We start from the raw sequence: 57,671 nt of genomic DNA on the forward strand, positions 1-57,671 counted from the left end.
ACACCATGTAGATTTACCACATCCTTGCTCACCGATCAAGAGAGGTAAGGAACAATTGCCATGCTGCATATCCATTCCTTTCCAATGTGCCACCATACTCAGAAACCATATATAGAAACGATCCCGCCATTCTCTGCTATCTGAAGGCACTTGGTCGGCCAGTTCCCGGATGCGTTCTTTACCGTCCCAAGCAGGCAGACCTTTCATGTATTCATCTACAGGGTTATAAACGGCTATCCGGTTAGAGTGGATAAAACGCTTTACATCCCGGTCCCACACGGCTATTCCTTCCTCTTGAGCTTTCAGTATGATACTGTTGAGGTCGCGTTCATAGAGCGGACAGAATGTAACGGGAGCACTGTTCTTTTTACGGTATTCAACTTCACAAGTCAGTTCGTTTTGTCTGAATTCATAGAATCGGTTCATAAACTCTTGTAATTGGAATACGAGTGCCGGTTTGTCTTTCTTTAAAACCGGTAACTTTTTTTCCGTGCTTTCGTTTGGTAAAAGCTTTGTTTCTTTCGCAAATAATTGAATCTGCTTTGATAACTCGTTTCTTACTTGCTTTTTTAGTTTGCAAAGTGAATTGTGTCTGATTCCCATTTCCATTCTTTTTTCAGACAAATATATGATGTCTAACAGCTTGGAAACAAGTAGAAACGGACTTGTTTATCCATTGTTTTTCAAGCTTTCCATCTAGTAAAAAAGATCCGATGTTTTAGTTCCGTTTACGAATCTTTTTATATCTTTAGTCCCGAATTATTAATAGGCTGACATTTGTCGTTCTATAGGCCGATAGCTGTCAATCTATAGGCCGACTAATGTCGATTTATAGGCCGACATAGGTCGGCTTATTAATAATTGCTTGCTTTGAGAATAATAGGATAGTATTAATGAATTAAAAAGTGTATAGTATGTCAGCAGAATATAGAATGGAACGGAATCCCGGTAAGGCGGATAATAGCGGTAAACAAGCTTTGCATCCGCGTTTGATCCCTCATAGGACGGTAGGAACAAAAGAAATAGCAAAATTCTCGCAAGAAACTTCTTCGATTTCATCGGCGGATATGCTGGGAGCTTTGGAAGTATTGTCTCAGTATACGGCTATGCAGTTGCGTGAAGGTTACACAGTGTATATCGAAGGGATAGGCTATCTGAGCGCCACTCTGCAATCGCGTCCGGTGATGGAAGCGGATGAGCTGAGAAGCGAGTCGGTACGGTTTAAGAATGTGGCTTTCCGTTGTGATAAAGAATTAAAGAAGAAGTTGAGGACGATGCCGGTATTCAAGGCGCAAACGACCAAAAAGGAGGTGTATGACATGGAGGAGCGTAAATCACGCCTGATATGGTATCTGGACCGTTATGAGTATATTACGTCCACCTATTATGCGGCGCTTAATAATTGTAGTAAATATAGCGCCCAGAAAGATCTGAATCAATTAACTGAAAATGGATTGCTGGTAAAGAACGGTCACCGCTGTACTACAACATATCGCAAGAATGACACCTCTCCGGATTTAATAAGCGAGATGCGGATACCCGAGTAACCCTGTTATGCCTGAAAGGATGAAGGGTTTGAAAGGTTAAAGGCCGGTTTATAAATTTGTTTTGATAAACTGAAGCAGTTTGCTTGTCAGAGTTTGCCATGAAAGAGCTGCTTTTTCTTTTTCTATATTGCCGGCTATGATCTGTAACTTTTCGGGCGATAGCAATTCCTTTATGCCTTTGGCAATAGCGTTGGCGGATATTTCGGGAACTACAATGCCTGTTCCCGGATCGGCGATGCTATGTTGGAAATCTCCAACGGGCGTGCTGAGCATCGGTAGGTTATAGTGGTAGGCAACAGATACTACTCCGCTTTGGGTGGCTGAACGATAAGGCAGGATCAGCGCATCGGCTGCCGAGAAAAATGCCGGTATTTCATCATCTGCTATATAACGATTGTATGAATGGATACGTTTGCCGGCAGGTGAGGCATCAATTAAGGCCTGGTATTTATCGTAACTTCCGTAGCATTCTCCGGCGATTAATAGCTGGTAACTGCCATCCAGTTGGCTCATTGCCTCTATTAACAAATCGAGCCCTTTATAATCGCGAATAAGCCCGAAAAACAACAGGGTTTTCTTGTCCAGTTCAAGGGCTAAGGAGGTGATTGCTTCTTTCTTCTTTCTTTTTTCTCCGAAATGGTTGTACAAAGGATGAGGGTTTTGTATATATTTTGCTCCGGGGCGTAATGATTCCAGGTCATTCTTTACCGTATCGCTCATCACTATAAATCCGTGGCTTTGTTTGAATAGCAGTTTAGCCATTGGCTTGTCGAAGAAGCGGGGTTCATGAGGTATGGCGTTGTGGATAAGGGTGATTACTTTACAGTGCTTCTTCATCCGGTTTGCTATATGTGCATATCCGGGCACAAAGAAAGACATCCAGTAACTTATTATCAGCACGTCCGGTGCAAATGCTTTAATTTCTTTTACGGTTTTGAAATAGCTGAACGGGTTAATACTGTCTAATGTACGGATGCTGTCTACTTTGATCGCTTTGTCTCCGTCTTCCACATATTGCGTTTTACCGGGGAAAAGGAAATCAGGATAAAGGCGTGAAAAATTGAAAGCCTTTACTTCGTGACCTTCATTTTCCAGTTGAGTGTACAGAATGGTGCTGAATTGGGCAATGCCACCGCGGTAGGGATAAATGGGGGAGAGGATAGCGAACTTCATAATGATAATAATATGCCAATGGGATAATGTGCCAATATGCCAATGAATAATATGCCAATGAGATAATGTTTCAATATGCTAATACAATGTGCCAATTAAAGAATTGGATAATCCGGAGTATCTTTATTGGCGCACATTGGCATATTATCTCATTGACACATTATCTTTATTGGCACATTATTTAATATCTGTAATGATCTGCCTTGTATGGTCCTTCAACAGGAACGCCGATGTATTCGGCTTGCTTTTCCGAGAGCTTGGATAGCTTAACTCCGATACGTTCAAGGTGTAAGCGGGCAACTTCTTCGTCCAAACGTTTCGGAAGACGGTAAACACCTACTTCGTAAGCCATTTGCCACAAATCCATTTGTGCCAGTACCTGATTCGTGAATGAATTGCTCATTACGAATGACGGGTGGCCGGTCGCACATCCCAGGTTAACCAAACGGCCTTCGGCCAACAGGAAGATAGAGTTTCCGTTAGGGAACGTATATTTGTCTACCTGAGGTTTGATGTTGGTATGTTTGATGTTCGGATAGTTTACCAGGTTGTCTACCTGTATTTCGTTATCGAAGTGGCCGATGTTGCAGACAATAGCCTGATCTTTCATTTGCGTCATGTGCTCAATGGTGATGATGTCGCAGTTTCCGGTAGTAGTAACGAATACATTTCCTTCCTTTACAGCTTCTTCCATTGTTGTAACTTCAAAGCCTTCCATAGCAGCTTGAAGCGCACAAATCGGGTCTATTTCAGTAATCAGTACACGTGCGCCGTATGAGCGCATAGAGTGTGCACATCCTTTACCTACGTCACCATATCCGGCAACAACTACTACTTTACCTGCGATCATTACATCGGTAGCACGTTTAATTCCGTCTGCCAATGATTCGCGACAACCGTATAAGTTATCGAACTTAGATTTTGTAACGGAGTCGTTTACATTGATGGCAGGTACTAGCAGTTCGCCTCTTTCCATCATTTGATACAAGCGGTGTACGCCGGTTGTTGTTTCTTCCGATACGCCTTTCATCTCGGCAATAGCGCGGTGCCAATGTGTGTTGTCTTCTGCCAGAATACGGTTTAATGTGTCCAGTATAACCTGTTCTTCATGGTTTCCACCTTTACGGTTGATCGTTTCAGCGTCGTTTTCAGCACGGTAGCCCATGTGTACCAATAAAGAGGCATCGCCACCGTCGTCTACAATCAGGTTCGGACCTTTGCCGTCAGGGAAACGCAATGCCATATCGGTACACCACCAGTATTCTTCCAGTGTTTCACCCTTCCAGGCAAATACCGGAACGCCAGTGGCTGCAATAGCGGCAGCGGCATGGTCCTGAGTAGAGAAGATGTTGCAGCTTGCCCAGCGCACATCTGCTCCCAACGCAACTAATGTTTCGATTAACACCGCAGTCTGAATCGTCATGTGCAGTGAGCCGGTGATACGTGCGCCTTTCAGAGGTTTCTGATCGGCATACTTCTTGCGAAGCGCCATTAATCCCGGCATTTCGTGTTCGGAGATTTCGATTTCCTTACGGCCGAACTCTGCCAAACTCATATCCGCCACTTTATAAGGCAGATTAGTTGGAAATAATTGTGACATAATGAATAAAATTACTATATGTTTTAAAAGCTACAAAGGTAGTTACTTTATTTCGTTTTCAGATGATGTTTTTGTTAATAGCTCTTTTAAAACGCTTCCGATAAACAAAATAGAAGGGGTTAGAAATAAGTTTCTACCGCAAATCTAAATTGGTTTATAAATATTTGTTTGAAAGCTGATATATTGTTTTGTTCGTAAAACAGTAACATTGCTTTTTTGTAGTCGATGGAATCGACGGAACGGAAAGAAATAGGGCAATACTTGTTCGCTATTAAAATAGCGTTACTGACTATACGTGCTACTCGCTTATTTCCGTCGTTGAAAGCTTGGATATAAGATAATAACATTAATACAAACAAGGCTTTCTCAAATATATTCGTCCGGTTGTTTACTAGCTCGCAAGTTTGTTCTAATGCTTCACGTATTTGAAATTCATTGTCAATAGGACGGTAATTCGTACCAGTAATACCTACGCGGCGGGTTCTTATATTCCGGTCCACTCTCAGTTCTTTAATAAGAATGCTGTGAATGTTTTCTATTTTAGAAACGGATAAATACTCTAAATAATCAGGGTTTTGTGTAATGAAATCCAGAGCATCTTTATGGTTCAGGAGCATAATGGCTTCTTCTTTTGTTTTGCCTGAGGCTGTTTCTTTCTCTTTCAGCAGCCTTTCCGTTTCGAGCAAAGAATATGTGTTTCCTTCAATTTGAGAAGACTTCCAGCTGAGGTCAATGCCAAGTCGCTCCATTTCTTTTTGGTATTCAAATGGGGTTAATTGAGCAATATTTCGAGTGAATTTTTCCTGTAGTTTATTTAACGAATCCAATTCTTCTTTTGAGAACAGAGAAACTTTACTGAGGATGTCAGGTATTAATGAAAAATTATATCCCGGAAGGATATCCCGGTCGTCAACTTCTTTACTGTAATACTGATTCAGGTCAATAGGATAAAACAAGCTATATTGCGGAGATAAACTGTATCTGCTGGTTTTTGCGTTTCCCTGTTGAATAATATATTGCTTTTCTAATAATATAGTTAGGCGTCGTTTGACAGTTGCATAACTTATACTATTATTTATCCCGTCATAAATCTCTTTGGATGAAGAGAGTGGATGAGCTTTGATAAAGTCAATAATATCTTTCTCTTTTTCCATATACTTTTATTAAGCTCACGAATATACTAAATATAGCTCATATTTTTATAATATGAGCTAAAAAACAAAAGGATATGAGCTTAATTCGTAGGTTTATACCAGGTTTTGATTGTGCTATTATTTTATTTTTGGAATTAATAGCTCTTTTAAAACGCTTCCGATAAACAAAATAGAAGGGATATAGATAGGCATTGCATATCTCCATGTAGTGTTGGGGCTAGCTAAGACGGATATCCCGATATAAATGATAATAAATATAAGCAGAAGAGCTGATGCTTGCCAGTCTTTATTGGTAAAACTGCTTTTGCGGGTTCTTATTAAGAAGTAAATAGCTGCGGCTGTAAGTGCTATCCAATAAATATAATGTAAGACATGCCGTAAAGGATTTATATCAGTAAATAAATTACAGGTATGCTTATATGAATCTATTTGAATCCCATAGTAATCCTGATACATTTGTTCGTTTTTGAACTCACCGCCATGTTCTCCTATTTCCCTGAATTCAAAGAAACTAACTAATGATGGAATTATAAAATCGGTGATAAAATCAAAAGGATAGGCAAATATAATTTTTTTTGCATATTTGGAATATAATTCGCCTGTTTCTACCCATGCTATAGGATAGGAGCGATTAGTCATTTGCATATAATAATAAACAAATTGTTTGAAAGGAGAAGTCTTATCCCACATAAGCCCTGTTGATAAAGCGGCTGTAGTCGTGAAGATAGAGTCGGGGCAGGTTGCCAGATATCTATGGTATAGTTGTTCTAATTCAGTATTAAATTTGCTAACGGGTAGTTGTTTTGCTTCAGGAATGAGAACGGAGGCATTGTTCATAAGTTGCCAACCACTAAAGCCTGAAGTTGTATTTACTCCGGTTACCTTTTTGTATTCACTTCTTGTTGAACTCTGTAAAAAGAGTAATAGAACAATGGGAATACAAGCTATGATAAATCGTAGCAGTACCGTTCTTCTTTGATAAGCTAAGAATAGAACAACCATTGATACGGGAATATAAAACATACCGGCATATCTGACATTGTATAACATTGCAAGGCTGCATAAATGAATAATAACTATCCATATGTTTGAACTGTAAATCATCCATAAAGCTGTAGCCATAAACAAGATTGTCAGTGTATTAAATAGTCCGTCGCTCATTAGGAAATTTGTACTGAACAAAATGGTTGGAGACAAGAATATGAATAAACAGAGTCCATAAAATATCCATTTGTTTTGTAATCCGGTAAGATATTTGAATGAATATAAAAAGAATAGTGATGCTAATGCATTTAATGTATAGGATCCGATAAATATAAAAGTAATACTACTGCTTATGCTATGTAGAAGTTGTAAATAATGGGAATATCCCATCGGACGGTATATATTTAATACTCCGCTTTGTGCAGATAGTATGTAAGCTCCGGTATCGGGAAATACGAAAGGAAAAGGATATAAATTATAAAATAGAATACCAATAATACATATAAAAGCAGATAAGATACAGATTTCCTTCTTTTGCTCTTTAAGAGAGATATAACGGATAAAATCTTTAAAACTTTTCATGCGGAATAAGTTAATTAGTAAAACGATATTTAATGAGTACCCAAATAGCTTCAACTCCGTCTGTCCATCTGATTTTTTTTCCTTCATCAACAGAACGAGGATAGTAATGGATCGGAATTTCTTTTATTTTAATGCCACGTTTTGCTACTTTGGCTGTTACTTCCGGACAAAATTCAAAGCCTGTGCATTTTAAAGGTATTGATTTTAGAAATTCACTGTTAAAAGCTTTGTAACAAGTAGGTTCGTCTGTTAAATGTTGCGCAAATAATAAATTTGTAACAGTGGTAACAAGCAAACCTCCTAAATAAAAACTCTGGTAAGAGTGTTTATTTTCTTTCATTAAAAAACGGGAACCGTACACTACTTTTGCCTGATTATACAGCAACTCCGGTAAAAGTAAATTATAATCTTCCGGTTCATATTCCAGATCAGCATCTTGGATGATAACAAAATCACCAGAAATTTTGGTTATACCTGTACGTATAGCCATACCTTTTCCTTGATTTTTTGTATGCTGAATTAACTGTATGTTTTCTGTTGGATGAGTTGATATATAATTACCGACTAACTCTTTAGTAGAATCTTTAGAGCCATCGTCGACAATGATGATTTCTTTATGTATGTTTTCTATAAGTTGAATTTTAAGAAGCTTGTCTAATAATTGCAGAATAGTTCTCTCTTCATTGTATGAAGGGATGATTATGGAAAGTATTTTGTGCTGTTTATCTGCCATAGATTAAATTGTTAGTACTCTAAGTACTTAGTTTGCTTGCAAAAGTAGTAATAAATTCTAATAAAAGCTTTTATAGGCATTACATAAACATTGGAGAAGGTGCTGTTCTATATGCTAATTTATATGATTTGATTTTTGAATTATAGGAATTTCAATGTGTATGGTATAATAAAAGCCGTAGTTCTTAGAGAACTATGCTTTACAAAAAAAAGGTCAGTCTGACATTGCTTGTCAGACTGACCTTTTTATCAAAGTATGGAATATCGTTTTATATCGGCTCTATTCCCTGCTTTTTCAGTAATTCCAAACCTAAATCTTTTAGTTTGAATTTTTGTATTTTGCCACTTCCGGTCATCGGGAAGGTTTCTACAAAGAATATGTATTTCGGTATTTTGTGACGGGCAATCTTGCCACGACAGAAATCTTTTACTACATCTTCCGTTATGGTTACACCTTCATGTAGGATGATGAAAGCTCCCACTTCTTCACCGTATTTCTTTGATGGAACAGCCGCGACTTGTACGTCTTTTACACCTTCCAGATGATATAAAAACTCTTCTATTTCACGAGGATAAATGTTCTCACCACCACGAATAATCATATCTTTGATACGGCCGGTGATACGGTAATTGCCGTTTTCATCTTTTACTCCCAGGTCACCACTATGCAGGAATCCGTCTCTGTCTATCACTTCTGCAGTGGCAGCCGGATTGTTATAATACCCTTTCATGTTGTTGTAACCGCGGTTACACATTTCTCCTTGTACACCTACCGGACATTCTTCACCGGTTTCAGGATCAATCACACGAACTTCCGTAAATTCATATTCGTGTCCTACTGTATTGTAACGCACATCTGCCGGATCGTCGATGCGTGAATGGGTCATACCCGGTGAGGTTTCGGTCAATCCATATACACTTGTTACACGCATAAACATCTTTTCTTCCACTTGCCTCATCAGTTCGACGGGGCAAAGAGAACCTGCCATAATACCTGTACGCAGAGAGGTGAGATCAAACATGTTGAACATCGGGTGGTTTAATTCCGCAATAAACATGGTTGGTACGCCGTAAAGTGCCGTGCACCGTTCTTTATGGATAGAGGCGAGTACGACTAACGGGTCAAACTTTTCAACCATGACTTGTGTACAACCATGTGTCAGCACGTTCATAGAGGCCAAGACTACTCCGAAGCAATGGAATAAAGGAACACAACAGCAAAGCTTGTCGTCGGCGGTAAATTTCATGTGTTCGCCTGTCAGAAGTCCATTGTTCGCAATATTGTAGTGGGTCAACATAACGCCTTTCGGGAATCCTGTTGTTCCGGAAGTGTATTGCATATTAACCACGTCATGACAGTTAACAAGAGACTTGGCGGCTTCGAGTTTGTCGTCACTTATATTTTCTCCCAAAAGCAACAGTTCTGGAGTATTATACATACCACGGTATTTTTCCTGACCGATGTAAACTACATTTTTCAGTCTGGGGAAACGTGCGCTTTTCAGATAACCGCGCTGTGATTCTTTCAATTCAGGAAGCATCGTGTATATCATGTCAACATAACTTCCGTCGAACACACCATCGGTGATACACATTGTATGGATATCGGCGTTTTCTACCAGAAACTCCAGCTCGTTTTGCTTATAGTTGGTGTTAACGGTAACAGCAACAGCTCCGATTTTTGCGGCCGCGTACAGGAATGTAAGCCAGTCCGGTACGTTTGTTGCCCAGATACCGACATGTGTTCCATGCTTTACTCCGATAGAGAGCATGCCTTTTGCCATGTTATCCACACGTTTATTGAATTCTCCCCATGTAAAACGCAGGTCGCGGTCGGAATAAACAATATATTCTTTATCCGGGGTTGCTTTTGCCCAATGTTCGAGCCATTGGCCAAGTGTTTTATTCTGTAATTCCATAAATATCCGGATTAATAAGGAGTATATACCACTCCGATGATTCTTGCTTTGCTGTCTGTTCCGGCGTGTACATGATGGGCAACAATGGAATCATAATAAATGCTGTCTCCTTCTTCAAGTACATATGTGTTTTTTCCGTAATTGATTTCAACAACGCCCTCTAACACATAAATAAATTCTTCGCCTTCATGGGTTGAAAGGACAAAATCCACTCCTTCTTCCGATGGAACAATATCTATCAGGAACGGTTCCATGTGACGCCCTGACTTATCTTGAGACAGAGAATGATATTCCATGTGCTTACGTTCCATCGACGAGTTGTTGGTAAACCCTATGCTATTTGTATCGTTGCTATCCTTTTTACGACAAATAACCGGACCCAGCTCCGATTGGTCGTCAAGAAAAGTTCCTAAACGTACGCCAAGAACACGAGCGATCTTGATAAGCGGAGCCAAAGACGGAAAGTCTACATTTGTTTCTATACGCTCAATTTGTTCGATACCCAATCCGGAGCGTTCTGCTACTTCCTGAATGGTAAGCTGTTTTGATTCCCGAATGCTTTTTATTTTAGCACCGATCACTTTGTTGTTTCCCATAAGTATGATTTATTTGTTAGAATCCTCATTCTGTTTAATATTTGTAACCAAACGACGCAAAATTACATTAATATTTTATTTTACCATAAATATATAAAAGAAAAAGGATAGCCTTACAAATAAGGCTACCCTTTCCGAAACTTCATAAAAAGTTATTTCTTTCTTACTTTCTGATACCAAGTTCCTTGATGATGGTACGATATCTTTCGATATCTGTTTTGATCAGATAATCCAATAAACGGCGACGTTTACCTACCAACATCTTTAATGCTCTTTCAGAACTGTGATCTTTGTGATTCACTTTCAAGTGTTCTGTCAAGTGTGAAATACGTACTGTAAACAGTGCGATCTGGCTTTCCGGAGAACCTGTGTCTGCGGCAGATTTGCCATACTTTTCAAAAATCTCTTTTTTCTTTACTGAATCTAAAAACATGATTCTTTTGTACTTTAATAAATTAATACTATGTTATCTAAGCGGACGCAAAGGTATAGATTACTTTTCTATTTGCAATACTTTTATTCCTCTTTTTTGTATTTTGAGTATTTATTGTCTTCAAGATGTCATAAAAATATTGTACTTTTGCGCCCAATAAATTAGTCTTCAATGCAAAAGATCAGAAACATCGCGATTATCGCGCACGTAGACCACGGCAAAACAACGCTCGTGGATAAGATGTTATTAGCCGGTAAACTTTTCCGTGAGGGACAGGCGGAGCCGGATCAGTTCCTGGACAACAATGACCTGGAACGTGAACGAGGTATTACTATCCTTGCCAAAAATGTATCTATCAACTATAAGGATTATAAAATCAATATTATTGATACTCCGGGACACGCGGACTTCGGCGGTGAAGTAGAGCGTGTGTTGAACATGGCGGACGGCTGTTTGCTGCTAGTCGACGCTTTTGAAGGTCCTATGCCTCAAACGCGTTTTGTACTGCAAAAAGCTATTCAAATTGGATTAAAACCAATTGTTGTTATTAATAAGGTAGATAAACCGAACTGTCGTCCTTCGGAAGTACAGGAAATGGTTTTCGATTTAATGTTTAGTCTGGATGCAACCGAAGAACAGTTGGATTTCCCAACTATTTACGGTTCGGCCAAGCAAGGCTGGATGTCTACTGACTGGAATAAACCGGCTGAAGATATTACTGCTTTACTGGATGCCATTATAGAGCATATTCCGGAACCTCAGGTGCTGGAAGGTACATCTCAGATGTTGATAACTTCTTTGGACTATTCAAAATATGTAGGACGTATCGCTGTAGGCCGTGTTCATCGTGGTGAATTAAGAGAAGGACAAGATATTATGTTGTGCAAGCGTGACGGTTCTATGGTTAAGTCTAGAATTAAAGAGATTGATGTATTTGAAGGTTTGGGACGTACGAAAGTGGAAAGTGTCCGTTCCGGAGATATATGTGCCGTTGTTGGTATCGATGGATTTGAAATCGGAGAAACAATTGCTGATATCAATGAGCCGGAGCCTCTGCCTACTATCGCTATCGACGAACCGACCATGTCTATGCTCTTTACCATTAATAATTCTCCGTTCTTCGGTAAAGATGGTAAGTTCGTAACTTCCCGTCATATTTATGAACGCTTACAGAAGGAGTTGGATAAGAACCTTGCGTTGAGGGTCGTTTCTACCGATGCGGCCGATTCATGGCTGGTATATGGACGTGGGGTACTTCACTTGTCTGTATTAATAGAGACAATGCGTCGTGAAGGTTATGAATTACAGGTTGGTCAGCCGCAGGTTATCATTAAGGAGATTAATGGTGAAAAATGTGAGCCGGTAGAACAACTTACCGTTAACTTGCCGGAGGATTGCTCGAGCCGTATCATCGATATGGTAACGAAACGTAAAGGTGAGATGACTATGATGGAGAGTAAAAATGATCGGATGCATTTGGAATTTACAATCCCATCACGTGGTATAATAGGGCTAAATAATGCTGTGCTTACAGCTTCCGCCGGTGAGGCTATTATGGCACATCGCTTTTTGGAATATCAGCCTTGGAAAGGAGAGATAGAACGTCGTACCAACGGCTCAATTATAGCTATGGAAACAGGCACGGCTTACGCCTATGCTTTGAATAACCTGCAATCTCGCGGACGTTTCTTTATCGCTCCCGGTGAAGAAGTCTATGCAGGGCAGGTAGTAGGCGAACATACGAAGGAGAATGATTTGGTAGTGAACGTTACAAAATCGAAGAAACTGACGAATATGCGTGCTTCCGGTTCTGATGATAAAGTTTCTTTAGCACCTCCTACAGTGTTTAGCCTGGAAGATGCTTTGGAGTATATTAAAGCTGATGAGTATGTAGAAATTACTCCGAACAGTATGCGTATGCGTAAAATCATTCTGGATGAAACAGAACGGAAACGTGCCGGAAGGTAAAAGAAATACTATTTAAATATAGAAAAACCGTGATACTGGATTAAATAGTATCACGGTTTTTTTATTTTTGAGGATTAACCATTATTTCGTCGGTAAACAGCCAGTTGCCTTTTTGGTTTTCAGCTACGATCTTAATATAACGGGCTTGGGTGTTTAATCCATCGGCTACGGCAATATCAATCCAGCAATCATGGAGATTATTGGGGCTGGTCTCCATAGCTACGGTTTTCGCCTTTTTATATGATATACCATCGTTGGATATATAAAAATCAACCATATTAGGCAATGCAATGGATTTCGGCAAATAGTTCAGGAAACGAATTGCCAATGTGTTAATGTCTGTAATTTTCCCTAAGTCAAGGGTTGTCTCCATGTCTTTATCTTTAAAACCTAACCAGTTGGTATTCTTAAAATCTTCATCCCCTAATCTTTTATCTGTTAGATTTCCCTTATTGTATTTAGAATTAGGCGGGGTTGCAAAAACCACAGGTTTACCGATAGCATCGTGAGGTAGGTCATTTGTAAAAGTTGCTTCTAATAAAGGCCAGCGACCTTTTCCTGCCTTCCAGTCCATATAATCTTTGTATGCTTTGGCCGATAAACAAGGTTGCCCGATAGGCATTTCTGAATTTGGTTTGTCATAAATACCATACATGGCAAAGCTGAGGATTTCTTCTGCTCCGGCTTTAGTTACCCCTGTCATTTGTGAGAGGAAGCGGGGAAATGCTGCCGGAATTAGAGCTGATTCTCTGGAATTTGTTCCTTTCTCCCACGTAAATGATTCGTTGTTTGCCCAGAAACGAATACCTGTTTTTTTGTGAATATCGCAAAGTTTACGGAAGTTTTCCTTCATAAGAGGCAGTGGTAATGTTTCAGGCACGCAACCTATTTCATCCTGGAATGCAATAATGTCTACTTTCACTTTGGCTATTTGTTCTGCAAACTTAGGATCATCCACATTTGACAAACGTATACCATAGGGAGAAATCATTACTACTGCATCCGGTTTACAACGGCGTGCTTCGGCTGTCAATGTATTTACGGCATCAACCGCATGCTCTGGAAAATAGGGGTTTACGGCATCTTCTACCGGTAGATACCATCCATAAAAGGATTTGTGATTACCGAATTTACCGGCAATCTCTTCCATGATTTGGATTTGTTTCCTGCGTATTTCCGGTTTGCGTAAGTCATCATCCTGATTTTGTGCCCAACCGCAACTCATAAAGACTTGCATATTATTTTCGTCGGCTGCGTTCATAATGGCCTCAACCGGACTTTCACGGTCTGCCGGATAGGCAGGCGGCATAAAGTTGGATGGATAAAAAGCCTTTCCTTCATTGGCTACTGCCATAATGACCAGGTAGTTTACTCCCATGCCCGATAATTCTTTTACTTTTTGTCTCCATAAAGCTGGATTCGTGTTGTCTATGTGTGCCGGATTCATATACTTATTGCGTACATCCTGATAGGTCAGATTAAGCCATGTTCCACGAATTGGCTTTGTTATACCCGGCTTGATTGTTTGTATGCTGCATAAAGATAGCAGCATGAATAATGTAATAGCTTTCCTTAATAAGTTCATGTTTTCCGGTAATTAATACGTCTATCGGAAATAAGACCCCGATAAACGTATTTATACGTACAGGATCGTATTAATTTTGTATTTTTTATGAATAATCGGTCTCTTCTTTTGAGTATAAAAAAGCGGATATCCCCTCGGAGATACCCGCTTTTTATGATAGTAAAATATTTACTTATTTAACCAATGCAGCAAAATCACTGTTAGTTGCATATTTTGCAAATTCCAGATCAATAGCAGCTTCTTTAGCCATAGCTTTATCGGCAGCAATAGCAGCTTTCAAATTGCTGATAACGCCGTTAGCGTCGTTTGTACGAGCTGCAACGATTGCTTTCAAATAAGAAGTTGTTGCATCCGGATTAGGAACAGCATTCAAAGTTTGAGAAGCCTTACTGTAGTCTTTAACTAATATCTGAGACAAAGCAGCGTTGTTGGATTTCACTGAACCGAAAGAGTTAGCAGCCTTAGCCCATTCTCCTTGTTCAAGATAAAGAACACCCAGAGCTTCGCTTAATTCTGCAACACCAGCTGCGTTGCCGAACAATTGTTGTGCTTTAGCTTGGTCACCTTTTGTTAAGGCGATCAAACCTAAGTTCATGTTAGCTTCGTTATTGCTCTTAACAGAATTAGATTTGTTGAACATCTGTTCTGCTTTGTTTAGATCACCAGCACGGAATGCCATCATACCGATATTGTTCCAAGTACGGTAATCGTTAGGATACAATTCTGCAGCCTTGTTGTAGATAGTAGCTTTTTCTGCAGGATTGTTAGTCAAAGTAGCAGCATATAGAATTTCTTCTACGTTCAATTCTCTAGGATTGCTTTTTGCCAAAGCGCTGATTTCATCGTCAGACTTGCCAATGATTTCAATGTTTGCAGTCAAACGAGAACGACGCAATTGAGGTAAGATTTCTTCAGCCAATACACTGAATACAGAAGAAATGTTCTTGATTTCCTGTTCGCGTTGTTCAGGATCTTTGTACATAGAAAGAACACGAAGAACTAAGTCTTTATCTTGGATGTTAGATTTAGATACTAATTCCTGGAAGCCTTCCCAGTCCTGAGCTGTGTAACGAGCATCAACCGGAGCGTCAACCTTCATTTTCTTTAATTCTTTAGCAAGATATTTATTCGTGTTACCTTCACGTCTTTCAGCTAAGCCAGTGTTCAACTTAACACCACCATCAGGAGATGCATAAGCAGAGATTTCGATAGCAACGTTCTGATTAGGAGCTTCGTCTGCATTCTTAACAAGATCTTTCCAGTCTTTGATTTCGTTTTTCTTCAATTCTTTTGAACGAAGTTCAGCCTGCTGGATCAAGAACATGATATTAGCATCATGAGCTTCTTTGATAATGCGTTGGAACTTATCAGCAGCGATAGCAGCGTTAGCTGTTGCAGCGTCAGCCAATTCAGAAGTAGCGATAACACCTTCGCCAATCTTTACATCCGGCAATTTAACTGTTTTGTTTTTGATTTTTGCATCGAAAGTAAGATACAGCTCAGATTTTTTCATTTCAGGTTTGTAAGTGAAAGCTGATTTCATTGTTACGTTTGCACCTTCTTTCTGAGGGATAACCTGATTGTTACCTTTTACCTTTTCACCTTGGTAAGTATAAGAAGTTCCCCAAGCTTCTCCACCTTCATAACGAAGTACCGGAGTAACTGTTACTACAGCTTTCTTGTTGAACCATTTTGCAGGGAAAGTAGCATTGATCGTTACAGGTACTTTGCCTCCGATAGCCTCTAGCGGCTGCGGTTCAGCTTTAATATACTGTTCTGCTAACGGTTTCAACTTGTTAGAACAAGAAGAAAAGGTTAAAATTGCTGCCAATACGAAAAATGGCAATAAAAACTTTTTGTTCATAATTTGATGTAAGTTTAAAATGTTACTATGTTTATATATTCACTTCCAATTATCCCTTAGCCATCAATATGCAAAACTAAAGCATTTTTTTGTTATGAATAGCAAAGATCGGATAAAATCTTTCTAATTAATACTTATTAATGAATATACGTGCCGTTTTACATAATAAAATGGGCTCATCCAATTTAAATAGGTGCTTTTCGCCTATTTAGGAAAATCTTATTATGTAAAAATATGGATATATTATTCCTTTGTTACCTCTATAATGGGTTCAGTCTTTATTTTTTTATTGTATATTTTTGATTAAAATATTATCTTTTGAATATAACATTTGTTATTATATAGTATTTTCACCAAGTAAACACCTTGCCCGTTTATTGATACAGGTATACTGCTCTGATTATTTTGAATACGGGAATATTGCAGGACTTTTCCATCCGTGGATAACAGGGAGAAGTCGGCTGTTTCTATATTGGGAGGTAATAACACGCGTATTGTTTTATTTTCGGCTTCCACATATATATGTACCGGATTTTTTTCTTTTATTTTTTCATTTGACACAATTTTTTCATATTGCAGGACCGGGTCGATATATAATGACGTACTAAACGGGTTTTGTGGATAAGCAGTTGCTTCTATCCATTTGTTATTATAGTTTATCCATGCCGTATTTTTTGTGGTTTTTCCTTTAGGAAGATTATAGACTGCGAATGTTGTTCCTTCGGGAGCTGTTATTTTGTAACCTATATAAAATGTTCCTTCAACTGTTACAGGTTCGGAAAAATGAATATAAGTTTCTTGAGCCCGGTTTAATGGTTTTTCGGTTTCCTGAAATGAACCGTTAGCCGTATTCAGATTTTGATAGGAAGGACGGAACATTTCCGTATGTAAGAGTGTCTGAGGTTTGTTTGTGCCGTTATAAACGGTAACTTCTACATTCAGTTCTTTATAGTTTCCCGTGATAGACGGAGTTGTGAAATAGACTCCGTAAACGAGTGCTTTTCCTGTTACGTTATAGGCTTCTGCGTATTCGGTTATTCCTAATGAGTTGTTTCCAAAAAGAGGCTCGGTGTTGGTGGCCGAGATTGGAGTCTTCTCGATAGATTCTTGTAGTCCGGTAGCTTCTACGTTACTTAGTTTCAAGCAGTGGTTTTGCCCATAGGGATCGAGCCCTTCACATAAAAGCTCATTCGTATTGGATGGGTCCAGCCAGCATTTTAATTGTTTATCCGTTTCTTTTGAAATTGTCCAGGTTTGGCTAAGTGCGTAATAGAAATCATTGAATGGCTCTTCCGGGTTGGATCTACCACCGGATAAAGCTCCGATGACATATCCGTTTGAGTCGAACAGGGCAGACCCGGACGAACCTTTAGTCGTATAGCCGTCAGACCACTTTTTTACCCACCAATGGCTATTGTCGTTGAAATGTGTTCCGATTGTGTTAAATGTTGCCTGTTCTATGTTACTTTCGGACCAGCTTATCCGTTTTACGGTACCTCCGGGATGATGAATACCGGCATAAGGCAGATTGCTTGTTAGCGTGGCATTCCATCCGGCGTAATAAGGTTGATAATAAACGGGCGGACGTTGCAATAATTCAAGTAATGCCAAATCTGTCTGTTCGTTTATGGCAATATTCTTGGCAGAGGCAACAGACATTTCCTCAGTTCCTCTCATGAGTGTATTGCAGGTAGGACTGTCATAATTGAAAAAGAAAACGATGCGGCCCGCCACTTGCTGATAATCCGGATTACTGACCGTAAAGCTTTTGTTCAGACAATGTGACGCGGTCAACAGGTATGGCTTCCCATCATTTTCCGTGTTATTAATCATTGTTCCTGTACAAGCGATTGTGCCATCAATTAACATCATGACAACACTTCTGCCTAACGGTTCATAAGGACTTCCTTCAGACACATAACAAGATAGAGCGGAAATCCCTTTATAATCCGAGTTTAGTCTAGGTTCGTCTCCTTTTAAATCCCGATAAGCATGGTTAACTTCACCTACGGTCAATTCTCCCCGGAAGGCGGCTTTTGCCGGTTCCTGATATTCAATAATCAGTTCGTCACCTTGTACCGGAGCAACAGGCAAGATGCCTGATTCGGAATTATTTAAATGATTAAAAGCTCCCAATATATGACTTCTGTCCGGACTATAGAGGAATATTTGGGCGCCTTCGGGAATTTTATATTTGGTAAATAATACATTAATAGATAAAGCCTCTTTTGAACGAATGCCTAACCTCCATACTCGCGTGCCATCGGGTAAGGAAAAGTTTATACCGGAGTTATTCCTGCTATAATCCGTTATGAATTTATAGGCAAAACGATACCCACCGCGTAAATCACTTTCATTTAATGAGTCGATTCGTAATTCTTCTTCTACGTCGAATGCCGGCATTTCTATAAACAGGTCATTTCCCGCACTTCTCGATTGTACATCTGATACGGCATTCCACGGTAACGGTTTTCCCCCGTGTGATATCTGGGCTTGCATGTAATTGCTGTGGATGAACAGCAGGCAAATGTATAATATGTGTAGTTTTTTCTTCATAAGTCGGGCAAATATAAAGAAAAGTTGCATTACTATCGATATTTCAAATTCATTTTAAAATCCTATTCTATTTTTGTCATATCAAAAAATAAATGATTATAAGTTTAACAATGAAAGAAAGTAAGATGAAAAAAATTTTAGCCTTATTTGTGTGCTTATTTGTGATATCTGCAGTAGCATGTGCCGATGATGACCGTCCGATACGGTTTAATCAATTGCCTGCCTCGGCTCAGGAGTATGTGCAGAAATATTTTCCCCAGGAAAAGGTTGCACTTTGTAAAATGGAGTCTGACTTATTTAATAAAAAGTATGAGGTTATCTTTACGAGTAGCATAAAATTAGAATTTTATAAAAATGGAGACTGGAAAGAAATAGATTGTAAGTACTCTGCAGTTCCGGAGAGCGTTATTCCTGCTGCTATTTTACGGTATGTAAAGGCAAATTACCCGGAATATAAAATTGTAAAAATAGAGAAAGACAGTCGCGATTATGAAGCGAAACTTACTAATGGGATAGAGCTTAAATTTGACAAGAAGTTCAATTTGATTAATATTGACAATTAATAAAAACAAGAAAAATGAAAAAAATAATTCTTTTAATAGCTTTGGCTGTTACTTTCCTTCAAAGCTGTGATGAAAATGATGACAATGGGTTAGGTAATGTAAGTGAAGCTACGCGTGCGGCATTTATAATCAAGTATCCATCAGCTCAACAGGTAGAATGGGAAGTACGTAATTCGTATCGGGTTGCTGATTTTAAACAAGAAGGTAAAGATATATCTGCCTGGTTTGATAATGCAGGAGATTGGTATATGACGGAAACGGATATTCCTTTTGATCTGCTTCCGGATGCTGTAAAGAGCGCATTCCGTCAAAGTGAGTATCAATCTTGGAAAATTGATGATGTGGATATGATTGAGCGTAAAGAAATGGAGACTGTTTATGTTGTAGAAATAGAACAAGGTCAGGATGAAATGGATTTATATTATTCTCATGACGGTATTTTAATAAAGTCTGTTACAGATACAGATTCTGATGACGATTATGAAGGTTTTATCCCTTCCCAACCGTCCGGCATTATAGAGGAGTATATCAATAAAACATATCCTAATTCCCGCATAGTCGATATTGATATAGAAAATGGTACGACAGAGGTTGAAATACTTGATGGAAATGTATATCGTGAATTATCATTTAATATAGAAGGAACATGGATGCAAACCAAGACTGAATTACATTCTTCTCAGCTTCCGGTTGCTGTTCTTGAATCAATTAAGAACTCTCAATATGCAGCTTATGTAATTGATGATGTCGATTTTATTCAAACATCTTCCGGCGAATGGTATTTAGTGGAACTGGAATCCGGTAAAAATGAAGTGAAAATACGTATAGATGCTACAGGTGTGATTTTATAAAAGTCTTTTGGAATATTATGGAGGCAAGTTATTCTTGCCTCTATTTTTGTATTCCGAAGCAATGTTTTTCTTCCATATATTGGTAGAATATTTGCAAATGGTATTGCCTGCATATCGCATCAACAATGGCTAAACCAAGACCTGTAGATTCTTTTTTACGGTTTCCATGATAAAAACGTTTAAAGATATGTTCACTATCTAAAGAGGAGGAAAGCCCACTATTCGTAATTATAAGTTCGTGCTCATTAACAATAACTTGCACAAACCCTTTTTCTATGTTGTGGACAAATGCGTTTTTGAGAAGATTGGAAACCAGGGCTTCTGCTAAAGCTTCATTCATGTTGATAAATAAAAGACCTTTTATCTCCAAAGAAACAGCTAATTCATAGTGCCCGAATATTTCTTTATAATCTTCAAGCAAATGGATTATTATATCGTTTATATTAATAGATTGAATTTCAGAAAACTGACCGTTGTCTATCTTTGATAGAAATAATAATGACCTGTTGAGGCGAACGATATAATTTAAAGTATGTTTTGTTTTAAATAACTCTTTCATTTGTTCTTCTGTCAATTCTGTATTATCTAACAGCCACTCAATACGATTATTGCATACAGCCAAAGGTGTTTGTAATTCATGCGAAGCATTTCCGATAAATTGTTTCTGCTGGTTGAATAATTGTTCGGAGCGTTCTACTGCTTGTCGAGCCGCATCGTTTAATTTACGGAATTCGCGGATATTCGTTTTGTTTTCTATTAGCGTATGTTGTTTGCCGGGCTGGTAATTGTCCAACCAATTCAATAAGGAATATAAAGGAGTCAGACTACGGTAAAAGATCCATATACAAACAAGTAATAAGGTAATTAATAAAACTATATAAAGGAATATGATCCAATTTGTAATAGCTTCACGCAAGTCTTCTTTCTCAAAAGAGGGGGTTGATACTTCAAGTAAAAAATAACGTCCGTCATTGTTTGTAAAGACAGTACGTAATATACGTGCAGGCTCTGTTTCTTCTTTTTCTTTAATGTAAATATCGGCATCATAATATTTAATGGGAGGATACATTTTAGCTTCTTCCGGACTGATTTCATTAATTTGAAAACTATTGTTTGTGCCGTCGCCGGTAGAGGGTAATTCCCGTCCAGCGAGAGAACGGATAATAATTGTTTCAGAATAATCTTCTAAAGCATCGTCTACCTCATCATTAATTTCTTCTATCATAGTGTAGTAGAAAAAAACAGTCCATGCTGTTAATACTATCAGCAAAGCCAATGAGAGACGGATGAGTACATGGTATATTAGTTTCATTTTTTTTATTAATTTTCGCAAGAGACCATTTTGTATCCGAAGCCATAAACAGAACGGATTTCTACACTGGCGCCAGCTTTCTTTAATTGTTGACGCAAATTTTTAACTTGTGCATAAACGAAATAAAAATTATCCGATTGATCAATATGGTCGCCCCATACAGCTTCTGCTAATACAGCTTTATCAATGAGGTGATTGGGATGATTAAGGAAATAAAAAAGTATTTCATATTCCTTTTTCAACAGGCTGATTTCTTTATCGGCAATGAATACGCGAAAACTATCAGTTTCAATCCGAATATTACCGAAACGAATAGAAGTATCACCATCTTTGCTCCATCTCCTGCGCATAACACTTTTTATACGGGCATTTAATTCCGCCAGATGAAAAGGTTTAGGTAGATAATCATCAGCACCTTGTTCTAATCCATATACTTTATCTTCTATGGAGTCTTTGGCAGAGATGATAATGATACTTTCTTTTCTATGCTGTTTTTTCAGTTCTTCCAGTAGTTTTAAACCATTTCCATCCGGCAGCATAATATCCAGTAAAATACAGTCATATTGGTAGTCTGTAATTTTGAAACACGCTTCTTTGTAATTACTGGCTGTTTCTACTATGTATTTTTCTTTTACTAATGTCTTGAACATGAGTTCTTGTAATGAGGGCTCATCTTCTATAATTAATATTTTCATATATCTATGTGTTATAGATGTTCAAATATACGAAGTGAATTTAAAATAAACTTGAAATGCTGATTTTAAAACGCTAAACATCTGCCATATTTCGCGATTTTTCGTTAAGTTTGCCACTCTATTTTAAATGGTATTAAATCTAAACCAATATTATAAATTAAAATATAAACGTTATGGCAACACCTCCGTTTCATTATGAACCGATGTTCCAAAAGGGACCGGATACAACAGAGTATTATCTGCTTACAAAAGATTATGTTTCCGTTTCGGAATTTGAAGGACATCCTGTTTTAAAAGTAGCTAAAGAAGGCTTAACTGCTATGGCAAATGCGGCTTTCCGTGATGTATCTTTCATGCTTCGCCGTTCGCATAACGAACAAGTTGCTAAGATATTGAAAGACCCGGAAGCCAGTGACAACGATAAGTATGTGGCATTGACATTTTTGCGTAATGCGGAAGTGTCTGCTAAAGGCGTACTTCCGTTCTGCCAGGATACGGGTACTGCTATTATTCATGGAGAAAAAGGCCAACAGGTATGGACCGGCTATTGCGATGAAGAAGCCTTGTCACTGGGTGTTTATAAAACATATACGGAAGAGAATTTGCGCTATTCGCAGAATGCCCCTCTAAATATGTATGATGAGGTAAATACAAAATGCAATCTGCCTGCACAGATTGATATCGAAGCAACAGAAGGCATGGAGTATGAATTTCTATGCGTAACAAAAGGTGGAGGTTCTGCAAACAAGACTTATCTGTATCAGGAAACAAAAGCGATCCTGAATCCCGGAACATTAGTGCCGTTTTTAATCGAGAAGATTAAAACGCTGGGTACTGCGGCTTGTCCTCCGTATCATATTGCATTTGTGATAGGCGGCACTTCCGCTGAAAAGAATTTGTTGACGGTAAAATTGGCTTCAACTCATTTCTATGATAATTTACCGACGAGTGGGAATGAATTCGGACGTGCTTTTCGTGATGTAGAATTGGAAAAACAGGTGCTGGAAGAAGCTCATAAAATTGGCTTAGGCGCTCAGTTTGGAGGAAAATATTTGGCACATGATGTTCGTATTATCCGTCTGCCTCGTCACGGAGCTTCATGTCCGGTAGGTTTGGGGGTTAGTTGCTCCGCCGATCGTAACATCAAATGTAAAATTAATAAAGAAGGTATCTGGATTGAAAAGTTGGACAGCAATCCGGGTGAATTAATTCCTGCGGAATTACGTCAAGCGGGAGAGGGTGACGCTGTTAAGATTAATCTGAATCAGCCAATGGCCGACATATTGAAAGAATTGGATAAATATCCGGTAGCAACCCGTTTATCTTTGAATGGTACTATTATTGTTGGCCGTGATATTGCCCATGCTAAACTGAAAGAACGTTTGGACCGGGGTGAGGATCTGCCTCAATATATTAAGGACCATCCGATCTATTATGCCGGTCCGGCTAAAACCCCGACCGGTATGGCATGTGGTTCAATGGGCCCTACAACTGCCGGTCGTATGGACCCGTATGTAGACCTGTTTCAGAGTCATGGTGGCAGTATGATTATGCTGGCAAAGGGTAACCGTAGCCAACAGGTAACGGATGCTTGCAAAAAACATGGCGGTTTCTATCTGGGTTCAATCGGTGGTCCTGCCGCTATACTTGCTCAGAATAACATTAAGAGCATTGAATGTGTAGAATATCCTGAATTAGGAATGGAAGCTATCTGGAAGATTGAGGTAGAAGATTTTCCTGCTTTTATCCTTGTGGATAATAAAGGGAACGATTTCTTCAAACAAATTAAACCCCGTTGTTGTAAATAAATTCTGAGAATTTTACTGCATAGTAATTATGAAAAGCGATACTTGGTTTTACCGGGTATCGCTTTTTTTTCATCCCGATGTTTTTTATAAATCATCGGGATCATTTTATGAAATCATCGGGATGATTCGTCTTTTTCCCTAAATAGTACTATTTGTATAAACCGGTAATAAAATACGATTGACCGGACTTGAATAAAAAAAGCCTGCTCCAATGAAAGAGCAGGCTTCTATTTAGAAAGTATAAGAATCTATTTCTTAGTCTTTGTATTCACGGCGTGGACCACGGTTTCCTCCATTTCCATTGCCATTACGTTCAGGTCTTGGACCTCTGTCTGTTCTGGGAGGACGTTCTTCGTAACCTTCCGGTTTAGGTAGAAGTACTTTATGAGACAATTTGAACTTGCCTGTTTTCGCATCGATGTCAACCAATTTAACAGAGATGGTGTCGCCTTCTTTTAATCCTGTTTGTTCTACGCTATCTAAACGCTTCCAATCTATTTCGGAGATATGAAGCAGACCGTCTTTGCCTGGCATGAATTCAACGAATGCGCCATAAGGCATGATGGAAGAAATCTTACCTTCGTATACTTCACCTATTTCAGGTACGGCTACAATACCTTTGACTGCTTTAATCGCTGCATCAATGGTTGCTTTATTGGTTCCTGATATTTCAATTTTACCAACTCCGTCTTCTTCTTCAATAGTAATGACAGCACCTGTTTTTTCTTGAATACCTTGGATAATTTTACCACCCGGGCCTATTACCGCACCAATAAATTCTTTACCGATTGTCATTGTTTCAATACGTGGTGCATGCGGCTTCAGTTCTTCGCGAACTTCCGGTTGAGCTTCCAATATTTTACCCAATATGTGCATACGGCCTTCTTTAGCCTGAGCCAATGCGTTCTCTAGGATTTCATATGATAAACCGTCTACTTTGATATCCATCTGGGTAGCGGTGATACCGTCTTTTGTTCCGGTAACTTTGAAGTCCATATCTCCTAAATGATCTTCGTCACCTAAGATATCGGACAGGATCGCGTAATTTTTTCCTTTATTCTCGGAAATCAATCCCATTGCTATACCTGATACAGGTTTCTTCATAGGAACACCAGCATCTCTCAGTGCTAATGTGCCGGCACAAACTGTGGCCATGGACGAAGAACCGTTTGATTCCAAAATATCGGAGATTACACGTACTACGTAAGGATAGTTTTCAGGGATCATGCTTTTTAAAGCGCGCCAGGCTAAATGTCCATGACCGATTTCACGACGACCTACGCCACGGGATGCCTTGGCTTCTCCTGTTGAGAAAGGAGGGAAGTTATAATGAAGTAAAAAGCGTTCTTTACTGCGATTCAGAACATCATCCACCAATTTCTCGTCTGATTTTGTTCCTAGTGTAACAGTTGAAAGAGATTGTGTTTCACCACGTGTAAAAACGGCTGATCCGTGAGGGCCGGGCAGACAATCCGTTTCAATCCAGATAGGACGAATGTCTGTTGTTTTACGACCGTCCAGACGCTTTCCTTCGTCAAGGATAGCACGGCGCATAGCTTCTTTTTCTACATCATGGTAATAACGGCCAATCATTTCAAGCTTTTCATCTGTCAGCTCTTCTTCCGAGAACAACGACTTGTATTCTTCAACCACAGCTTCGAATGCTTCTGCGCGTTGGTGTTTGTCTGTTCCCGAAGTGGCTACGGCATATGCTTTGGCATAACACTTGTCGTGTACGTCTTTCCGTAGATCATCATCATTTATTTCGTGGGAATATTCACGTTTAGTCAACTTACCGCAAGCTTCAGATAATTCAAGCTGCGCCTGACATTGAACTTTGATAGCTTCATGGGCAACTTTGATAGCTTCCAGCATTTCAGATTCCTGAACTTCGTTCATTTCTCCTTCTACCATCATAATATTATCCAAAGTAGCGCCAACCATAATGTCGATGTCCGCTTTTTCAAGTTGCGAGAATGTCGGGTTAATTACAAACTGACCATCTACACGGGCAACACGAACTTCTGAAATCGGTCCGTTGAAAGGAACGTCGGAAACAGCCAATGCTGCGGAAGCAGCCAAACCTGCCAAAGCATCCGGCATATCTTCACCGTCTGCAGAGAATAATATGATGTTTACATATACTTCAGCATGATAATTGTCCGGGAAAAGCGGGCGTAATGCACGGTCTACCAAACGTGATGTAAGGACTTCGTAATCAGAAGCCTTGCCTTCTCTTTTTGTAAAACCTCCGGGGAAACGTCCAAACGCGGAGTATTTTTCTTTGTATTCAACTTGCAACGGCATAAAGTCAACACCGGGATTTGCATCTTTTGCGGCACATACAGTAGCCAACAATACCGTGTTGTTCATACGAACAGTCACAGCACCGTCTGCTTGTTTTGCCAATTTCCCGGTTTCGATGGTAATGGTTCTTCCATCACTCAATTCGATCGTCTTGTTAATTGGATTAAGCATAATCTTTTTTCTTATTTTTCTATCTGTAAAAAATTGCTGCAAATGTAATGAAAGTTTGAGTGTAAATACATGAAAATGAAAATAAATAACGTGTTGGAAGTACTTTTTTATAAAAAACCTATGAAGAATTGGATAATAATAGTGTCACAATTGTAAAATAATGTATATTTGCAACGCAAACGTAACGAACCATAAAAAGAATGAAACAAATATCTGCTCAATTTTCGGTTATATTCTGTGTGATGTTGTTCTTATTTACCTCTTGTGGTAAATCGGAATTTACAGTAAAAGGTGTGGTGTCAGGCGCTGACGGTCAGGTAATGTATTTGGAAAATGTTGGCGTATCGGCTGTAACCTTGATGGACTCTGTAAAGCTGACTGCTTCAGGTAAATTTAAGTTTACGAAACCACGGCCGGCGTATCCTGATTTTTATCAGTTGAGATTGAATAATCAGTTGATAAACTTCTCAGTCGATTCAACGGAAACTATTTCGTTTGTAGCTGATGCGGGAACTTTTGCCACTTCATATACGGTGGAAGGGTCCGAGAATTGTAAGGCGATTAAAGCAATTACTTTGGCACAGTTGGATGCTAATCAGGCAATTGTCCGCCTGCGTAAAGAATATGAAGCAAAACAGATAGCAGATACAGCCTACCGTAATAAAGTTTTAGCTGTAGCAAATGCTTATAAAGATGTTGCTTTGAAGTATATTTATTCAGCACCTATGTCTACTGCTGCCTATTTTGCATTATTTCAACAAATAGACGGTTTATTGTTTTTTGATTTGTATGATAAGCAAGATTCAAAAGCTTACGGTGCTGTCGCAACAAGTTTTGATCATTACTATCCGGAAAGTTCACGTTCAAAGCATCTTCATAATTTGGCTCTGCAGTCAATGAAGGTAATACGTGCGCAACGTCCTGTAGTCCTTGATGATATTAATACCGAAGAGATAAGTTTTCTGGATATTGCTTTGCCGGACATACATGGCAATGTGATTAAACTTTCGGAAGTGGCAAAAGACAGGCCTGTTCTGATTAATTTTACGGCGTTTCAAACCGAATGGTCACCAGCGTTAAATATGGAGTTTGGCGATTTGTATACAAAGTATCATAGTAAAGGATTAGAGATTTATCAAATATCATTGGATAGTGATTCGCATTTTTGGAGAAATGGTGCGTCTAATTTACCTTGGGTTTGTGTTCGTGACCCGCAATCCGTATATTCTCAAATAGCCGGTTTGTATAACGTAAAACAATTACCTACTTTATTCATATTGGATCGTAAGGGTAATTTGGTGAAACGTGTAGATGATATAAAGAAATTAGAATCTGATGTGAAATCTGTATTATAAGATTTTATGCTATTAATCAGTTAGATATGTTGTAAAGCACTTTTGTGAATTTGTGCATCTCGTGAAGATGACATACATTTGCAAAGTCTGAAATAAAAAAATTAAAGAAGGAGTTCCGGCCAGGTACTGGTCGGGATTCTTTTTTTGTTGTTAGTAATTAGTAATGTTAAAATCAAAAATAAAGGAGGACTTTATATGGCTGTTAGTTATATGACAGAAGATGGTTATAATAAAATTTTAGCAGAGATTAGCTATCTTGAAACAGTAAAGCGTCCTGAGATTTCTGCTCAAATTGCTGAAGCAAGAGACAAAGGAGACTTGTCGGAAAACGCTGAGTATGATGCTGCAAAGGAGGCTCAGGGTATTATGGAAGCTAAGTTGGCTCAGTTGAAGGCCTTAATTGCTAATGCCCGTTTAATAGACGAATCCCGTGTGCAAACAGAAGAGGTTCAGATATTGAATAAAGTAAAGATTAAAAACACAAAGAATAATGCTGTAATGACCTATACTTTAGTGTCGGATACTGAGGCGAACCTGAGGGAAAATAAAATTGCTATCAGCACGCCTATTGCCAAAGGATTGCTTGGCAAAAAAGTAGGAGATGTTGTAGAAATTAAGGTTCCGTCCGGTTTGATGAGCTTTGAGATTTTGGAAATATCGCTTTAAATGTAAAATAAAAATGGCAACAATATTTAGTAGAATAGTGGCAGGCGAAATACCTTGTCATAAAATTGCGGAAAACGAAGAATTCTTTGCTTTCCTCGATATTAATCCTGTTGCTTTGGGACATACGTTAGTTATTCCCAAAAAAGAAGTGGATTATATTTTTGATATTGATGACCCGATGTTGGGACGTATGATGGCTTTTGCCAAGCGGGTTGCCCGGGCACAGGAGGCTTCAATCCCCTGTAAACGTATAGGTTTGGCTGTAATGGGATTGGAAGTGCCTCACGCGCATATCCATTTGATTCCTATTACGAAGGAATCCGATATGTATTTTGGAACTAAAAAGTTAGAAATAACACAAGCTGAATTAGCTGAAATAGCAGCTAAAATTAGAAATGAATACAAATAACTAGGCAATAATTTGTCTATTTTCAATAACAATGTCTATATTTGTAAATCAATATTTTGTAAGCGTGAGTAAATGAAAATTTACAAATAAGTGAAGCAAAATTTGATTCATTAGTGGTTTTTACTCATAAATTTGTTAACCTTAGAAGAAAGGCCCCTCTGAGACAGAGCGGCCTTCTTTTTTTAACACACACAATAAAAATAAACAATGTATTGTCTTTCTATGATTAGAATGAATTCCAGTGATGATGACCTATCCAATAGTTATTCCAATCCAATAACATCCCTGTTTGATAGGAATATATAATACATATTACTAATGCTATGATCCATAATAATAATAGAACCCATTTGGCCGGAGCAGGTAGTGGCTTCGCTTTAAATAATTGTCCGCAGATTGCATAAATCAAAGAGAATACAGGAATACCTATCAATAAGATCGTTCCAAGACAACCTATAATTACCATTGGAATAGGGAATCCGCTGGATAGATCCATACCAAATGGAGATAGCTCATATAAAACACCTGCCCCGCCGGCCGTTAGGGCTATCGTTACTATAAATAAAATGAATATTATGAGTAATAGCGCAGGTAATAAAATGATCCCTATTAAAATGGCAAGGAACTTTAGTATAAATCCGATTATCAGAACAAAAGTATCTGCCAATTTTTGAAAAAAATTACGAGGCTTTTCTGAGCTGATGTAATCATTTACATTGTTACTTACTTTCTCAAAACCGTCAGTAACTGTTTTACCAATGTTTTCTAGCGTTACATTCTCCCCGCGCATAATAAGTTTGTCAGCAGCCGTGCGCGCAACGGGCATGACAACCCAAAGGATAATGTATATAAGTACGATAGGTGCATATGGTATCAATAAAAGTATAATCATAACTAGACGGACTGCTGTTACATCCCACCCTAAATAGGCAGCAATACCTCCGGCAACACCACCTAATACGCGATTGTCCGGGTCACGCATCAGCCTTTTCTTTCCTGTATAAGTTTGATTCTCTTGAAAAGAATGAGCCTTTTGTTCTTCTTTATGCTGACTGCTTTCTTTTTCTTCATCGAAGATTTCCTCCGGTTTCCCCATTCGCTTAATTACCTCTTCTACATTTTCGATAGTAATTACATTATAACCTAGCCGGACTCTCTCGTTTAGCAATTCGGAAATACGCAATTCAAAGTCTCCCATAATTTCATCCGAACCTTCTTCTTCTTTAAAGTGGATACGGAGATTTGACAAATATTTATCTAATAATTGATAGGCGTCTTCATCAATATGGAAAACAGTTCCTCCTAAATTGACAGTAAGTGTCTTCTTCATTGTTCTTATATTTAATTGTTTCTGATGTGGTTTATTGTATCATTTAATTCCTGCCAGGAAGTCTCCAATTCTCCTAGAAAATCAATGCCTTTTTCTGTCAATTGGTAATACTTGCGTGGAGGCCCTTGAGTAGATTCTATCCACTGGTAACTTAAAAGTTCACTGTTTTTTAAACGAGTTAAAAGAGGATATAATGTACCTTCTACAACAATCAGTTTAGCTTCTTGTAACTTCTGGATTATGTCAGAGGTGTAAGCTGGTTCTTTTTTGAGTAGGAGCAGAATGCAATATTCGAGTGTTCCTTTTCTCATTTGTGATTTTACGTTCTCTGCATTCATTGTTAATTGATTTTGATACAAATATATGTAATGCCTGTGTACTATGCTATACATACTACTATGTTTTATTCTTTTTTAACAAGAGGTGCAGACTTTTTGTTCATTAGTAATGTTCTTAAATTTGTTATTGTAATTGCACACTATTCGCGGAAATGTGTAAAAAAAGGAGTAAAGCTATGTCTGTTAGAATATAAAGTTTACTTTTGTATTATCAATTCAAAATAGAGAATTATGATTTATTATCATTATGCCGAGTTAATACAACGACAGGCGGATAAGTATGGCTCGCGTACAGCTCTGAAATACAGAGATGACGCGAGTGGGAAATGGTTGAAGATCTCATGGAGAGAATTTGCCGATAAAGTCATGCTTACGGCTGAAGCAATGGCTGAGTTTGGAATAGGAATTCAAGAAAATATTGGCGTTTATTCTCAAAATATGCCTCAATGTCTTTATACTGATTTTGCCGCATATGCAAATAGAGCTGTTGCTGTTCCTATGTACGCAACGAATTCGCCGGCTCAAATAGAATATATTATTAATGATGCCGATATTCATACCTTGTTTGTAGGTGAACAGTTGCAGTATAATAACGCATTTAAGGTTCAGAAAGAATCATCTGTTTTGAAGCGTCTTATTATTTTCGATTCTTCTGTTAAATTGAATCCGGAAGATAAAACATCTGTTTATTTTGACGACTTTATATGTTTAGGTGATAATACGCATGCTGCATCGACGGTGAAAATCCGTATGAACGAAGCTTCTCCTGAAGATTTGGCTACTATTATTTATACTTCCGGAACAACTGGCGAATCGAAAGGCGTGATGCTTCACCATTCGAATTTTTTGGAAGCTATGCGTATACATGATATTCGTATACCAATGGTTACGGATAAGGATACTTCTATGTGTTTTTTGCCTCTTACTCATATATTTGAGAAAGCATGGACATGCTATTGTTTGCATAAAGGGGTGAAAATTGCAATCAACCGGGATCCGAAAATGATTCAAAAGACACTGCCGGAAATCCGTCCTACCCTGATGTGCAATGTTCCTCGATTTTGGGAAAAGGTTTATATGGGTGTTCAGGAAAAGATTAATTCGTCATCGCCTTTTGTAAAGAAAATATTTTTGGACGCTATTGAGACGGGACGTTTATATAATCTGGAATATAAGAATAAAGGGCTGAAAGCTCCTTGTGCACTTAAAGCCAAATTTGCTTTTTATGATAAGACTGTATTTTCTTTGTTAAAGAAAGTACTTGGCATTGAACGCGGGCGATTCTTTCCTGTTGCAGGCGCGCCTTTGTCTGATACGGTAAATGAATTTCTCCAGTCGGTTAATATACCTATCCGTTACGGATATGGTTTGAGTGAAACGACTGCAACAGTCTGTTTTTATCCCGAAAAAGGGTTTGTTTTTGGCTCCATTGGGAAAATTATGCCAGATGTACAGGTAAAGATTGACGAGTCAAATAATGAGATTTTAGTAAAGGGCAAAACAGTTACTTCCGGGTATTACAAGAAGCCGGAAGAAAATAAAAAATCATTTACAGAAGATGGCTTTTTCCGTACAGGAGATGCCGGACGGTTGGAGGGGGATGTGCTTTTCTTTACGGAGCGTATAAAGGATTTATATAAGACTTCGAATGGAAAATATATTGCTCCTCAGGCTATAGAAGGTTTGATGAGTAGTGATAAATATATTGAGCAGATTGCCGTTATTGGTGACCAACGAAAATTTGTCAGCGCTCTTATTGTTCCGGTTTATCCGTTATTAGAACAGTATGCAGAACAAAAAGGATTAAAAATAGAAAGCCGGGAAGAATTATTGAAGAACAAGGAAATTATTCGTTTAATAGAATCTCGTATAGAAGAACATCAAAAGAATCTGGCATCTTATGAACGTATCAAACGTTTTACTCTATTGCCCGGGCCTTTTACTATGGAAGGTCGTGAATTGACGGATACACTTAAATTACGGCGTCCTGTTGTTGCTCAGAAATATGCCGAACAGATAGAAGCTATGTATGAAGAGTAGTTGACAGGTGATGACTTAATGTGTATCTTTGTGTCGAACAAAAAAAGAAATATATATGATAACGTTAGACCAACTACATGATGTGTTGGAGCGCGAGAAAGCGCTGAGGGGGTATCTTTGACATAGATGGTAAAACCATCCAGTTAGAAGAGGAAGAATTACGTACGCAAGATCCTGGATTCTGGGAAGATGCTAAGAAGGCAGAAATCCAGATGAAGAAAGTAAAGGAGTTGAAAAAGTGGATTGAGCTTTACAACGAAGTACAAGGTGCTGCCGAGGAATTGCAATTGGCTTACGATTATGTAAAAGAAGAAATTCTTACAGAAGAAGAAGTTGATCAACTCTACGCTAAAGCTATTCAGTTGATTGAAGATTTAGAGTTCCGTAATATGCTCCGTGATGAGGCTGATCAAATGAGCTGTGTGCTTAAAATCAACTCGGGAGCTGGTGGAACAGAAAGTCAGGATTGGGCTTCTATGTTAATGCGTATGTATATGCGTTGGGCAGAAACTAACGGATATAAAATATCAGTAGCAAATTATCAGGAAGGCGACGAAGCCGGCATAAAAACCGTAACAATTAATGTAGAGGGAGATTATGCCTATGGCTATTTGAAGAGCGAAAACGGTGTGCATCGTTTAGTACGTGTCTCTCCTTATAATGCGCAGGGTAAACGAATGACTTCTTTCGCTTCTGTGTTTGTTACTCCGTTGGTAGATGATACAATAGAAGTAAAGATTGATGCGGCAGCCATTTCTTGGGACACTTTCCGCTCGGGAGGTGCCGGTGGACAGAATGTAAATAAAGTGGAGTCAGGCGTACGTTTGCGTTACCAATTTAAAGACCCGTATACGGGAGAGGAAGAGGAAATCCTTATTGAAAACACCGAAACCCGCGATCAGCCAAAGAATCGCGAAAATGCAATGCGCCAGTTGCGTTCAATCTTGTATGATAAAGAGTTGCAACATCGTATGGCGGAACAAGCTAAAATAGAAGCCGGAAAGAAAAAGATTGAATGGGGTTCACAAATCCGCAGTTATGTTTTTGATGACCGTCGTGTAAAAGACCATCGTACAAATTATCAGACGTCTGATGTTAATGCAGTTATGGATGGAAAGATTGATGGTTTTATTAAGGCATATCTCATGGAGTTTGCGGGAACTGAGAATACCGAAAGATAGCTATGGCGATGACATGGGAAACGCAGAAAATATAAGAGAGCTTTTATGTAAAATATCAGAAGACAATATGATTGCATTTAATCAGTTTTATGATTGTTTTTATGTAAAGGTCTTTCGTTTTTGCTATTGTATTCTTCGTAATAAAAATGCTTGCGGTGAGGTCGTTTCCGATGTTTTTTTATCTGTCTGGCAGTCTAGAAAACGGTTGCTCGATATTCTTAACATGGAACTATATTTATATATAATAGCCAAGAATACGTGCTACCGTTACATGAAAAATGAGAAATCATCGGAGTATGTAATGTTGGACGAAATCCCTGTTTCAGTAGAAAGATTGGAAGATAACCCTGAAAATGATTTGTTAGCTAATGAAATAGAGAATACTTTAACCGAAGTAATAAATAAGCTGCCTGAAAAAAGCCGTATTATTTTTTTAATGTCCCGCCAGGATGGGCTTAAATATAGAGAAATAGCAGAAATATTAGGATTGGCGGAAAGTACGGTTCATGTACAAGCGCGAATAGCCATAAAAAAGATAGTAGAACAGATGAAAAAATACTATCCGGATATTGATTTTGTAGTATTTCTTTTGTTGTTACTAAAATAATTGATAAAAAATAGACTTTCCTTTAAACTATTTTCTTGATATATGACTCCTATCTATAAAAAGAGGAGTTATTATATGGAAAAACCATCAAAAAATAGCGAAATAAAGCAAGGGAAAAACGATATAGTTGAGCGAATTAATGTATTTTCTTCTGTCGATTCTTTGGCAGAAAATCTAAAAGAAGATATAAGGGAACGTACCTTCCATAAAATTAATCGGGCAAGACGTCATTCATTCATATTTAAAATTACTGCGGCAGCTGCTGTGGTAGCTATTCTAATTTCATTAAGTACCTATTTCTATATAGATAATAGAATGATACCGGATATGCTGGTACAGGTTAATGCTATGGATGGTGAAATAAAAGAGTTGTTTTTACCGGATTCTTCAAAAGTTGTATTAAATAGCGGGTCTTCAATTGAATATAATACTAATTTTCATAAAAATAGAAATGTAAAACTGTCGGGTGAGGCTTATTTTGAAGTTACACATGATAAGAAGTATCCTTTCATTGTTAATTGCGGAACTCTGGATGTACAAGTTTATGGAACTAAATTTAATGTCCAGTCCTATAAAGAATCATTAAATACTGCGGTTACTTTGGTGGAAGGTAAGGTCGGAATTAATGATAGCGAAAGAAAATTAGAACAGATTGTATTGAAACCGGGAGAACAGGTTCTTTATAATAAGAAAAATAATAATTTTTTGAAACGTGAAATAGACACTAGCCTGTATACTTCCTGGCTGGATGGTGAACTCTATTTTGAGAAAAACAATTTTACGGAGATTGCTGCAATATTGAGTTATCGTTTTAATAAAAAGCTTATTGTTACTTCGGACAATTTAAAACAGCTGACTTTTACAGGTCAATTTAAAGCGACCGACAGTTTAGACGAAATTCTTCATATTATCTCTTGGGACAATCGGATAAAATATGATATGAGAAATGATTCTGTTTTCATATATGAGAAATAAAGTTTAATGTTCACCTAATAATACTTGTTATGCTTAATTCTACATGATTACCCGAAATAAAAAAGGCCAGAAAACCCGCCAGTTCTCTGACCTTTTAGCGATTCAAATCTCAAAGTTTAATTTTAAATCAGTACAAAGTTATGAAAAAAAAACCTATTCTGTATCCACGATCATGTATTCGTGGAAAGAGAAAGTTGTTTAATGTCATGAGATTAACATTCATATTCTATTTGTTATCCTTATTATCTGTATCTGCGGTCAATGTACAATCTCAGAATGTCAAGCTTTCATTAAGTTTGAATAATGTTACATTGGAACAGGCGTTGGATGCTGTGAAAAAACAAAGTAATTATTCTTTTTGGTTCAGGGATGATGAAATTAATCTGAAAGAAAGTGTTTCGATAAACGTAAAAAAAGAAAGTCTTGATAATATATTAAGCTCTCTTTTGCTTGATTCAGGACTGAATTATAAGATTGAAGGGGCACATATTATCCTTTATAAGGAATCTGAAAAAAAAGAAAATTCATCTGTTAAGCAGAATGATAATACTGTACGTGGTAAAATTGCGGATCCTACCGGACAGGGTTTGCCGGGTGTAAACGTGGTAGTAAAGGGGTCTGCCAATGGAGTTGTTTCTGACGTAAATGGTTATTATGTTATCAAGGCACAGAGGGGAGATATCCTGGTGTTTTCATATATAGGGTTCAAGTCGCAGGAAGTTACTGTTGGCAGAAGTCCTTCTTTAGATGTTATTTTGCAAGAAGATGTACAGGAACTGGACGAAGCGGTTGTTGTCGGTATGGGTAAACAAAGAAAAGCGAGTGTTATTGGGTCTATAGCTGCCGCTCCGGTAGAAAACTTAAGAATCCCGCAACGTTCACTTACTTCTGCTCTTTCTGGACGTATTGCCGGGGCTGTTGTGGTTCAGCGTTCCGGTGAACCGGGACAGGATAATGCCGATTTCTGGGTACGCGGTATATCTTCTTTCGGAGCTAATCAAAAACCGTTGGTTCTGGTTGACGGCGTTGAACGTGATATGTCTGATTTGTCTATAGAGGAAGTAGAGTCTATCTCTATTCTGAAAGACGCTTCTGCAACTGCCGTTTATGGCGTTCGGGCTGCTAATGGCGTAGTTTTGGTAACTACACGTAAAGGAGTTGCACAAAAACCTACGGTAGAAGTAAAACTTGAATACGGAATGTCCGATCTTCCGAATGTTCCTAAATTGCTGGGAGGTGCTGATTATGCAATGTTATATAATGAGGCATTTGGACAAGAGAATTATTCCCAAGATTATATTGATAATTTGAGAAATAATGTAAATCGTTTTTTGTATCCGAATGTAAATTGGTTTGATGAGCTTTTTAAAAAATATTCAACGAATGCCAATGCTTCATTAAACATTCGGGGTGGTGGTGAAAGAGCTCGTTATTATATTAGTGCCAGTTTCATAGAAGATAATGGTAACTTAAAAAACAGTCCGGAAAATGATTATAAATCGAATGTGACGCTTCGCCGTTATAATTTCCGTTCTAATGTCGACGTAACGTTAACGAAAACAACTACCTTAAATATTGAATTAGGGGCGAATTTAACAGATACACATCAACCCGGAGTTGGTAATGAAACTTTATATGGTACTTATTATACACCGGTTGAAATGCTGTATTATTATACTTATTTGTCTACTCCGTTATCGTGCCCTGTCAGACTTCCTATAGGTACGAATGCAGATGGCAGTACAAAATGGGGGTGGGGAGCTCCGGCTCAGGTTGGTGAAGTGAACCCTGCTGAACGTTTGTATGGTTCTGGTTATAATAAGTTATTCCGTACGCAGATCATGAGTCAGATCATATTAAATCAGGACTTGTCTTTTTTCTTGGATGGTTTAGATTTCAGAGGATCGTTTTCTTTTGACTCATATAGCCAAACAATTCAAAACCGGCGTAAAACATCCACTACTTATTCCGTGGATGGAGTGGATGATGAAACTGGGAATTTAATATTTTCAGAAGTAGATAAAGGAGCGGATTTTCTGGGTTATAAGGTAGTTCCTACAAGTAATCGTGCAGAAGAGTTAAAATTACAATTGAACTATAATCAACTGTTTAATGATATGCACCGAGTAGGTGCAATGGTTATGTATTATCAGCGTGATTATGTTGATGGTACGGCAGAGAGTGCAATAAAATCACTACCTTATAAGAAACAGGGTTTGGCTTTTAGAGGAACTTATGCTTATAAAGACAAATATTTTGCAGAGTTCAATGTGGGGTATAATGGTTCTGAAAACTTTCCGAAGGGACATCGTTTCGGTGTATTTCCGGCAGGAGCTTTAGGATATCTTATCTCTAATGAATCATTCTGGCATGTAGATGCTATTAATGTCTTAAAACTGAGAGGGTCAATTGGGCTTGTAGGGTCCGAGTCATTACCTGAGAATATGAGGTTCGGTTATTTGTCAACATATGGCGGAGGACTGGGGAGCTGGGCTTTTGGATTGACTCCTTCCTATATCAATGGAGTTGGCGAACTACAGGTCGGAGTTCCTGATTTAACATGGGAGAAGGGATTAAAGAAAGATGTCGGAATCGAGTTGAAGATGTTTAATAATGCCGTTTCCCTGGATTTTGACTATTTCCATGAAAAGCGGTCTGATATTTTGATCCAACGGGCATCATTGCCTGCTATTGCAGGATTGAATCAACAGCCGTTTGCAAATATGGGTGTAATGACTAATCAGGGAGTGGATGGTACGCTTGAATTCAACCATAAAATAGGGAAGGTTGAATATCGATTGTACGGAAACTTTACATTTACGCGTAATAAAATTCTGGAAATGGATGAGCCTGAAAAGAAGTGGGCTTATCGTATGAGAACCGGCAACCGTTACAATCAACAATTTGGATTAATAGCGATAGGATTATTTAAGGATCAGGCAGAAATAGATGATCCGTCCACTCCGGTACAAAAATTTGGAGTGGTTCGTCCCGGTGATGTGAGATATAAGGATGTAAACGGTGATGGTGTTATTGATATCGAAGATGAGGTGCCTATTGGTTATTCATCCATACCGGAGATTAACTATGGCTTTGGTACGCAACTGAGCTGGAATGGTTTTGATTTTGGTGTTTTCTTCCGTGGTCAGGCTAATGTTTCGTATGCTTTGGGAGGCTCAACTTTTATTCCGTTTAATGAGGGGGTAGGAAAGGGTAATCTTTTTGAGAAAGCATTAGACCGTTGGACCGAAGAGAATCCGAATCCGAATGCCTTTTATCCCCGTTTGTCTAATGGACGTTCTACTAATAACTGGCAGGCTTCTACCCGTAATATTTACAACGGTAATTTACTGCGTTTGGCAGATATTGAATTGGGATATTCTTTTAAGAAAAAGTGGCTGGCTCCGCTTGGTATAAAAATGCTGCGTGTATATGTTTTGGCTAATAATGTAGCATTATTCTCTAAATGGGATATGTGGGATCCTGAAACAGGTACATCTAATGGTAATAAATACCCACTTCCGAGAAAAGTTAACTTTGGTATCAGAACCTCTTTTTAAATAATACAAATATGAAAAAATATATAATTGGCTTATTTTTCAGCTCTTTCTTGTTTTGCGGATGTTCTGATTATCTGGATAAGCAACCGGATGACATGAAAACGGATAATATGGTTTGGAGTTCGCGGATAGAAACGGAAGGCTATTTATCGAATGTTTATGCTGGTATTCCCCTACATAATTTGCATCAGGATGATCCTTGGTTGGGCTGTGCTGACGAATGTGATTTGTCTTGGGTTGTGTATAATACATATAATATAAATCTGGGAAACTGGACTACAACAAGTAATTTTTATAATAAATACGCACTGTGGTATAGGGCTATTCGTGCTTCTCTGGTTTTTGAAAATAATGTAGACCGCTGTCTTGAGCTGAGTGAAGATTTACGACGGCAATATAAAGCGGAAGTTAAGTTCTTGCGTGGATATTATTATTGGTTATTGATACGCCAGTATGGTCCGGTTGTGTTGATTAAAGAACTGCAATCCAATGATGCGGATTTTGCAAATATGACACGGGCGCCTTTTGACGAATGTGTGGATTATATTTGTGAAATGATGGATGAAGCGGAAAAGGATCTTCCTTTGCATTGGCAGAATAATACCAGTTGGATGGGTAAACCGAATAAGATTGTGTGTAAAGCTGTAAAATCTTTAGTGTTGACATTGGCCGCCAGCCCACAATGGAATGGCAATCAAGAATATGCTAATTTCAGGAATGCAGACGGAACTCCATTGGCTAATACTACGTATGATGAAAATAAATGGAAAAAAGCGGCTGCTGCCAGCCGTGAAGTTATAGATATATCCGAACAGCATCCGGATGCAAATCTGCGTTTGTATAGAAATAATGAAAATGGAGATGGAGAGTTTAATCCTTATAAATCATGCGTAGATGTTCATTTGATAAATTGGAATTGTGAGATTATTTTTGCCCGTTCTGAAAGCAGTAATACGCAAGCTTGGATGATTCACTGTTTCCCTGGTCCTAAAACATTGGGTGGTGTTGGTGCTACTCAGCGCGTTGTGGATGCTTTTTTGATGGAAAACGGAAAACCTATTGAGGATCCTAATTCAGGTTATGTAGAAGATGGTTTTGCAACGCAACCCGGACAACATTGGAACCCGAACAATCGTGCTGTGGATACGGAAGAGGGCCGAATACAAATGATTTCAGATATCCGTCAATCTACTGCTTGGGGACATTGGGCCGGCGAATGGAATATGTATGCAAACCGCGAGCCTCGTTTCTATGCATCTATCATATATAATAAACGGATAATACCTTCTTTACCGGATGATATAGAAAAACGTAATTATTATAATACGGCTGGTCAACAAGACGGTTATGCCCGTGCTGAACTTTATTACGGAGGACGTTCCCGCCAGTCCGGTTCTTACACATTTTTCTCCCGTACGGGTTATTTAGTGTATAAGAACAATGACCCGATGGCGAATATGTATGATCGTGTATACCCTCAGCAGTATGGTAATGTATTTATCCGTTATGCACAAATTATCCTTAATTATATTGAAGCTTTGAATGAATATGATCCCGGAAACCAGGATATACGTAAATATTGGGATATGATTCGCAGCAGGGCAGGAGTTCCCAGTGCCTTTATAGCCAGTCCTCAAATTGCAGGTAGCAAGGATTTGCAGCGGGAATTTATCCTCAGAGAGCGCCAGATAGAATTGTGTTTTGAAGGCGATCGCTATTTCACTACCCGTCGTCGCTGGTTGGCTCATACGCCGGATAATGGCGCCGGAGTGGATAAACGCGTATATGGAGATGGCGGACGGATGTTTGGTATGGATATTAATGCCGGGGATGCGAATACAAATAACTTTGGGTTTACAGATTTCTATAAAAGAGTTCCTTTTGAAACTCGCGTATTTGAAAAAGCATATTACCTTTTCCCGATACCTGAAACAGAAATAGAGAAAAGTAAAGGATTGGTTCAAAATCCATGGTGGTAATATTAAAAAAGAAATATATCATGAAGAAAATAATTATACTGTCGGGTGCAATATTGTGTACCTTGCTTAACCTCACATCTTGTCATGAAGATGGACTGGATGATTCCATTCCTTTGAATCCGGTGATGACTCCAATTAAGTCAGTCACCGCACAGGATGGGGATGAAACGGTAGCTGCTGTAATAACGGATAAAAATAAAACGATAGAACTTAGCTTAAAGAACTTGACAAGCTTGTCTAATGTAGATATTCATTTGAGTATTTCGAAAAGGGCCAGGTTGGTATCTCCTGCCGATTCTATTCTGACGGTAGACCTTACACAGCCTTATGAAATTGTGGTAAACAATCTTATTAAAGATGTTACTTACACATTAACGGCTTCTATTCCGGAGTTTGTTCAGATTGATAATACGAAACATAAAGCTTATTTATTGTCAAATGATTCCCGGGCGTTAGAGGGGGACATAAATAAATTATGGGATGGCAAAAGAATGTCTAAGCCGGAAGCTTATGATGAGGTTAATTATGGAAACTATCTTTGTGGAACTGACGACGGGCCTTCCTCTTTTACGTTCGATATAGGAGAATCTATACATCTTTACCGTTTCCGTGCCAGCTTGTATTGGGCATATACAAATGTTTGCCCCAAACGATATGAACTGTGGGGTTACCTGGGAGAAGGTGAGCCTTCAAAAAGCGGAGATTGGAGTGAATGGACGAAATTGGGTGATATAGATAATTCGGAATCTTTATTAGCTGATTTCGGAGAAGGAGATAACATATATATAGAAAAAGAGAATAGCCCGAAGGTTCGCTATTTAAGACTTCGTTGCCTGGAGAATTACAGGGGAGATAACTCTTCATCTTTCTCTCTATGTGAGGTTACAGTATGGGCATATAATATGTAATCTTATATGCTTTTCAGCCAATTGAATACAAATATATGGATTATTAGAGTGGATAAATAATAGAAAAGATTTGTTTCAATTGGCTGATTTTACATGTTTTGAAAAAGTAAAAATGAAAATAGTAAGAAGAGTAATGGGACGATATTTTTTACAATACTTATTTGTTTGTTTGACTTGTGTTTTTTGTTTTTCCTGTAGTTCCGATGATAATCCGGAGCCGGAACCGGAAAAACCTTCTTCTGAGGATCCTGGTTTCCCTTGGGAGGAAGAGCGTACACAAATATTGTCTACCAGAGATATGGTATTAATTTACGGAGGTGGGGCTCATAGAACTACCATATGGGATAAAGAACATTTATCTTCTTATGTAACCTATAAAGATGAAACGGGCAAGGAACATTGGCTTTTTGATAGTTATCTTTTCCTCGAAATTCATAATGGAAAAGATAAAATGTTTGCATCAGGTTATACTCAGACTCCCGCTAATCAAAGAGATTGGATGGACTTGGTTGATTATTATTTTCAGTCTAAAATAGCTGTAGGCGCATTGGATAAATGTATAGGCGAAGCTGCGGAGCGGATAGGAAAGCCTTCTGAAAAACATAAGATAGTTATTGGATTACCCGAACCTATTTTCGGACAGAAGGATTGGGGATCGCTTAAAGATGGAATAATGCTTGATTTTTCCAGCTCATTGGATCGGATTGATGCTTGCAAATGGTATATTGACTATGTCCGTAAGAAATTTAAAGCATTAAAAGTCGCTAATATTGAACTAGCCGGATTTTATTGGATCGCGGAAGAAGCTACTAATACCCGGACTATAGTAAGGGATATTGCGGCTTATTTGAATGAATTAAAATATAGCTTTAATTGGATTCCTTATTTTAACTCGGATGGATATAATGAATGGAAAAATCTGCGTTTTAATTATGCTTTTCTCCAACCGAATTATTTTTTTAATGAAACAGTTCCCTATTCCAGACTCGATGAAGCTTGCCAGATAGCGATAAAGAATGGAATGGATATGGAAGTTGAATTTGATGAAAATGTATTGAGCGTTAATAATGGAGGAGGACGGCTCTATGATTATATGAAAGCCTTCAAAGAAAACAACGTTTGGAATAGCAAGCGTTTGGCTTATTATCAAGGCAATAGTGCCTTGTATTTGCTGAGTGTTTCTGCCGATCCTTCTGACAATCGGCTATATCATGAATTCTGTCATTTTATCATTGAACGTCCCGGTATAAAGTAGTTTATCGTAAAAAATGCAGGAAACGCTTGCAGGATTCAGTATTATTCCCTAAGTTTGCATCCGATTTCAGAATACTTTCCTGAACAGGTCCCATAGCTCAGTTGGTTAGAGCACCTGACTCATAATCAGGGAGTCCTTGGTTCAAGCCCAAGTGGGACCACATTTATAAATCGCTTAAATACTTTAATGAGGTATTTGGGCGATTTTTTTTTGAGTTATATTTGAAAATATGCCCGCATTGTGCCTGCGTCTTGAAATAAGCAAGTGGATCATGCGGGTATTTTTACATTTTGATTACTTTTACAACACGAGATCTCAGTTTCGCATATTATGCACTTGGGATAGTTCTTATACAAATGCGCCCGTCTGACTTTCTGTATTAATGGACAGGCGGAGTTAAAGTAATTAGGATATAATGAAAAATGAGAATGAAGTATAGCGAGTACGAGTATTTGCTATACAACAAAGTAGGTAAAAAGAATATGAGCAAAAAAGAGAAAATAACCGTACAGGGTACGGAAATAACTGTTATTTCTGAGAAAAATAACGATTATATTTGCCTTACTGATATGGTAAAGGGTCAAGAGGGCGAAGATCATATCCGCAACTGGATGCGCAATCGCAATACCCTTGAGTTTCTTGGTGCTTGGGAGATGTTGCACAACCCCGCCTTTAAAGGTGTCGAATTCGACACCTTTTTGCATGAGGCTGGGGCAAACCGTTTTAATATGACACCCCGCAAATGGATTGAGGCAACTGATGCTATTGGTGTGATTTCCCAAGCAGGGCGAAACGGTGGAACTTACGCTCATAAAGATATTGCGTTTGAGTTCGGCTCGTGGCTCAGCCCGGTGTTTAAACTCTATTTGATTACCGAATATCAGCGGCTTAAAGAGGTTGAAAACAATCCGATGCTCGGCGAATGGAACGTAAAGCGAGTGCTTAGTAAAGTGAATTATACGCTTCATACCGATGCTGTCCGTGATTTTATCATTCCTAAAATTGATGTTGAGCGCGAGAAAGCATATGCCTACGCAGATGAAGCCGATATGCTGAACCTCGCTTTGTGGGCTTGTACAGCAAAGCAATGGCGGGAAGCAAATCCCGAATACGCAAAGAAAGGTTTGAATATACGCGATACGGCAAGTATTAACGAATTGGTTGTCTTGGCGAATCTTGAATCGTTTAACGCAGAGCTTTTGAAACGTGATATGGACAAATCCACTCGATACGCCTGTTTGCACGAAATGGCAGAACGCCAACTGACACGTCTCAATGCAATGGACGCAGAAAAAGGATTTCGAAAATTAGAAGGAAAAAAATAAAGATGCTAAGCCTTGCCTCATTCATTCTTTCCACAGAAGAGGTGTTTATCGGATAAAGAGAGAGAAAATATATACGTGTGCTTTCTAAAGATGAGTATGATAGTTTGAGGTGCAATTTTAGCACCTCAAAGCGAGGTAGTACCCGTTACATGCCTTTTTCTTTTACAGAACATGGTGTAACTCAACTTTCTTTTGTTTTAAACAGTGATATATTTTTATATTTAAATGAAATTTATTACTTCCACATTGAGCCCTCTAATTTCAAGAGGTGCATTTAATGGATAGCTGCTTTTATCCTTTATTTTCATACATTTATCTCCTTTGTATAAATGAATATGCCTTGATTTACTGCACTTTTTTCATACATTTGTATAATGTTTTAATGAGTAAAAAAGAAATGAGTCCTTTGTTAACTAAGAATTTGGTATTATTTTCGCTTTTAGTCGTTATGATTGATGTGAAAGGGGAAAATGTTCCTGAATATTCTGATAAGCAGATTTTAACCATCAGTCAGGATCGAAAAATTGTCAAAGGCAAGGTCGTTGACGATAAAGGAGACCCTTTAATTGGAGCTAATATCCTTGAAAAAAGTACGACAAACGGGGTAATTACGGATATAGAAGGACGTTTTACATTGAAATTACAGAATAATGATGTATTGATAATTTCATTTGTAGGATATAAGTCTCAGGAAATACAGGTAAAGGATGATCTGCCTTTGTTGATAGAGATGTCTGAAAATGCAATGCAGTTGGATAATATTGTTGTTACTGCATTAGGTATAGAGAAGAAAGAATCCTCTTTAGTTTATTCAATAAAGCAAATAAACGGAGATGAACTTACCCGGGTTAAAGACCCCAATATGATAAATACGTTAGCCGGTAAAGTATCGGGCGTACAAATTAATAAAACCTCTTCCGGTTTAGGCGCTTCTGCCAAAGTACAAATGCGTGGCATGCGGTCTGTTATCGGAAACAATGAACCGTTGTATGTAATTGACGGTGTCCCTGTTTTGAACTCTTCTAATGAACAGGCTTTTTCAGCTGTCGGTGGAACGGCGGATGCCGGGAATCGTGACGGAGGAGACGGTATCTCTAATTTAAATCCGGAAGATATAGAAAGTATCAGTGTATTAAAAGGCTCTCCCGCCGCCGCCTTATATGGTAGCCAAGCTGCAAACGGCGTGATTTTGATTACTACAAAAAAAGGACATTCCGATGTCCGGAAAATATCATTCTCCGAAAGTCTTAATTTTGATAAAGCTTTTTGTTTGCCTGAATTTCAAAACAAATATGGAGTGAGCGATCAAGTGGAGAGTTGGGGAGAACGACAGGATATGCCGGCTTATGATAATGCCGGTGATTTTTTCAGAACGGGCGTTACGTCAACAACTTCCTTGTCGATAAGTTCCGGTAATGAAAGATATCAGACTTATTTTTCATATGCAAATACATTAGGTAGAGGTATCGTGGACAATAATAACTTGTCTAAGCATAATATCAATCTCCGTGAAACCTCCTCTTTATTCAAAAATTATTTGAATTTGGATGCCAATGTGAATATCTTCCGTCAGACGATTAATAACCGCAATCCGGTTGGCGGTTTTTATATGAATCCGTTGGTCGGCTTATATCGTTTTCCGCGTGGAGTAGATATTTCAGAGTACAAAGAGAATTTTGAAGTTTTTAATTCTTCCCGCAATCTGTATGAACAAAACTGGCATTCGGATATACAGGATTTTGAACAAAATCCCTATTGGGTTATCAATCGTATCCAAAGTAAAGATGTACGTACCCGCCTTATGGCTTCTTTGTCTGCGGAAATAAAAGTGACGGATTGGTTTAAAATTCAGGCGCGCGGCAATATGGATTATATATCCGATAAGATACGGCAGAAATTTTATGCTTCTACTGCTCCTGCCCTGTGCGGCCAGAATGGACGATATATAGAAATGGATTATCAGGAAACAATGTTTTATGGAGATGTTATGGGTATGCTCAATAAAACGTTTGATGACTTTTCCCTTAATGCTGCCCTCGGAGCTAGTGTCAACGACCGTACGGTGAACTCTATCCGGTATGATTCCAAAACGGCTTCCTTGAAATATGCCAATGTGTTTAATATAGCCAACATTATAATGAATAGTGCCGCTTATATAGATCAGCAGATTGATGCTCGCCGAAATTTGCAATCTCTTTTTGGTACAGCTCAGGTCGGATATAAGGACTGTTTATTTTTAGATTTGACTATGCGTAATGACTGGGCCTCTACTTTGGCATATACATCACATGAAAAAACAGGATTTTTTTATCCTTCCATAGGCGGTTCATGGATCATGAATCGTATGATTTCGATGCCTCAATGGGTCTCTTTTTCTAAAATCCGTGCCGTATGGAGTAAGGTGGGAAATGATATTCCATTGTATGTAACCAATCCGGTAGCTCATGTTGGAGCCGGCGGAGAGATCGAATCGTCGGATGCCGCGCCATTTAAAGATATGGAACCGGAAATGACAACTTCTATGGAATTGGGTACGGAATGGAAGTTTTTTGACGGCAGGCTATTCTTTAGCGGGACTTACTATAAGACGAATACACACAACCAATTTTTTAAATTGCCGGCAAAAGCGGGTGATAAATATGCGTATCGTTATGTAAATGCCGGAAATATTCAGAATACAGGATGGGAAGTTGAGGTGGAGTATTATCCTTTGCACAATATGCCGGTAGAGTGGAAAACCTCTGTGAATTTTTCCCGGAACAGGAATAAGGTGGTGAAGCTGCATGAAGAGCTTCCTGTTTTCATTTACGGTCCGCGGGGCTTTTCTTCCAGTTATTCAATGAAGCTTAAGGAAGGCGGGGCTTTTGGCGATATATATGGAAAGGCATTCCGCCGGGATGAAAACGGTCGGATTCTGTATGAGACGGAAGGCGACAAAAAAGGCCTCCCTAAGGTAGAAGGTGATGGGAATCTTATTAAAGTGGGTAATGCGAATCCTGATTTTATGTTGAGTTGGGGAAACAGATTATCTTATAAAAATGTAACCTTGTCGTTCCTGATTGACGGACGTTTCGGAGGCAACCTTCTTTCGCAAACACAAGCCGATATGGATATGTTTGGAGTAACAAAAGCGACAGCCGATGCCAGGGATGCCGGATTTGTTGATTTGGAAGGACATAAAATAGAAGATGTAAAGAGCTTCTATAAAAATATCGTGGGAGGAAGAGCCGGAGTTACGGAATATTATATGTATGATGCAACGAATATCCGGTTAAGAGAGTTGGCTATAGCCTATAATCTTCCGGAAAAATGGATATATGCAACGAAAGTGTTGAAGAACTGCCAACTTTCTTTTGTGGCCCGCAACCTGTTTTTTATTTATAAAAAAGCGCCCTTCGATCCGGATCTTATTCTTTCTACCGGAAATGATAACCAGGGAATAGAGGTGTACGGAATGCCTACCACCCGAAGCTTCGGATTTAGTGTTAAATGTGATTTTTAAAGATAGAATATATATGCGTAATAAGGGTCATATCATATTTTGCATTTTGGCGATGTGTATGCTTTTTGCATGTACGAAGAATTTCCAGGATATCAATACCGACCAGTCCGGAATTACCGAAGAGGATATGAACATTGATTTTAAAAATCTGCAAATCCCCTTGGGTATCATACAGCAAGGTATTTATTTCAATTATGATTTCGGTAAAGGCAAAAACTGGCCTTTTCAGATGATGCAGAATCTGAATGCCGATATGTTTAGCGGATATATGCATGACTATAAACCGCTTAATGGAGGGTCTAGCAATTCTGACTATAATCTGCAAGATGGCTGGAACGGTACAAATTGGGGATATACTTATGCTTATATTTTCCCTCAGATAAAGAAGCTGGAAGATTCTACAAAACTACAATATCCCACCATTCACGCGTTGGCTAAAATTCTGAAAGTAGAGGTAATGCATCGTATTTCCGATTATTACGGCCCTATTGTCTATTCCTCATTTGGTGATCCCAGTGGTGAATTTATGCCGGACACGCAACAGGAAGCTTATTACACCTTTTTTGATGATTTGGATATTGCCGTAGACTTACTTGCTGAACATTTAAGTACGGAAAGTACGGCGCCTGATATTGCTACGATGGATATTATTTTGGACGGTAAATATCAATCGTGGATAAAATTTGCCAATTCGTTGCGTATGCGTCTGGCTATCCGGATCGCTATGGCCGATCCTCAAAAGGCGCGTACCGAGTTTGTGAAAGCGTTAAATGATCCTTATGGCGTTTTTGAACTTGCCAATGAGCAGGTTGCCGTTTCTACAAGGGACAGTTATCAAAATCCTTTGGGCGAAATTAACCGGGTATGGAATGAAGCATTTATGAACGCTTCTATGGAGTCGATTTTAAATGGCTATGAAGATCCCCGGCGAGAGGTGTTTTTTGAGCCATGTCCGGACGATGTTTCCATGATCGGGGAGAACGGAGAAAAAAAGGTCGTAAACCTGAAAGGTAAATATAAAGGAATTCGTCAGGGGACTTGCTTTTCCCACTTATTATATGCCTCGCACTCAAAAATATATGTAAATCAAACTACGGATGCTATCCTGATGACGGCGGCAGAAGTGTGGTTTCTCCGGGCGGAAGCTGCTCTGAGAGGATGGACAGGTGAGAATGTGGAAGCTTGTTATCGCCAGGGAGTGAATGTTTCTTTCCAGCAATGGAGAGCGATGGGTGAAGTAGACGGCTATTTGGATAGTGACCGGATTGGCGCCGATTATATAGATGCTTTTGATCCGAACAACAATATAGAAGCTCGTTGTAAAGTATCGCCTCGCTGGTTGGAAACTGCATCTAATGAGGAAAAACTGGAAAAGATCATAACGCAAAAATGGCTGGCGGTATTTCCCGAAGGATGCGAGGCTTGGGCGGAACAACGACGAACCGGTTATCCCAGACTTTTCCCTGTTCGTTTTAATAATAGCCGGAATGGCAGTATTGATACGGAGATTATGATCCGTCGTCTTAATTTCCCGGCAGAACTGGCTGATACTGACCCTGAACAATATCAGGCATTGGTACGGGTTTTAGGTGGGGAAGATAGCGCCGGCGCCCGTTTATGGTGGGATACCGGCCGGAACTTTTGATTCGTTTATAAAAAGGCGGCTGCTTTGTAAAAGACGGAATTGAACGCCCGGTTAATTGAATCGGAGTCTGTTTTGGAATGTAAGGGAAACGGAATCTGATGGGAATATTTAAAAGGAAAATCCAGTTCTTCAAGTATTTTCCCGGAAACTTTCCCTAACGCTTCTATAATACCGTTGGTAGGCATAACGATATCTTTTTTTAGAGATATGGCACGGATACGGTTACAGGCGCGTTGGAAAAATGACTCCCGGTAATCTTGTAATACATCTTTACGGATCATTGCTTTGAATGCTCTTTCAAGGAAATCACTTTTTAGAAGGTCGGCTGACGTCCGGTTTTCCAGAAAATCATGCCGGAAATAGTGGCGTAACCGGTCAAAAGCTTCTTTATCCATAATATCACGCGCGTTACCGTCCATTTCACTGAAAATAGAACCTCCGCAAAACATAAATAAGCGAGAGTCCTTGAACAGCTGGTCCGGATTGGATAGAAGCAATACTTGCGATAACATAGCCCCGATGGAATAAGCAAATAAATTGACAGATGTATCTTCTTTGAATAACGGATGTTGGCCGTTTTTTATCTCATGTACCAGTTGCCATATATTATATACGGATTCACGTCCTGAAATGTAGAACCGCAGCGGGTTGCTGGAAAGCCGGCTGCTGAGAGCCACATTGGCAAAGGTCGAGTTACTGATGTTTTTTACTTCTTCTTTTCGCTTGGTTACCCACGGTAATATGGCCCGGGGATTGTACCAAAGGCTTGGCGTACGGTTCATGTGAAATGCGATGGGAAAAAGAATAACCGGTTTTCCCGTTTCATCGGCAAGATATTCAGCCCAAGCTAAGTACTTTTCCCAGCTTCGTTCATTTAATCCATGTAAAAGGATAATTGCTTTATCTCTCTTTTCTTTTCCCGAAGGAGTAAATACGGTGTATGTAAATGATTTATTTTCTTGTATATGATCGTCTGTTGTCGGACAGAATTCGGTTGGTGAGAGCGCTCGCTGGATTTCGTCTATTTCACTCTCTCCGGTAATCTGTGTGAAACGAAAAGGTATAATTTCCAGCTGGCTACCCTCTGGTTTTACCTTTTTGTCATAAGAAAACAGATTACATAATTCTTGTGTGCGTTGTAAAATATCCATAGCTGCTTGTTTTTTATTGCAAACAAACAATAGAAAAACAAACCGTCAAAATAAATGGTTTTATCACACCCTGTAAGGGGCATAATGTCATATTTAGGGGTAAAATATTGTTATATGGGGCGAAAAAAATGGAGATTGTTGTACATTTGTTCCAAAATATAAAGATAAAAAGTATTATGAGTGTACGAGACTATATGATACCGGAATATATTTATCAGAAGAAAAATATTGTTCGTCTCATTTTGCTTACGGCTCTTTTTGCTTTGGTCTTTATTAATATTTATAAGCCGTTCAGTTCTTCCAGTTGGTATCAGGTTTCCGAATTTAAGTTTTTCCTCTTCTCTAGTCTGATTATTCTGACGGGCGTGCTGGTCGTTGTGATAAGCCGTATCGTGATGTATTTTTGGGGTAAGCGGCACGGGGTAACGATGGCCGGTTATGCTCTTTGGATACTGCTCGAGATATTTTTCATGTCATTATTTTATACGATATATACTTTGGTGTTGAATCCGGAACGTGAATACCTGGCCGTTTTTAAAGAATCGGCTATCAATACAAGCCTTGTTTTGTTGTTGCCTTATTCTGTACTGCATCTGTATTTTTCCTATCAGGAAAAAACGCGTCAGTTACGTCTGCTTGAAGAAGGTCGTGCGGAAGCGGCCATGAAGCAAAATGTGTTTTCTTTCTACGATGAAAAAAACGAACTTCGCTTGTCAGTGAAACGGAGTAACCTGCTGTATCTGGAATCGGCCGATAATTACGTTTGTATCTGGTATCTTAATAAAGGGCAGCTGACCAAATTTATGTTGCGCAACTCTTTAAAAGCAATCGAAGAAAGCCTTGCCGATACGAATGTCTTGCGTTGCCATCGTTCTTATATGGTCAATTTTGATCAGGTAAAGGTGCTTCGCCGGGAGAAAGATGGAATTTATCTCGAAATGGACGTGGAGAAAGTTCCGGACATTCCGATTTCTAAAACATATAGCGGTAAAGTAACAAATTGGTTTATGACTTACTCGTCTTAGTTTGTTACTAACCCTTCTATTGCTAATTTACATTTTGATAATTAACCTCTTCAAGGCTGGCTTTGTCTCTATTGGGGGCTGGCGTCTGTGAAAATAGTGTATTCCTGAGAAGTTGGGAATTGTTATAAATTGAATAATGTCGCATATCTCTTGTTTAAAAGATCAGGATAACCTGTTTTTGTGGTAAATAGAAAGATGTGCTTGTCTTTATTTGTCGAAAAGGTAATCCGAATATGGTTGCCGTTTTGAACGAACCAGCGTAAAAAAAGCGTTTTGAACGATAGAAAAACAGCTGTTTTTCCCGGAAAAGAAATCCTGCTTAACATTTTTTATATCTTGATCCGGTTGAAAAAACTCCCGGATGTTTTTTTATTTTCTTCCGGATGAATTTTTAAAAACATCGGGATGTTCTTTTTTTAGCTGTAAAAGAAATTCATTTGTTAAATAATGTGTATTATTTGTCTGTGGAAGCTCATTTGAAGAGAAAGTGCTGGTTACGAAAAAAGGCGTATATCTGTCTTAATGGATAGATATACGCCCTTTTGATGTTATTTTGATATATCGGTATTTATTCGGTGATGAGAGAGAACTCTCCTATGCCGGCTTGTTTTTGGTTGTCTATGATCCGCGTAACAACCAATTTGACTTGTTGCCCTTTTACAACGGGAAAATAGACTTCCTGTTCAATGGGATTGGCTTTGATGTTGGAAAACTCACCTTCGGCTACTTTTTTGTTATCTATGAGCAATTGGTAGTTGGAAATATGTCCGCCGGCATCACGTTCCTGATTGGGAGTATATAAGAATCCTCTTATTGCATACTCTTTGTCCAGCCGGATTATTAATTCTTGTTTCCCTTTGGGCAGATAGTAGGCGGTGTAACCATTTCCATCAAACATATGGGATGTATTTTCTTCTTTAGGGAAGATCACTGTATAACTGTACGACGGAATATCGAAATTTCTGGAGGAAACCGGGCTGCTCTTCTGGAAAGTTGCATCATACGCAATCGCTTTTACTGTCCCTTTTTGTGCAAAAGAAAAAGGAGCTTTATAGAATGGAGAGTCTTTGGTCGGCTCTGTTCCGTCTGTTGTATAGTGTATTTCCGACCCTTGGTCTCCGGCTTGAATGGTTATTTCATCCTTTAAGTTGCGGGAAATAACGGGCTCTGTTATTATTGCCGGAGCTAAAAATGCCTCTACATTATTAATACAAAGAGGACCGCGGGCATCTGTGAAGTTGATACGTATTTTTTCTGTCTTTACAGTCGGGAAACGTACGATGCGTTTGTAACCTACTGTGGTAGTAGAATTGATAGGTTCAACCGGCATCCAATGGCCGTTTTGTTCATATTCTATATTAAATGAACGTACACGCTGCCCTAATGGGATATACTCTTGTATCAGGATACGATTTAGTTCCGAAAGCTTGGTGAGCGTGAAAGTGAGCGAACCGTTGTGAATGCCGTCTTCCGTAGACCAGTACGAATCCCAATTCCCATCGGTTGCATTATGAGCGCAAAACTTTCGTCCGCGTGTATTGCTCGCTTCTGCATAACAGCCTTTCAGTAAGTTTGTTTTCAAATCGTTTTGGATTGTTTGATACCATTCTACCGCCCTGACGGAGTCTTGCGGACTTATCTTTCCGCTCAAGGCTACCGGGAAGTTCAGCAGGAAATTTGCATTATGTCCTACACTGCGATAATACAAATCGACCAGTTTAGCCAATGATTTTACTTGATGGTCTTCACGGGAGTGATAGAACCATCCCGGACGAATAGACACGTCGCATTCTCCTCCCAGCCACTTGTCACCATCTTCCATGCCCCATTGGCTTTGCCGGTAGTTCGTCTCTTTGTCATACGAATAAGGACACCACTGCGTATCGCCGGCCCATCCTTCTTCATTGCCTATCCAACGAATGTCGGGTACGGTTCCTCCAAATATCATTACATCCGGATGATACGCTTTGATCGTGTCTCGCGCCTCTTCATATTTATAATAAGTTGCAGGATCGATGGAGCGGGTTTCGTCAGCCCCGCCATACCAGCCGTTACCTCCGTTTGCCCCATCGAACCAATATTCAAATAAAGGTCCGTAGTTGCTTACCAGTTCGTGCATCTGGGCATGGAATTTTTTTACATAGTCTGGAGTGCCGTAATTGGCACTGTTTCTGTCCCAGGGCGAAAGATATATGCCGAACTTAAGGCCATATTTGCGGCAGGCGTCAGACAATTCTCTAACCATATCGCCTTGCCCGTTTTTCCAGGGAGAATTCTTTATGCTGTATTCGGTTGTCTCCGTAGGCCATAAACAAAATCCGTCATGATGTTTTGCCGTTAAAATGACCCCTTTTAATCCGGCAGCCTTGATTGTACGTACCCATTGGTCGCAATCAAGGTCGGTAGGATTGAAGGTAGAAGCGGGAGTATTTCCATATCCCCATTCCAGATCATTAAAAGTGTTCAGCCCGAAGTGAACGAACGCATACGTTTCCATTTTGTGCCATGCCACTTGTGCCGGTGTCGGGACAGGAAGAACAGGCGTTGGTGCAGGCGTGTCTTTGCATGAAGCAAGCAGCAACCCCAATCCTAAGATAAAGCAGGTGTTTAAGTGTTTCATTATTAAACGGTGTTAGATTATGATGGACAAAGATACTATAAAGAAATCTATCGTCGAAATTAAAATAATGGGAAGATAGTGTCTGCCTTATTAAGATTTATCGCTATCTTCGCTCGTTAAAATGGAAAACCAACACTGTCCTACAAATGCGTGATGTGAGTATTGAATTTAAGACGATATAAGGAGGAATATAGATGGACTTACAAGAAGTATATGATAAACTCTCATTCACAGATGATTGCCTTATACGGTTGTCAGATAAGAACTGGAAAAAAAAGGTAGTGCTTCCAAGTCGTGTCTGTCGTTTGCTGGAAGAAAATGAATTATTAAGGACTTTAGATGCTTTCTTCTGTTTCGACAACAAACCTCTTATTCTGTTTTTTAAAGATCCCCAAGATAGAAAGGCTCTACATCAAGCTATCTGGAACTTCAATGAATCCCCAATCGCTATTATTGTTGAAAACAATGTAGTTGAAATATTCAATGGTTTTGCTATTGATGAAAATAGACAATTATTGAATAAGTTGGGCGGAAATGAAACTTTAAATGATTTTAGTTATTTTGAGTTAGTAACCGGCAAAACATGGGAAAAGTATAATGATGATATAAATCATAAAAACAGAGTTGATTATCGCTTATTGGAGAATATTGAAGCTGTACAAAAACTCTTGAAGGAAAAAGGCTTAGCCCAAACAACGGCAAATGCCCTATTGGGCAAAATAATCTTTTTCAGGTATCTTATAGATCGTCACGTTAGGCTTAACTATCAAGAGAAAGAACTATGGAGTAATGAAGATTTATGTAATTGTTTAAGTAAAAGAGATGAATTTATCGCTTTTATACGGCATATAGAAAATAAAGATATGGGTTTTAATGGAGATATGTTTCGTCTAAGTGAGAGTGAGTTCAATACAATAGGCCAAGATGCACTAGATGTTCTTATCAGATTGTTGCGAAGTGAAGAAATCTTGACGGGACAACAATCTTTATTTGATATATATGATTTTTCTATTCTGCCAATAGAGTTTATCAGCAATATGTATGAGAAATTTATTGGAAAAGAAAATCAAGAGGATGAAGGTGCTTATTATACACCTACTTTTTTAGTTGATTATATTGTATCTGAAACGATAGGAAAAAAATTAAATGAATCAAATGATTATAATTGTAAAGTTCTAGACCCGGCTTGTGGATCCGGAATATTTTTGGTTGAATCATTACGAAAAATCATAGAAAAGTACATAGCGATCAATGAAATAACGGATACTAATACAGATGATTTCAGACAAGCATTAAAGAATATAGCTCAAAATAATATTTTTGGCATAGACAAAGATCCGAGCGCAATACAAGTCGCTATATTTTCCGTTTATTTAACGTTACTTGATTATCAAAAACCTGCTGATATCGGGAAATTTAAATTTCCCAATTTGATAGGAACGAACTTTATTTGTAGTGATACTTTTAATCTGGATAATAAGGATTTGAAAGCCTTGGAAGATAAAAGGGTTCATTTTGACTACATAATAGGTAATCCTCCTTGGAAAAGGGGTGGAGTAAAAAAGAATTCTTGTTGCGAAAAGTATTTAAAGCAAAAAGGATATTTAGATAAGGTTGGAAATAAAGAATTAGCTCAAGCCTTTGTTTTTCGAACTCTTGATTTTACTAATTCCAGAACACAATGTGCATTGATTCTTGTTAGTAAAGTGTTATATAATCTCAATAGTAATAAATTCCGTACTTTCATACTTGATAATTTGTTTATCAATCAAGTCTTTGAATTAGCTTCGGTTCGAAAAGAAGTCTTCAATAAATCTAATGATTCTGCTATTGCACCTGCTTGTGTATTATTTTACAGGAGTTCAAATGGGGAATTGACAGATTGTAACATAATGGAACATATTGCATTAAAGCCAAGTCGTTTTTTTTCTTTATTCAAAATCTTTAGTTTAACAAGAAGTGATATTCAAAAGATTCAGCAAGACAGATTAAAAAAATATGATTGGCTTTGGAAAGTGTTGGTCTATGGTTCTTATTTAGACTTTGTTTTTATAAAACGATTAAAGTCATATAAAACCATATTGGAAACAATAAAAACAGATTATTATGTTAAACAAGGTTATAAGGAGAAAGATGGCAGTAAAAAAATTGACACAAAAGAGCTTAAAGGATGGAATTTAATAAAAAACAAAAATATAGAACAGTATTATAGTCCCAATGACTTTGACGAATGGGATAAAAATAATGTCGGATATATTTATAGAGAAAAACAGATAATTAATACTGCAATATATAAAGCTCCATTTCTGATAATGAAAGATGGCGTGCTTCCAAATTTGAAATCAGTTACTGCAATATGTTACACCGATGCAATTTATAACGATTCAATCACTGCAATAGTCAGTAAAAATGGGAATAACAGTTATTCCGTATTACGTAATATTATGGGGTTGCTTAATTCATCTTTAGCGGCATATCAAAACTTGTTAACATTCAGCTCTTCGGGCATAGAACGTGAGCATACTCATGATAGAGAAAAACTTTCATTACCTTATATTCAAGACCTTAACCTCGCGGTTGAGAAAATGGAAGTTGTAATAAACGAATATCATTCCTCTGCAATGTCGGATGTTTACATTGAACAACAAGGGTTAAATTTATATGAGGATATCAATAGGCTTATTTATAAAAAGATGAATTGCTCTGATTTAGAATTATGTTTAATTGATTATGCTTCAAGTATATCTATCCCCATGGCTATAAGACCGAAAGGCTATGAAGAAGTGTTTAGTATGATAAGGCAAAACGATTCGCTTTTAAAAGAATATGCCCAAGTGTATATAGACCGTTTTGCTAATAGCTTTAATAGGAATGGGAAGCGTTTTATGGTTGAAATTTTATACTCTAGACAAGTTATAGGAATGTATTTTAAAGTAATTGATGAGAGTATGTTTATTGATGAGGTCGTTTTTACCTCTGATAATGAAAACTTATTACCTATTATTATAGCACTAACCTCTGAGAAATTGACTGATGCATTATTTGTACAAAAGGATGTCCGGGGATTTGAAAAGGAATACTTTTATATTTTCAAGCCAAATGAAAAACGTTTATGGCACAAGGCAGTTGCACATTTAGATGTTAATGAATTTGATGACGCAATGTTAAGTGTGGGGAGGAATAGGGAATGATAAACATATTAGATGCGTCTTCTTTCAAGTATTCGCAAACTCGAAAAGATTCAAATTTTGAATTTATTCTGACAAAATGTGTCGTTGTGTATAATACGATTTTGAACTCTGGTATAAACTTAGCAAACGATGAAAACTTGATTAGGGATGAGTTTCTGAAATATTTAAAAGACTATGACTTTAAAGTAAAAAACGAATTAAAGCATTTG

The 57,671-nt window shown here is 38.4% G+C and carries 42 protein-coding genes and 1 tRNA gene (2 of these 43 running past the window's edge); 24 read left to right on the top strand and 19 right to left on the bottom strand.

Going from position 1 to position 57,671, the window contains the following annotated elements; genetic code table 11:
- Nucleotides 1–603, bottom strand: partial view of a VapE domain-containing protein gene (locus tag C1721_RS06465; RefSeq protein WP_234347369.1) — the beginning only. Its footprint begins 681 nt before the window's first position; the window shows 603 of its 1,284 coding nt (coding positions 1–603); its start codon is at nt 601–603; the stop codon falls past the left edge of the window.
- A 311-nt stretch (nt 604–914) separates the two neighbouring features.
- Here C1721_RS06465 and C1721_RS06470 point away from each other — a divergent pair, with 311 nt between their 5' ends.
- On the top strand, nt 915–1,547 hold the full coding sequence (locus C1721_RS06470) for an HU family DNA-binding protein (protein ID WP_159063547.1): 633 nt from the start codon (nt 915–917) through the stop codon (nt 1,545–1,547).
- A gap of 48 nt (nt 1,548–1,595) precedes the next feature.
- On the opposite strand, the gene C1721_RS06475 is transcribed toward C1721_RS06470, so the two are convergent.
- From C1721_RS06475 to rpsO, 8 genes are all read right to left on the bottom strand, one after another.
- The gene (locus C1721_RS06475) at nt 1,596–2,720 is read right to left on the bottom strand and encodes a glycosyltransferase (protein WP_102407638.1); all 1,125 of its coding nucleotides are present in this window, start codon (nt 2,718–2,720) and stop codon (nt 1,596–1,598) included.
- A 181-nt stretch (nt 2,721–2,901) separates the two neighbouring features.
- Nucleotides 2,902–4,320, bottom strand: coding sequence for an adenosylhomocysteinase (gene ahcY / locus C1721_RS06480; protein WP_102407639.1), 1,419 nt, complete (start codon nt 4,318–4,320; stop codon nt 2,902–2,904).
- A gap of 119 nt (nt 4,321–4,439) precedes the next feature.
- The gene (locus tag C1721_RS06485; protein WP_102407640.1) at nt 4,440–5,474 is read right to left on the bottom strand and encodes a Fic family protein; all 1,035 of its coding nucleotides are present in this window, start codon (nt 5,472–5,474) and stop codon (nt 4,440–4,442) included.
- 117 nt (nt 5,475–5,591) lie between these two features.
- On the bottom strand, nt 5,592–6,596 hold the full coding sequence (locus tag C1721_RS06490; RefSeq protein ID WP_159063548.1) for a hypothetical protein: 1,005 nt from the start codon (nt 6,594–6,596) through the stop codon (nt 5,592–5,594).
- Between the two features lie 454 nt (nt 6,597–7,050).
- Entirely contained in the window at nt 7,051–7,773 is a 723-nt protein-coding gene (locus C1721_RS06495) for a glycosyltransferase family 2 protein (protein ID WP_102407642.1), read from the bottom strand.
- A gap of 268 nt (nt 7,774–8,041) precedes the next feature.
- Nucleotides 8,042–9,691, bottom strand: a complete 1,650-nt coding sequence (locus C1721_RS06500; RefSeq protein WP_102407643.1) for an AMP-binding protein — start codon at nt 9,689–9,691, stop codon at nt 8,042–8,044.
- 11 nt (nt 9,692–9,702) lie between these two features.
- Nucleotides 9,703–10,287 (bottom strand): helix-turn-helix domain-containing protein, encoded by a 585-nt coding sequence (locus tag C1721_RS06505; protein WP_102407644.1) that lies wholly within the window; start codon nt 10,285–10,287, stop codon nt 9,703–9,705.
- 163 nt (nt 10,288–10,450) lie between these two features.
- The gene (gene rpsO / locus C1721_RS06510; RefSeq protein WP_102407645.1) at nt 10,451–10,720 is read right to left on the bottom strand and encodes a 30S ribosomal protein S15; all 270 of its coding nucleotides are present in this window, start codon (nt 10,718–10,720) and stop codon (nt 10,451–10,453) included.
- A gap of 171 nt (nt 10,721–10,891) precedes the next feature.
- Here rpsO and typA point away from each other — a divergent pair, with 171 nt between their 5' ends.
- On the top strand, nt 10,892–12,688 hold the full coding sequence (gene typA, locus C1721_RS06515; protein ID WP_102407646.1) for a translational GTPase TypA: 1,797 nt from the start codon (nt 10,892–10,894) through the stop codon (nt 12,686–12,688).
- A gap of 61 nt (nt 12,689–12,749) precedes the next feature.
- Here typA and C1721_RS06520 read toward each other — a convergent pair whose 3' ends face one another.
- The 3 genes from C1721_RS06520 to C1721_RS06530 all read right to left on the bottom strand — a co-directional run bounded on the left by C1721_RS06520 (nt 12,750) and on the right by C1721_RS06530 (nt 18,693).
- The gene (locus tag C1721_RS06520; protein WP_102407647.1) at nt 12,750–14,273 is read right to left on the bottom strand and encodes a DUF4434 domain-containing protein; all 1,524 of its coding nucleotides are present in this window, start codon (nt 14,271–14,273) and stop codon (nt 12,750–12,752) included.
- Between the two features lie 172 nt (nt 14,274–14,445).
- Entirely contained in the window at nt 14,446–16,137 is a 1,692-nt protein-coding gene (locus tag C1721_RS06525; protein WP_102407648.1) for a tetratricopeptide repeat protein, read from the bottom strand.
- Between the two features lie 303 nt (nt 16,138–16,440).
- Complete coding sequence (locus tag C1721_RS06530; protein WP_102407649.1) at nt 16,441–18,693, bottom strand: trypsin-like peptidase domain-containing protein; 2,253 nt, start codon at nt 18,691–18,693, stop codon at nt 16,441–16,443.
- 125 nt (nt 18,694–18,818) lie between these two features.
- On the opposite strand from C1721_RS06530, the gene C1721_RS06535 reads away from it, so the two are divergent.
- A complete protein-coding gene (locus tag C1721_RS06535) occupies nt 18,819–19,256 on the top strand; it encodes a PepSY-like domain-containing protein (protein WP_102409285.1) in 438 nt (145 codons plus the stop codon).
- A 14-nt stretch (nt 19,257–19,270) separates the two neighbouring features.
- Entirely contained in the window at nt 19,271–20,107 is an 837-nt protein-coding gene (locus C1721_RS06540; protein WP_102407650.1) for a PepSY-like domain-containing protein, read from the top strand.
- A gap of 40 nt (nt 20,108–20,147) precedes the next feature.
- On the opposite strand, the gene C1721_RS06545 is transcribed toward C1721_RS06540, so the two are convergent.
- Nucleotides 20,148–21,419, bottom strand: coding sequence for a sensor histidine kinase (locus C1721_RS06545; protein ID WP_102407651.1), 1,272 nt, complete (start codon nt 21,417–21,419; stop codon nt 20,148–20,150).
- Between the two features lie 8 nt (nt 21,420–21,427).
- Nucleotides 21,428–22,114, bottom strand: coding sequence for a response regulator transcription factor (locus C1721_RS06550; protein ID WP_102407652.1), 687 nt, complete (start codon nt 22,112–22,114; stop codon nt 21,428–21,430).
- 173 nt (nt 22,115–22,287) lie between these two features.
- Between C1721_RS06550 and C1721_RS06555 the strand changes: the two genes are divergently transcribed.
- Nucleotides 22,288–23,922, top strand: a complete 1,635-nt coding sequence (locus C1721_RS06555) for a fumarate hydratase (protein WP_102407653.1) — start codon at nt 22,288–22,290, stop codon at nt 23,920–23,922.
- A 255-nt stretch (nt 23,923–24,177) separates the two neighbouring features.
- Here the strand turns inward: C1721_RS06555 and pnp are convergent, their stop codons facing one another.
- A complete protein-coding gene (pnp, locus tag C1721_RS06560) occupies nt 24,178–26,400 on the bottom strand; it encodes a polyribonucleotide nucleotidyltransferase (protein ID WP_102407654.1) in 2,223 nt (740 codons plus the stop codon).
- Between the two features lie 200 nt (nt 26,401–26,600).
- Between pnp and C1721_RS06565 the strand changes: the two genes are divergently transcribed.
- The 3 genes from C1721_RS06565 (at nt 26,601) to C1721_RS06575 (ending at nt 28,830) form a co-directional block, all read left to right on the top strand.
- On the top strand, nt 26,601–27,755 hold the full coding sequence (locus tag C1721_RS06565; RefSeq protein WP_102407655.1) for a TlpA disulfide reductase family protein: 1,155 nt from the start codon (nt 26,601–26,603) through the stop codon (nt 27,753–27,755).
- Nucleotides 27,756–27,950: 195 nt separating this feature from the next.
- Nucleotides 27,951–28,421 carry a transcription elongation factor GreA gene (greA, locus tag C1721_RS06570; RefSeq protein ID WP_102407656.1) on the top strand — a complete coding sequence of 157 codons (471 nt, stop codon included), beginning with the start codon at nt 27,951–27,953 and terminating at the stop codon, nt 28,419–28,421.
- Between the two features lie 13 nt (nt 28,422–28,434).
- Complete coding sequence (locus C1721_RS06575) at nt 28,435–28,830, top strand: HIT family protein (RefSeq protein ID WP_102407657.1); 396 nt, start codon at nt 28,435–28,437, stop codon at nt 28,828–28,830.
- A gap of 226 nt (nt 28,831–29,056) precedes the next feature.
- Here the strand turns inward: C1721_RS06575 and C1721_RS06580 are convergent, their stop codons facing one another.
- Nucleotides 29,057–30,160 (bottom strand): PspC domain-containing protein, encoded by a 1,104-nt coding sequence (locus C1721_RS06580; RefSeq protein WP_102407658.1) that lies wholly within the window; start codon nt 30,158–30,160, stop codon nt 29,057–29,059.
- An 11-nt stretch (nt 30,161–30,171) separates the two neighbouring features.
- Nucleotides 30,172–30,498, bottom strand: a complete 327-nt coding sequence (locus C1721_RS06585; RefSeq protein WP_102407659.1) for a PadR family transcriptional regulator — start codon at nt 30,496–30,498, stop codon at nt 30,172–30,174.
- Between the two features lie 231 nt (nt 30,499–30,729).
- On the opposite strand from C1721_RS06585, the gene C1721_RS06590 reads away from it, so the two are divergent.
- The 13 genes from C1721_RS06590 to C1721_RS06650 all read left to right on the top strand — a co-directional run bounded on the left by C1721_RS06590 (nt 30,730) and on the right by C1721_RS06650 (nt 49,475).
- Complete coding sequence (locus C1721_RS06590; RefSeq protein ID WP_102407660.1) at nt 30,730–32,538, top strand: AMP-dependent synthetase/ligase; 1,809 nt, start codon at nt 30,730–30,732, stop codon at nt 32,536–32,538.
- Between the two features lie 55 nt (nt 32,539–32,593).
- A protein-coding gene (gene prfB, locus C1721_RS06595; protein WP_102407661.1) for a peptide chain release factor 2 occupies nt 32,594–33,719 on the top strand; the annotation gives its coding sequence in 2 pieces (ribosomal slippage) (nt 32,594–32,656 and nt 32,658–33,719; 1,125 coding nt in all).
- Between the two features lie 67 nt (nt 33,720–33,786).
- Nucleotides 33,787–34,326 (top strand): RNA polymerase sigma factor, encoded by a 540-nt coding sequence (locus C1721_RS06600; protein ID WP_234347599.1) that lies wholly within the window; start codon nt 33,787–33,789, stop codon nt 34,324–34,326.
- 75 nt (nt 34,327–34,401) lie between these two features.
- Nucleotides 34,402–35,301 (top strand): FecR family protein, encoded by a 900-nt coding sequence (locus C1721_RS06605; protein ID WP_159063550.1) that lies wholly within the window; start codon nt 34,402–34,404, stop codon nt 35,299–35,301.
- Between the two features lie 140 nt (nt 35,302–35,441).
- Nucleotides 35,442–38,861, top strand: coding sequence for a SusC/RagA family TonB-linked outer membrane protein (locus C1721_RS06610; protein ID WP_102407664.1), 3,420 nt, complete (start codon nt 35,442–35,444; stop codon nt 38,859–38,861).
- An 11-nt stretch (nt 38,862–38,872) separates the two neighbouring features.
- Nucleotides 38,873–40,840 carry a RagB/SusD family nutrient uptake outer membrane protein gene (locus C1721_RS06615; RefSeq protein WP_102407665.1) on the top strand — a complete coding sequence of 656 codons (1,968 nt, stop codon included), beginning with the start codon at nt 38,873–38,875 and terminating at the stop codon, nt 40,838–40,840.
- A gap of 20 nt (nt 40,841–40,860) precedes the next feature.
- Nucleotides 40,861–41,748, top strand: a complete 888-nt coding sequence (locus tag C1721_RS06620; protein WP_159063551.1) for a DUF5000 domain-containing lipoprotein — start codon at nt 40,861–40,863, stop codon at nt 41,746–41,748.
- Nucleotides 41,749–41,860: 112 nt separating this feature from the next.
- Nucleotides 41,861–43,003 carry a DUF4855 domain-containing protein gene (locus C1721_RS06625; protein ID WP_234347371.1) on the top strand — a complete coding sequence of 381 codons (1,143 nt, stop codon included), beginning with the start codon at nt 41,861–41,863 and terminating at the stop codon, nt 43,001–43,003.
- Nucleotides 43,004–43,089: 86 nt separating this feature from the next.
- Nucleotides 43,090–43,163: transfer RNA gene (locus C1721_RS06630), tRNA-Ile, on the top strand.
- Between the two features lie 322 nt (nt 43,164–43,485).
- Nucleotides 43,486–44,328: a KilA-N domain-containing protein gene (locus tag C1721_RS06635; RefSeq protein ID WP_102407668.1), complete on the top strand. Its 843-nt coding sequence runs from the start codon at nt 43,486–43,488 to the stop codon at nt 44,326–44,328.
- 77 nt (nt 44,329–44,405) lie between these two features.
- A complete protein-coding gene (locus C1721_RS16475) occupies nt 44,406–44,606 on the top strand; it encodes an ORF6N domain-containing protein (RefSeq protein ID WP_338117692.1) in 201 nt (66 codons plus the stop codon).
- 104 nt (nt 44,607–44,710) lie between these two features.
- Nucleotides 44,711–47,830: a SusC/RagA family TonB-linked outer membrane protein gene (locus C1721_RS06645; RefSeq protein WP_199830399.1), complete on the top strand. Its 3,120-nt coding sequence runs from the start codon at nt 44,711–44,713 to the stop codon at nt 47,828–47,830.
- Between the two features lie 13 nt (nt 47,831–47,843).
- Nucleotides 47,844–49,475 carry a SusD/RagB family nutrient-binding outer membrane lipoprotein gene (locus tag C1721_RS06650; protein WP_102407669.1) on the top strand — a complete coding sequence of 544 codons (1,632 nt, stop codon included), beginning with the start codon at nt 47,844–47,846 and terminating at the stop codon, nt 49,473–49,475.
- Nucleotides 49,476–49,480: 5 nt separating this feature from the next.
- On the opposite strand, the gene C1721_RS06655 is transcribed toward C1721_RS06650, so the two are convergent.
- A complete protein-coding gene (locus C1721_RS06655) occupies nt 49,481–50,626 on the bottom strand; it encodes a DUF6051 family protein (protein ID WP_102407670.1) in 1,146 nt (381 codons plus the stop codon).
- A 176-nt stretch (nt 50,627–50,802) separates the two neighbouring features.
- Here C1721_RS06655 and C1721_RS06660 point away from each other — a divergent pair, with 176 nt between their 5' ends.
- Entirely contained in the window at nt 50,803–51,651 is an 849-nt protein-coding gene (locus C1721_RS06660; protein WP_102409289.1) for a LytR/AlgR family response regulator transcription factor, read from the top strand.
- A gap of 568 nt (nt 51,652–52,219) precedes the next feature.
- On the opposite strand, the gene C1721_RS06665 is transcribed toward C1721_RS06660, so the two are convergent.
- Nucleotides 52,220–54,271, bottom strand: coding sequence for an alpha-L-fucosidase (locus tag C1721_RS06665; RefSeq protein WP_102407671.1), 2,052 nt, complete (start codon nt 54,269–54,271; stop codon nt 52,220–52,222).
- Between the two features lie 194 nt (nt 54,272–54,465).
- Here C1721_RS06665 and C1721_RS06670 point away from each other — a divergent pair, with 194 nt between their 5' ends.
- Complete coding sequence (locus tag C1721_RS06670) at nt 54,466–57,462, top strand: Eco57I restriction-modification methylase domain-containing protein (RefSeq protein ID WP_102407672.1); 2,997 nt, start codon at nt 54,466–54,468, stop codon at nt 57,460–57,462.
- Nucleotides 57,463–57,548: 86 nt separating this feature from the next.
- Nucleotides 57,549–57,671: the 5' portion of a hypothetical protein gene (locus C1721_RS06675; protein ID WP_159063552.1), read on the top strand. It continues 471 nt past the right edge of the window; the window shows 123 of its 594 coding nt (coding positions 1–123); it begins with the start codon at nt 57,549–57,551; the stop codon falls past the right edge of the window.

Source organism: Parabacteroides bouchesdurhonensis (assembly GCF_900186615.1).
GTDB classification, from domain to species: Bacteria; Bacteroidota; Bacteroidia; order Bacteroidales; family Tannerellaceae; genus Parabacteroides; species Parabacteroides bouchesdurhonensis.

Coding starts and splice junctions, on each gene's coding strand:
- typA (WP_102407646.1), top strand. CDS start 10,892: ATGCAAAAGATCAGAAACATCGCGATTATCGCGCACGTAGACCACGGC.
- C1721_RS06555 (WP_102407653.1), top strand. CDS start 22,288: ATGGCAACACCTCCGTTTCATTATGAACCGATGTTCCAAAAGGGACCG.
- C1721_RS06650 (WP_102407669.1), top strand. CDS start 47,844: ATGCGTAATAAGGGTCATATCATATTTTGCATTTTGGCGATGTGTATG.
- greA (WP_102407656.1), top strand. CDS start 27,951: ATGGCTGTTAGTTATATGACAGAAGATGGTTATAATAAAATTTTAGCA.
- C1721_RS06490 (WP_159063548.1), bottom strand. CDS start 6,596: ATGGCTACAGCTTTATGGATGATTTACAGTTCAAACATATGGATAGTT.
- C1721_RS06590 (WP_102407660.1), top strand. CDS start 30,730: ATGATTTATTATCATTATGCCGAGTTAATACAACGACAGGCGGATAAG.
- C1721_RS06600 (WP_234347599.1), top strand. CDS start 33,787: ATGATTGCATTTAATCAGTTTTATGATTGTTTTTATGTAAAGGTCTTT.
- C1721_RS06635 (WP_102407668.1), top strand. CDS start 43,486: ATGAGCAAAAAAGAGAAAATAACCGTACAGGGTACGGAAATAACTGTT.
- C1721_RS06535 (WP_102409285.1), top strand. CDS start 18,819: ATGAAAAAAATTTTAGCCTTATTTGTGTGCTTATTTGTGATATCTGCA.
- ahcY (WP_102407639.1), bottom strand. CDS start 4,320: ATGTCACAATTATTTCCAACTAATCTGCCTTATAAAGTGGCGGATATG.
- C1721_RS06540 (WP_102407650.1), top strand. CDS start 19,271: ATGAAAAAAATAATTCTTTTAATAGCTTTGGCTGTTACTTTCCTTCAA.
- C1721_RS06625 (WP_234347371.1), top strand. CDS start 41,861: ATGAAAATAGTAAGAAGAGTAATGGGACGATATTTTTTACAATACTTA.
- C1721_RS06605 (WP_159063550.1), top strand. CDS start 34,402: ATGGAAAAACCATCAAAAAATAGCGAAATAAAGCAAGGGAAAAACGAT.
- C1721_RS06580 (WP_102407658.1), bottom strand. CDS start 30,160: ATGAAGAAGACACTTACTGTCAATTTAGGAGGAACTGTTTTCCATATT.
- C1721_RS06620 (WP_159063551.1), top strand. CDS start 40,861: ATGAAGAAAATAATTATACTGTCGGGTGCAATATTGTGTACCTTGCTT.
- C1721_RS06585 (WP_102407659.1), bottom strand. CDS start 30,498: ATGAATGCAGAGAACGTAAAATCACAAATGAGAAAAGGAACACTCGAA.
- C1721_RS06500 (WP_102407643.1), bottom strand. CDS start 9,691: ATGGAATTACAGAATAAAACACTTGGCCAATGGCTCGAACATTGGGCA.
- C1721_RS06525 (WP_102407648.1), bottom strand. CDS start 16,137: ATGAACAAAAAGTTTTTATTGCCATTTTTCGTATTGGCAGCAATTTTA.
- C1721_RS06575 (WP_102407657.1), top strand. CDS start 28,435: ATGGCAACAATATTTAGTAGAATAGTGGCAGGCGAAATACCTTGTCAT.
- C1721_RS06550 (WP_102407652.1), bottom strand. CDS start 22,114: ATGAAAATATTAATTATAGAAGATGAGCCCTCATTACAAGAACTCATG.
- C1721_RS06610 (WP_102407664.1), top strand. CDS start 35,442: ATGAAAAAAAAACCTATTCTGTATCCACGATCATGTATTCGTGGAAAG.
- C1721_RS06545 (WP_102407651.1), bottom strand. CDS start 21,419: ATGAAACTAATATACCATGTACTCATCCGTCTCTCATTGGCTTTGCTG.
- C1721_RS06655 (WP_102407670.1), bottom strand. CDS start 50,626: ATGGATATTTTACAACGCACACAAGAATTATGTAATCTGTTTTCTTAT.
- rpsO (WP_102407645.1), bottom strand. CDS start 10,720: ATGTTTTTAGATTCAGTAAAGAAAAAAGAGATTTTTGAAAAGTATGGC.
- C1721_RS06530 (WP_102407649.1), bottom strand. CDS start 18,693: ATGAAGAAAAAACTACACATATTATACATTTGCCTGCTGTTCATCCAC.
- C1721_RS06670 (WP_102407672.1), top strand. CDS start 54,466: ATGGACTTACAAGAAGTATATGATAAACTCTCATTCACAGATGATTGC.
- C1721_RS06505 (WP_102407644.1), bottom strand. CDS start 10,287: ATGGGAAACAACAAAGTGATCGGTGCTAAAATAAAAAGCATTCGGGAA.
- C1721_RS06645 (WP_199830399.1), top strand. CDS start 44,711: ATGAGTAAAAAAGAAATGAGTCCTTTGTTAACTAAGAATTTGGTATTA.
- C1721_RS06665 (WP_102407671.1), bottom strand. CDS start 54,271: ATGAAACACTTAAACACCTGCTTTATCTTAGGATTGGGGTTGCTGCTT.
- C1721_RS06660 (WP_102409289.1), top strand. CDS start 50,803: ATGAGTGTACGAGACTATATGATACCGGAATATATTTATCAGAAGAAA.
- pnp (WP_102407654.1), bottom strand. CDS start 26,400: ATGCTTAATCCAATTAACAAGACGATCGAATTGAGTGATGGAAGAACC.
- C1721_RS06470 (WP_159063547.1), top strand. CDS start 915: ATGTCAGCAGAATATAGAATGGAACGGAATCCCGGTAAGGCGGATAAT.
- C1721_RS06520 (WP_102407647.1), bottom strand. CDS start 14,273: ATGAACTTATTAAGGAAAGCTATTACATTATTCATGCTGCTATCTTTA.
- C1721_RS06495 (WP_102407642.1), bottom strand. CDS start 7,773: ATGGCAGATAAACAGCACAAAATACTTTCCATAATCATCCCTTCATAC.
- C1721_RS06565 (WP_102407655.1), top strand. CDS start 26,601: ATGAAACAAATATCTGCTCAATTTTCGGTTATATTCTGTGTGATGTTG.
- C1721_RS06615 (WP_102407665.1), top strand. CDS start 38,873: ATGAAAAAATATATAATTGGCTTATTTTTCAGCTCTTTCTTGTTTTGC.
- C1721_RS06485 (WP_102407640.1), bottom strand. CDS start 5,474: ATGGAAAAAGAGAAAGATATTATTGACTTTATCAAAGCTCATCCACTC.
- C1721_RS06475 (WP_102407638.1), bottom strand. CDS start 2,720: ATGAAGTTCGCTATCCTCTCCCCCATTTATCCCTACCGCGGTGGCATT.